55 protein-coding genes and 1 pseudogene (2 of these 56 cut by a window edge) are annotated in these 55,548 nt (G+C 60.1%); 30 read left to right on the top strand and 26 right to left on the bottom strand.

Translation table 11 applies throughout. The features are described 5' to 3' along the window. The 3 genes from AC0J6G_RS11415 to dksA all read right to left on the bottom strand — a co-directional run. On the bottom strand, nt 1–3,728 hold the 5' end (the start) of the coding sequence (locus tag AC0J6G_RS11415; protein WP_475247805.1) for a GH36-type glycosyl hydrolase domain-containing protein. It extends 4,783 nt beyond the left edge of the window; 3,728 of the gene's 8,511 nt are visible here — the first part of the coding sequence; the start codon lies at nt 3,726–3,728; its stop codon lies beyond the left edge, outside the window. Nucleotides 3,729–4,011: 283 nt separating this feature from the next. Further along, the gene (gene gluQRS / locus AC0J6G_RS11410) at nt 4,012–4,899 is read right to left on the bottom strand and encodes a tRNA glutamyl-Q(34) synthetase GluQRS (protein WP_475253702.1); all 888 of its coding nucleotides are present in this window, start codon (nt 4,897–4,899) and stop codon (nt 4,012–4,014) included. A gap of 73 nt (nt 4,900–4,972) precedes the next feature. Further along, nucleotides 4,973–5,416, bottom strand: coding sequence for an RNA polymerase-binding protein DksA (dksA, locus tag AC0J6G_RS11405; RefSeq protein ID WP_475247803.1), 444 nt, complete (start codon nt 5,414–5,416; stop codon nt 4,973–4,975). A 195-nt stretch (nt 5,417–5,611) separates the two neighbouring features. On the opposite strand from dksA, the gene AC0J6G_RS11400 reads away from it, so the two are divergent. Further along, nucleotides 5,612–6,793 (top strand): pyridoxal phosphate-dependent aminotransferase, encoded by a 1,182-nt coding sequence (locus tag AC0J6G_RS11400; protein ID WP_475247801.1) that lies wholly within the window; start codon nt 5,612–5,614, stop codon nt 6,791–6,793. After that, nucleotides 6,783–7,490, top strand: coding sequence for a DNA/RNA nuclease SfsA (sfsA, locus tag AC0J6G_RS11395; protein ID WP_475247799.1), 708 nt, complete (start codon nt 6,783–6,785; stop codon nt 7,488–7,490). The genes AC0J6G_RS11400 and sfsA overlap by 11 nt, the downstream gene beginning before the upstream one ends. A 68-nt stretch (nt 7,491–7,558) precedes the next feature. Here the strand turns inward: sfsA and AC0J6G_RS11390 are convergent, their stop codons facing one another. Together AC0J6G_RS11390 and cysZ are read right to left on the bottom strand one after the other, a co-directional pair. Beyond that, nucleotides 7,559–8,764 carry a glycosyltransferase family 4 protein gene (locus AC0J6G_RS11390; RefSeq protein ID WP_475247798.1) on the bottom strand — a complete coding sequence of 402 codons (1,206 nt, stop codon included), beginning with the start codon at nt 8,762–8,764 and terminating at the stop codon, nt 7,559–7,561. A 15-nt stretch (nt 8,765–8,779) separates the two neighbouring features. Continuing rightward, on the bottom strand, nt 8,780–9,535 hold the full coding sequence (gene cysZ / locus AC0J6G_RS11385; RefSeq protein WP_475247796.1) for a sulfate transporter CysZ: 756 nt from the start codon (nt 9,533–9,535) through the stop codon (nt 8,780–8,782). Between the two features lie 271 nt (nt 9,536–9,806). Here cysZ and trxB point away from each other — a divergent pair, with 271 nt between their 5' ends. After that, nucleotides 9,807–10,754 carry a thioredoxin-disulfide reductase gene (gene trxB / locus AC0J6G_RS11380; protein WP_475247794.1) on the top strand — a complete coding sequence of 316 codons (948 nt, stop codon included), beginning with the start codon at nt 9,807–9,809 and terminating at the stop codon, nt 10,752–10,754. Nucleotides 10,755–10,915: 161 nt separating this feature from the next. On the opposite strand, the gene AC0J6G_RS11375 is transcribed toward trxB, so the two are convergent. The 5 genes from AC0J6G_RS11375 to folM form a co-directional block, all read right to left on the bottom strand. After that, entirely contained in the window at nt 10,916–11,260 is a 345-nt protein-coding gene (locus tag AC0J6G_RS11375; protein WP_475247792.1) for a HopJ type III effector protein, read from the bottom strand. Continuing rightward, entirely contained in the window at nt 11,257–11,550 is a 294-nt protein-coding gene (locus AC0J6G_RS11370; protein WP_475247790.1) for a DUF1244 domain-containing protein, read from the bottom strand. Before AC0J6G_RS11370 ends, AC0J6G_RS11375 begins: the two co-directional genes overlap by 4 nt. Nucleotides 11,551–11,675: 125 nt before the next feature. Next, nucleotides 11,676–12,047 (bottom strand): dihydroneopterin triphosphate 2'-epimerase, encoded by a 372-nt coding sequence (folX, locus tag AC0J6G_RS11365; protein ID WP_475247788.1) that lies wholly within the window; start codon nt 12,045–12,047, stop codon nt 11,676–11,678. Then, nucleotides 12,047–12,595, bottom strand: a complete 549-nt coding sequence (gene folE / locus AC0J6G_RS11360) for a GTP cyclohydrolase I FolE (protein WP_475253700.1) — start codon at nt 12,593–12,595, stop codon at nt 12,047–12,049. The genes folX and folE overlap by 1 nt, the downstream gene beginning before the upstream one ends. Before the next feature lie 35 nt (nt 12,596–12,630). Continuing rightward, a complete protein-coding gene (folM, locus tag AC0J6G_RS11355; RefSeq protein WP_475247786.1) occupies nt 12,631–13,341 on the bottom strand; it encodes a dihydromonapterin reductase in 711 nt (236 codons plus the stop codon). Between the two features lie 261 nt (nt 13,342–13,602). On the opposite strand from folM, the gene AC0J6G_RS11350 reads away from it, so the two are divergent. Next, a complete protein-coding gene (locus AC0J6G_RS11350; RefSeq protein WP_475247784.1) occupies nt 13,603–13,899 on the top strand; it encodes a DUF6482 family protein in 297 nt (98 codons plus the stop codon). A gap of 1 nt (nt 13,900) precedes the next feature. Here the strand turns inward: AC0J6G_RS11350 and AC0J6G_RS11345 are convergent, their stop codons facing one another. Continuing rightward, a complete protein-coding gene (locus tag AC0J6G_RS11345) occupies nt 13,901–14,326 on the bottom strand; it encodes a thiol-disulfide oxidoreductase DCC family protein (RefSeq protein ID WP_475247782.1) in 426 nt (141 codons plus the stop codon). A 91-nt stretch (nt 14,327–14,417) separates the two neighbouring features. Between AC0J6G_RS11345 and AC0J6G_RS11340 the strand changes: the two genes are divergently transcribed. Beyond that, nucleotides 14,418–15,371 (top strand): MerR family transcriptional regulator, encoded by a 954-nt coding sequence (locus AC0J6G_RS11340; protein WP_475247781.1) that lies wholly within the window; start codon nt 14,418–14,420, stop codon nt 15,369–15,371. 208 nt (nt 15,372–15,579) lie between these two features. Then, nucleotides 15,580–17,358: an acyl-CoA dehydrogenase C-terminal domain-containing protein gene (locus AC0J6G_RS11335; protein ID WP_475247779.1), complete on the top strand. Its 1,779-nt coding sequence runs from the start codon at nt 15,580–15,582 to the stop codon at nt 17,356–17,358. A 150-nt stretch (nt 17,359–17,508) separates the two neighbouring features. Here the strand turns inward: AC0J6G_RS11335 and AC0J6G_RS11330 are convergent, their stop codons facing one another. Continuing rightward, entirely contained in the window at nt 17,509–18,132 is a 624-nt protein-coding gene (locus tag AC0J6G_RS11330; protein ID WP_475247778.1) for a hypothetical protein, read from the bottom strand. A 53-nt stretch (nt 18,133–18,185) separates the two neighbouring features. Continuing rightward, a complete protein-coding gene (locus tag AC0J6G_RS11325) occupies nt 18,186–18,647 on the bottom strand; it encodes a PAS domain-containing protein (protein WP_475247777.1) in 462 nt (153 codons plus the stop codon). A 112-nt stretch (nt 18,648–18,759) separates the two neighbouring features. Here AC0J6G_RS11325 and AC0J6G_RS11320 point away from each other — a divergent pair, with 112 nt between their 5' ends. The 5 genes from AC0J6G_RS11320 (at nt 18,760) to AC0J6G_RS11300 (ending at nt 22,544) form a co-directional block, all read left to right on the top strand. Beyond that, entirely contained in the window at nt 18,760–19,212 is a 453-nt protein-coding gene (locus AC0J6G_RS11320) for a flavodoxin (protein ID WP_475247776.1), read from the top strand. After that, nucleotides 19,212–19,679 carry a cupin domain-containing protein gene (locus AC0J6G_RS11315; protein WP_475247774.1) on the top strand — a complete coding sequence of 156 codons (468 nt, stop codon included), beginning with the start codon at nt 19,212–19,214 and terminating at the stop codon, nt 19,677–19,679. The genes AC0J6G_RS11320 and AC0J6G_RS11315 overlap by 1 nt, the downstream gene beginning before the upstream one ends. Nucleotides 19,680–19,788: 109 nt before the next feature. Beyond that, on the top strand, nt 19,789–20,571 hold the full coding sequence (locus AC0J6G_RS11310) for a class II aldolase/adducin family protein (protein WP_475247772.1): 783 nt from the start codon (nt 19,789–19,791) through the stop codon (nt 20,569–20,571). After that, nucleotides 20,568–21,479 carry an alpha/beta fold hydrolase gene (locus AC0J6G_RS11305; RefSeq protein ID WP_475247770.1) on the top strand — a complete coding sequence of 304 codons (912 nt, stop codon included), beginning with the start codon at nt 20,568–20,570 and terminating at the stop codon, nt 21,477–21,479. Before AC0J6G_RS11310 ends, AC0J6G_RS11305 begins: the two co-directional genes overlap by 4 nt. 153 nt (nt 21,480–21,632) lie before the next feature. Next, a complete protein-coding gene (locus AC0J6G_RS11300; RefSeq protein ID WP_475247768.1) occupies nt 21,633–22,544 on the top strand; it encodes an SDR family oxidoreductase in 912 nt (303 codons plus the stop codon). Between the two features lie 122 nt (nt 22,545–22,666). Here the strand turns inward: AC0J6G_RS11300 and AC0J6G_RS11295 are convergent, their stop codons facing one another. Continuing rightward, entirely contained in the window at nt 22,667–24,205 is a 1,539-nt protein-coding gene (locus tag AC0J6G_RS11295; RefSeq protein ID WP_475247766.1) for a sigma-54-dependent transcriptional regulator, read from the bottom strand. Nucleotides 24,206–24,345: 140 nt separating this feature from the next. Further along, nucleotides 24,346–24,645 carry an I78 family peptidase inhibitor gene (locus AC0J6G_RS11290; protein ID WP_475247764.1) on the bottom strand — a complete coding sequence of 100 codons (300 nt, stop codon included), beginning with the start codon at nt 24,643–24,645 and terminating at the stop codon, nt 24,346–24,348. Nucleotides 24,646–24,817: 172 nt separating this feature from the next. Here AC0J6G_RS11290 and AC0J6G_RS11285 point away from each other — a divergent pair, with 172 nt between their 5' ends. From AC0J6G_RS11285 to AC0J6G_RS11265, 5 genes are all read left to right on the top strand, one after another. Beyond that, on the top strand, nt 24,818–25,747 hold the full coding sequence (locus AC0J6G_RS11285; protein WP_475247762.1) for an ABC transporter ATP-binding protein: 930 nt from the start codon (nt 24,818–24,820) through the stop codon (nt 25,745–25,747). Beyond that, entirely contained in the window at nt 25,744–26,505 is a 762-nt protein-coding gene (locus tag AC0J6G_RS11280; RefSeq protein WP_475247760.1) for an ABC transporter permease, read from the top strand. The genes AC0J6G_RS11285 and AC0J6G_RS11280 overlap by 4 nt, the downstream gene beginning before the upstream one ends. A 242-nt stretch (nt 26,506–26,747) precedes the next feature. Continuing rightward, nucleotides 26,748–27,161 (top strand): HPF/RaiA family ribosome-associated protein, encoded by a 414-nt coding sequence (locus tag AC0J6G_RS11275; protein WP_475247758.1) that lies wholly within the window; start codon nt 26,748–26,750, stop codon nt 27,159–27,161. Nucleotides 27,162–27,436: 275 nt separating this feature from the next. Further along, nucleotides 27,437–27,907, top strand: coding sequence for a hypothetical protein (locus tag AC0J6G_RS11270; protein ID WP_475247756.1), 471 nt, complete (start codon nt 27,437–27,439; stop codon nt 27,905–27,907). Nucleotides 27,908–28,052: 145 nt separating this feature from the next. After that, nucleotides 28,053–28,883 (top strand): CAP domain-containing protein, encoded by an 831-nt coding sequence (locus AC0J6G_RS11265; protein ID WP_475247754.1) that lies wholly within the window; start codon nt 28,053–28,055, stop codon nt 28,881–28,883. A gap of 35 nt (nt 28,884–28,918) precedes the next feature. Here the strand turns inward: AC0J6G_RS11265 and AC0J6G_RS11260 are convergent. The 4 genes and pseudogenes from AC0J6G_RS11260 to AC0J6G_RS11245 form a co-directional block, all read right to left on the bottom strand. Then, nucleotides 28,919–29,275: pseudogene (locus AC0J6G_RS11260) on the bottom strand (NAD(P)H-dependent oxidoreductase); the annotation flags it as partial. Nucleotides 29,276–29,302: 27 nt separating this feature from the next. Continuing rightward, nucleotides 29,303–29,779: a serine protease inhibitor ecotin gene (gene eco, locus AC0J6G_RS11255; protein ID WP_475247752.1), complete on the bottom strand. Its 477-nt coding sequence runs from the start codon at nt 29,777–29,779 to the stop codon at nt 29,303–29,305. Nucleotides 29,780–29,953: 174 nt separating this feature from the next. Next, nucleotides 29,954–30,355, bottom strand: a complete 402-nt coding sequence (locus AC0J6G_RS11250) for an NUDIX hydrolase (RefSeq protein ID WP_475247750.1) — start codon at nt 30,353–30,355, stop codon at nt 29,954–29,956. A 29-nt stretch (nt 30,356–30,384) separates the two neighbouring features. Then, entirely contained in the window at nt 30,385–31,080 is a 696-nt protein-coding gene (locus AC0J6G_RS11245; protein WP_475247749.1) for a GNAT family N-acetyltransferase, read from the bottom strand. 167 nt (nt 31,081–31,247) lie between these two features. On the opposite strand from AC0J6G_RS11245, the gene AC0J6G_RS11240 reads away from it, so the two are divergent. The 3 genes from AC0J6G_RS11240 (at nt 31,248) to AC0J6G_RS11230 (ending at nt 33,623) form a co-directional block, all read left to right on the top strand. Then, the gene (locus AC0J6G_RS11240) at nt 31,248–31,991 is read left to right on the top strand and encodes a class I SAM-dependent DNA methyltransferase (RefSeq protein ID WP_475253697.1); all 744 of its coding nucleotides are present in this window, start codon (nt 31,248–31,250) and stop codon (nt 31,989–31,991) included. 278 nt (nt 31,992–32,269) lie between these two features. Next, nucleotides 32,270–32,488 carry a glycine zipper 2TM domain-containing protein gene (locus tag AC0J6G_RS11235; protein ID WP_475247748.1) on the top strand — a complete coding sequence of 73 codons (219 nt, stop codon included), beginning with the start codon at nt 32,270–32,272 and terminating at the stop codon, nt 32,486–32,488. Nucleotides 32,489–33,083: 595 nt separating this feature from the next. Beyond that, nucleotides 33,084–33,623, top strand: a complete 540-nt coding sequence (locus AC0J6G_RS11230; protein WP_475247747.1) for a GlcG/HbpS family heme-binding protein — start codon at nt 33,084–33,086, stop codon at nt 33,621–33,623. 768 nt (nt 33,624–34,391) lie between these two features. On the opposite strand, the gene AC0J6G_RS11225 is transcribed toward AC0J6G_RS11230, so the two are convergent. From AC0J6G_RS11225 to AC0J6G_RS11215, 3 genes are all read right to left on the bottom strand, one after another. After that, complete coding sequence (locus tag AC0J6G_RS11225) at nt 34,392–35,174, bottom strand: DUF2971 domain-containing protein (protein WP_475247746.1); 783 nt, start codon at nt 35,172–35,174, stop codon at nt 34,392–34,394. A 119-nt stretch (nt 35,175–35,293) separates the two neighbouring features. Continuing rightward, a complete protein-coding gene (locus AC0J6G_RS11220; RefSeq protein ID WP_475247745.1) occupies nt 35,294–36,544 on the bottom strand; it encodes a ribonucleotide-diphosphate reductase subunit beta in 1,251 nt (416 codons plus the stop codon). 430 nt (nt 36,545–36,974) lie between these two features. Continuing rightward, nucleotides 36,975–39,884 carry a ribonucleoside-diphosphate reductase subunit alpha gene (locus tag AC0J6G_RS11215; RefSeq protein WP_475247744.1) on the bottom strand — a complete coding sequence of 970 codons (2,910 nt, stop codon included), beginning with the start codon at nt 39,882–39,884 and terminating at the stop codon, nt 36,975–36,977. 788 nt (nt 39,885–40,672) lie between these two features. On the opposite strand from AC0J6G_RS11215, the gene AC0J6G_RS11210 reads away from it, so the two are divergent. Together AC0J6G_RS11210 and AC0J6G_RS11205 are read left to right on the top strand one after the other, a co-directional pair. Then, nucleotides 40,673–41,395, top strand: coding sequence for a response regulator (locus tag AC0J6G_RS11210; protein ID WP_475247743.1), 723 nt, complete (start codon nt 40,673–40,675; stop codon nt 41,393–41,395). 19 nt (nt 41,396–41,414) lie between these two features. Beyond that, the gene (locus AC0J6G_RS11205; RefSeq protein WP_475247741.1) at nt 41,415–43,019 is read left to right on the top strand and encodes an ATP-binding protein; all 1,605 of its coding nucleotides are present in this window, start codon (nt 41,415–41,417) and stop codon (nt 43,017–43,019) included. Nucleotides 43,020–43,092: 73 nt separating this feature from the next. Here the strand turns inward: AC0J6G_RS11205 and AC0J6G_RS11200 are convergent, their stop codons facing one another. The 4 genes from AC0J6G_RS11200 to minC form a co-directional block, all read right to left on the bottom strand. Next, nucleotides 43,093–43,728, bottom strand: a complete 636-nt coding sequence (locus AC0J6G_RS11200) for an RluA family pseudouridine synthase (protein ID WP_475247740.1) — start codon at nt 43,726–43,728, stop codon at nt 43,093–43,095. A 56-nt stretch (nt 43,729–43,784) separates the two neighbouring features. Further along, entirely contained in the window at nt 43,785–44,039 is a 255-nt protein-coding gene (gene minE, locus AC0J6G_RS11195; RefSeq protein ID WP_025165363.1) for a cell division topological specificity factor MinE, read from the bottom strand. Further along, nucleotides 44,036–44,851: a septum site-determining protein MinD gene (gene minD / locus AC0J6G_RS11190; RefSeq protein WP_475247737.1), complete on the bottom strand. Its 816-nt coding sequence runs from the start codon at nt 44,849–44,851 to the stop codon at nt 44,036–44,038. Before minD ends, minE begins: the two co-directional genes overlap by 4 nt. A 101-nt stretch (nt 44,852–44,952) precedes the next feature. Continuing rightward, nucleotides 44,953–45,678, bottom strand: coding sequence for a septum site-determining protein MinC (gene minC, locus AC0J6G_RS11185; RefSeq protein WP_475247735.1), 726 nt, complete (start codon nt 45,676–45,678; stop codon nt 44,953–44,955). A 143-nt stretch (nt 45,679–45,821) separates the two neighbouring features. On the opposite strand from minC, the gene AC0J6G_RS11180 reads away from it, so the two are divergent. The 9 genes from AC0J6G_RS11180 to astE form a co-directional block, all read left to right on the top strand. Next, a complete protein-coding gene (locus tag AC0J6G_RS11180) occupies nt 45,822–46,748 on the top strand; it encodes a lipid A biosynthesis lauroyl acyltransferase (RefSeq protein WP_475247733.1) in 927 nt (308 codons plus the stop codon). A gap of 121 nt (nt 46,749–46,869) precedes the next feature. Continuing rightward, nucleotides 46,870–48,072, top strand: coding sequence for a patatin-like phospholipase family protein (locus AC0J6G_RS11175; RefSeq protein ID WP_475247731.1), 1,203 nt, complete (start codon nt 46,870–46,872; stop codon nt 48,070–48,072). 283 nt (nt 48,073–48,355) lie between these two features. After that, nucleotides 48,356–49,591, top strand: a complete 1,236-nt coding sequence (locus tag AC0J6G_RS11170) for an aspartate aminotransferase family protein (RefSeq protein ID WP_475247729.1) — start codon at nt 48,356–48,358, stop codon at nt 49,589–49,591. 172 nt (nt 49,592–49,763) lie between these two features. After that, on the top strand, nt 49,764–50,780 hold the full coding sequence (gene aruF, locus AC0J6G_RS11165; RefSeq protein ID WP_475247727.1) for an arginine/ornithine succinyltransferase subunit alpha: 1,017 nt from the start codon (nt 49,764–49,766) through the stop codon (nt 50,778–50,780). An 11-nt stretch (nt 50,781–50,791) separates the two neighbouring features. Further along, on the top strand, nt 50,792–51,808 hold the full coding sequence (gene astA / locus AC0J6G_RS11160; protein ID WP_475247725.1) for an arginine N-succinyltransferase: 1,017 nt from the start codon (nt 50,792–50,794) through the stop codon (nt 51,806–51,808). A gap of 91 nt (nt 51,809–51,899) precedes the next feature. Beyond that, nucleotides 51,900–53,363 (top strand): succinylglutamate-semialdehyde dehydrogenase, encoded by a 1,464-nt coding sequence (gene astD, locus AC0J6G_RS11155; protein ID WP_475247723.1) that lies wholly within the window; start codon nt 51,900–51,902, stop codon nt 53,361–53,363. Further along, complete coding sequence (astB, locus tag AC0J6G_RS11150; protein ID WP_475247721.1) at nt 53,360–54,724, top strand: N-succinylarginine dihydrolase; 1,365 nt, start codon at nt 53,360–53,362, stop codon at nt 54,722–54,724. Before astD ends, astB begins: the two co-directional genes overlap by 4 nt. Before the next feature lie 81 nt (nt 54,725–54,805). Then, a complete protein-coding gene (locus AC0J6G_RS11145) occupies nt 54,806–55,090 on the top strand; it encodes a topoisomerase II (protein WP_475247719.1) in 285 nt (94 codons plus the stop codon). A gap of 29 nt (nt 55,091–55,119) precedes the next feature. Next, nucleotides 55,120–55,548: the 5' end (the start) of a succinylglutamate desuccinylase gene (astE, locus tag AC0J6G_RS11140; RefSeq protein WP_475247717.1), read on the top strand. It continues 582 nt past the right edge of the window; 429 of the gene's 1,011 nt are visible here — the first part of the coding sequence; the start codon lies at nt 55,120–55,122; its stop codon lies off the right edge, out of view.

The following is a 55,548-nucleotide window of genomic DNA, read 5'->3' as shown; positions in this document are numbered from 1 at the left end:
TGTTGCGCGTCCGTCAGCACCGCATCTTGCTGCAGGTCGGCCATGGCCTGGCTCAGTGCGTGTAGCCAGAACAGCAGGTCGGCGGTGTATTCATCGCCGTCGGGATGGTTGATGCCACTGGCCAGTTGCGCGGCCTTTTCACTCAGGCGCAGCAGGCTGGGCAATAGGCTGGGCAGGGACTGCGCGCCGTCGAGGCCGGCGGCGATGTGTTGGAGCAACTCCTGTAATTGCTGGCCGCGCTCGCTGCTGCCCAGTTGCAGGGCGGCCAGTGCGCTGTCGGCCAGTTGCAGGGTGTCATGCAGACCCAGACGGGCATCGGCGCTGACCGGGGTGGTGAGCCATTCCTCACACGCATTGGCGACCACCAGCAGGTGGCCAGCCAGGTTGCCACTGTCGACTGATGACACATAGGCCGGCGCCAATGGGCGCAGGTCTTGGGTGTCGTACCAGTTAAAGAAATGCCCGCGATGGCGCTGCAGTTGTTCCATCACCGTCAGTGTTGCTTGCAGGCGCGCCAGGCTGCGCTGGGTGCCGGCCCAGCCAAAGTCGCGGGCGGCAATCACGCACAGCAGGTACAGGCCCATGTTGGTGGGCGAGGTGCGGTGGGCGATGACCGGCTTGGGGGCTTCCTGGAAATTATCCGGCGGCAGTTGGTTGTCTGCGTTGCTGACGAAGGTTTCAAAAAAGCGCCAGGTGCGCCGGGCAATCAGACGTAGCTCAGTGGTTTGCGCAGCGTCGACCAGCAAGCGTTTGGCCACGGGCGGCGAGCAGCTGACCAGGCGGGCAATCGCTGGCGCGCTGAGCCAAAGCAGGGCAAAAGGCAGCAGCACCGGCCAACTCGCCGGTGCCCAGGCTAACGCCACGCCGCACAACAGCAGGCCGAGCACTGTGCCGCCGGCCATGCCGCGGTAAAAGCCCAGCAAGGTCAGGCGTGGGCTGATGGCGGTTTGTGCGGCGGTGGTCCATTCCAGCAGGTGGCGGTGGCTGATCAGCAGGCGGAACAGGGTGCGGCTGATGGCATCGAGCATGCGCCAGCTTTGGTCGGCGAGAAACGTCAGGCTCAGCGCGCTTTGCTGCAACGCCAGCAGCAGCTCATCGCGCAGTTTGGCCATGTGGCTGCGCCAGCGAATCCCGCTACGGGCGGGCAGCAGGCCGAAGCACAGCGGCAACAGTGGCGGAATCAGCAGGCTAGCCACCAACAACAGGCTGGCCGTTAGTGCGGCAGGCAGCGGCAGCAGCCAGCTGAGGCCCAGCGCGGCGAGGGTGACCGGGGCCAGCACAGAGCGACGCAGGTTATCGAGCATTTTCCAGCGGCCGGTGCTGGGTAGCCCCTGTTTGCCGCGCAATGGCCCGAGTATCCACGGCAGCAGCTGCCAGTCGCCCCGGGTCCAGCGGTGCTGGCGCTTGCTGGCCACGTCATAACGCGACGGGAATTCCTCGACCACTTCGACATCCGAGGCCAACCCGGCGCGGGCGAAAACCCCTTCGAAGAGGTCATGGCTAAGCATGCTGTTGTCTGGCACCCGCCCGGCCAGCGCGGCTTCGAAGGCATCAATGTCGTAGATACCCTTGCCGGTAAAGGAGCCCTCGCCGAACAGGTCCTGGTACACATCCGAGACGGCGGCAGCGTAGGGGTCCATACCGCCGGGGCTGGAGAAAACTTTTTGATACAGCGAGCCTTCACGTTGCAAAGGCAGTGAGGGGGTGACCCGGGGCTGCAAAATCGCGTAGCCGCCCACCACCCGTTGCAGCTCGGTGTTGAAGCGTGGCCGGTTCAGCGGGTGGGCCATTTTGCCGATCAAGCGCAGGGCTGCGTCACGCGGCAGGCGTGTGTCCGCATCCAGGGTAATCACATAGCGCACATCATTGGGGATGCGCTGGGTCAGCCCCGGCAATGGAACAAAACTGGTGTCAGCGGCGCCGCGCAGTAAACGGTTGAGTTCATGCAGCTTGCCGCGTTTGCGCTCCCAGCCCATCCACACCTTCTCGCTGGTGTTGAACTGGCGCCGCCGGTGCAAGAGTAAAAAGCGGCTGCCGGCCTCGCCGGGGCCATAGCGTTGGTTGAGCTGGCTGATAGCGGCGCTGGCCCGTTGCAGCAGGGCTGTGTCGCCGGGCACATGCTCCTGCGCGGCGTCCAGGCCGTCGGTGAGCAGGGCGAAGGTCAAGTCGCCGCTGTGGCCGGACAAGTGATGCACTTCCAGGCGCTCAATTTGTTCCAGCAGGTCTGCTTCGCTGCCCAGTAGCGTCGGCACCGCAATCAGCGTGCGCAGGTGGCTGGGGACGCCGTCAATCAGCTCCAAACCGGGTAAGCCGACGGCGCCAAAGTTGGCACTGACGGCGCGGTTAACCAGCGCGGTGGCCACTTCGCTGGCCGGCAAAAAGCCCAGCACGCCCAGCGCCAGCAACCAGCCGGCGCTCACCCCCTGGCTCGCCAATAAATAGAGCGCTAGGCCCAGCAATACGCCGGCCACGCTGACGATGGCGCCGACATAGCCGGGCATGCCCAAACGAATATGGCCACGGCTGATGTGCAGGCGTAGCGGTGGGCGAAAGCCGATGTGTTGCTCCAGGGCCAGGCGACCCTCGGCGATCAGGTGGTAGCCGGGGTCGCTGAGGCGTGGGTCGTTGTTACCCGCGTGGCTAACATGCGCCTGTTGCGCGGCCCGCAGCGCCTGCTCGGCTACTTCCAGCTCGGTACAGGCGCTGCCGCGCGCCAGTTGCTCGATGGCGCTGCGGTATTGGTTGCGGGTGGCGAAATCCATCGCTGCGAAGTCGCTGCCTTCAGCCAGGCAGGCATCCACCAGGCTGACGCTTTCAAACAGCAGCGCCCAATCGATGGATGAAATCAGGCGCATGCTGTTGATGATATTGCGCACGGTGAGGTTCGACGCGCCCTGACGTTGCTGCGCGTGCTGCACCACTTCATCGATGCTGCTGCCCTGGGCGCCGAGGCGCTCTTCCAGCCAGCCCAGCGCGGGTGTGGTGAGCGGGTCGTGGTCGCGCAGGCGCTTGGCCAGTTGCGCGGCAAAGGGCTCGCTCAATGGCGTGCGTGCCCGCTCGCTGAGGTCCTTGTCGAGGATGGCGTGGCTCACGCCTTTACCCAGCAGGCGGTTGGCCAGGTTGTCGGCGTCGGCCCGTGCCAGGCGTCCGGCGGTCATCTGGTCGGCCAGGCGGCGCAGGTTTTCGATCAGCACAATGCGCAGGGTGATCGCCACCGCCCACAGTTCGCCAATCGTCAGCGGCTGCACCTGCTGATAGGCGATGAGATAGCGCTGCAGTATCTGTGGGTCAAAATGGCTGTCGGTGTGGGCGATAAACGCCCAGGCCAGGCCCAGCACCCGTGGGTACCCGGCAAAGGGGCCAGTGGCCAATTTGGGCAGTTGCCGGTAATAACCGGGCGGCAGGTCATCGCGGATTTCGCGGATTTGCTCTTCCACCAGGTGGTAATTGTCCAGCAGCCATTCTGCGGCGGGCACCACACCGCGACCGTTGGCCAGTTCGGCGGCGCTGGCACGGTAGGCGGCCAGCAGCACGTTGGCGTTGTCATTCAGGCGACGGTGCAGCGACAGCACCCGCGGCGGTCGGGTGCTGACCGTTTGCGCGGCAGCCAGGGTGGCCGCATGTTGTTCAAGGCGTTCGAGGCCGAACAGTTCTTCGCGCACGGGGGCGTTATCACGCCATGGCGACGGTGCAGCAGGGCGAAGTAGGGCGGTGAAGACTGAGGTCATGGGGCGCGGTTCCAGCCATCATTGGCATGCGCGACGGGTGTAACACCCATCTGAGAGACCGCGACAGCGGACCTACGAAGTCACGACTGGCGTGCCCCTGTTGCTTCGTTGTGCTGGTTTTGCCGGTTGGCCGTTAAGGCGGCTGTGGCCGACCAACAGCCAAGACTTAGAGCCGCGCTGGCCGGGATAACCTGTGCCATCGAAAGGCATGCTGTCGCAGCATTGTCGTTACCCTACAGCACCGGCTTTGAGCGCCTCTGTGCGCTAGCGGACATAGCCGGGCTTAGCGCAGTTGGGCTTCGGCCAGGGTCAGGCTGCGTGGAATACGCGTGGCATCCCAGTGCTGGCTGGCCCAGTGCAGCAGTTCGGCGGGTGTGCCGTAAGCGGCGCCCTCTGGCAGGGTTTGGCCAAGGGCGCGCAGGGCGCGGATCAACAGCAGGCTGGCCTGGTCGGCGGGTAGGGGAGGCGAGCGGTAGGACTTGCCCAGCTTATGGCCATCCGGCTGGGTGATCAGGGGCACATGCAGGTAGCGCGGCTGGGGGAGGCCGAGCAGCTCTTGCAGGTAGAGCTGGCGCGGGGTGGAGTCGAGCAAGTCGGCGCCGCGAACAATATCCGTCACGCCCTGCCAGGCATCATCAAGCACCACCGCCAGCTGGTAGGCGAACAAACCATCGCGGCGACGAATGATAAAGTCGCCCCCTTCACGGCCCAGATGCTGACGGTAATCACCCTGCACCCGGTCAGTAAAGTGATAAACCAGCTCCGGTACACGCAGGCGAATGGCCGCGCCATCCAGGCTATGGCCAGCATTGCGGCAGGTGCCGGGGTAGATGCCGTGGCTGCCTTCCAGCTGCTTGCGTGAGCAGGTGCAGGCGTACGCCAGGCCCTGACTCAGCAAGCGCTCGACCAGTGCGGCATATTCGTTGTGGCGAGTGCTTTGCCGTACCAGTTCGCCATCCCATTCAAAGCCATAGCTTTCCAGGGTTTGCACAATGGCATCTTGAGCGCCGGCGACTTCACGGGGTGGGTCGAGGTCTTCCATGCGCAGCAGCCAGCGGCCGTTTACGGCGCGTGCGTCAAGGTACGACGCCAACGCTGCGACCAATGAGCCGAAGTGCAGGTAACCGCTTGGGGTGGGGGCGAAGCGACCGATATAAGCAGGTGTGTTCATACGGGCGAAGGACTGCCGGTTGCGCACGGGGGACAGAAACAACAGAGGGTGCCGAAGCACCCTCTGGGTTAGGTCAGGAACCGACCTGTTTTTCCTTGATTTCCGCCAGCGTCTTGCAATCAATGCACAAGGTCGCGGTGGGGCGGGCTTCCAGTCGGCGGATGCCGATCTCGACGCCACAGGAATCGCACCAGCCGTAATCGTTGTCTTCGATCAGTTGCAGGGTTTCGTCAATCTTCTTGATCAGCTTACGCTCGCGATCACGGGCGCGCAGTTCCAGGCTGAATTCTTCTTCCTGGCTGGCACGGTCCGCTGGATCGGGGAAGTTGGCTGCTTCGTCCTGCATGTGGTGCACAGTACGATCAACTTCCTGCATCAATTCCAGCTTCCACTTATTGAGGATGCCGGTGAAGTGGGCGCGCATCGGCTCACTCATGTATTCCTCGCCCTTTGTTTCCTTGTAGGGCTCAAAACCACGGGTCAGTTGACTGCTTTTTGCTTTTGCTTTGGTGGGCATGGATGACCGCCTCTCACTCTTCTAATCCACTGCGCAGGACGGTGTCCCTTGCCCGTTCTACGTCGAGTAGAACTGGCCCTGCGGCTGCAAGCGGGCGAACTTACCAGAACAACTCAGCCCGCGCCACTCCCGGTTGTCGAAGCTGGCACGGGTATGCTTTAGAATCCGCCTCTTTATTCAGACCAAGGCAGCCCCATGGCCCAGTCCTACAGTGCGCGCAGCCGCGCCATAGAACCTTTTCACGTGATGGCGTTGCTGGCTCGGGCCAACCAGTTGCAGGCCGACGGCCATGATGTGATTCACCTGGAAATCGGCGAGCCAGATTTCACCACCGCCGCGCCGATTGTTGCGGCGGGGCAGGCGGCCCTGGCCGATGGGCATACGCGCTACACCGCCGCGCGCGGCTTGCCAGCCCTGCGTGAAGCGATCTCCGGTTTTTATGGCCAGCGCTACGGTCTGGATATCGACCCGCAGCGCATTCTGATTACCCCGGGCGGTTCGGGGGCGTTGCTGCTGGCCACCAGTTTGCTGGTCGACCCTGGCAAACACTGGCTGCTGGCCGATCCCGGTTACCCGTGCAATCGCCATTTTCTGCGCCTGGTTGAGGGCGCCGCGCAGCTGGTGCCGGTTGGGCCAGAGGTGCGTTACCAGCTGACGCCTGAATTGGTGGCGCGGCATTGGGATAAAGACAGCGTGGGCGCACTGGTGGCATCCCCAGCCAACCCGACCGGCACCTTGCTTAGCCGTGATCAGCTGGGCGGGCTGTCGCAGGCGCTGAAAGCGCGTGGCGGTCATCTGGTGGTGGATGAGATTTACCACGGCCTGACCTACGGCGTAGAGGCGGCCAGCGTGCTGGAAGTGGACGACGAAGCCTTTGTGCTCAACAGTTTTTCCAAGTACTTCGGCATGACCGGCTGGCGCCTGGGCTGGCTGGTGGCGCCACCGGCCGCCGTGCCTGAACTGGAGAAGTTGGCGCAGAACCTCTATATCAGCGCGCCAAGCATGGCCCAGCATGCGGCGTTGGCATGCTTTGAACCACAGACGCTGGAGATTCTCGAGCAACGCCGCCACGCGTTTCAGCGCCGCCGCGATTTCCTCCTGCCGGCGTTGCGTGAGTTGGGCTTCAAGATCGCCGTGGAGCCGGAGGGCGCCTTCTATTTATATGCCGATATCAGCGCCTTCGGCGGCGATGCCTTTGCCTTCTGCCAGCACTTTCTGGAGACCGAACATGTAGCCTTTACCCCCGGTCTGGACTTCGGCCGCTATCAGGCCACGCAGCATGTGCGTTTTGCCTACACCCAGGATCTGCCGCGTCTGCAGCAGGCGGTTGACCGCATCAAGCGTGGCCTGAGCAGTTGGCAGGCCCATGCAGTTTGACCCGCCGCTGGAAGAAGGCCGTCTGTTGCGCCGCTATAAGCGTTTTCTCGCTGATATCGAGACTGCCAGCGGCGAGCAGCTGACCATCCACTGCGCCAATACCGGCTCGATGCTCAATTGCATGAGCGAGGGCGCGCGCATCTGGTTCAGTCGCAGTAACGACCCCAAACGCAAACTGCCGGGCACCTGGGAGATTGGCGAAACCCCGCATGGCCGCTTGGCGGTGATCAACACCGGACGCGCCAATGCCCTGGTGGAAGAAGCCCTGCGCGTCGGGCTGATCACCGAGCTGAACGGCTTTACCAGCTTCAAGCGCGAAGTGCCTTACGGTAAGGAACGCAGCCGGATCGACTTTCGCCTCGACTTCCCCGCGGGTGCGGCGTTCGTTGAAGTTAAGAGCGTCACCCTGGGGTTCGCCGAGAGCCGCGTCGCCGCTTTTCCCGATGCGCGCACCGAGCGCGGCAGCAAACACCTGCGCGAACTGGCAGCCTTGGCACGTGACGGTGTGCGGGCGGTGCAGTTGTATTGCGTCAACTTGACTGACATTGATGCCGTGCGCCCGGCCGAGGAAATCGACCCTGCCTACGCCGCTGCGTTGCGTGAGGCGGTCAGCGCCGGTGTGGAAGTGCTGGCCTATGGCGCGGCGATCAGTGCTCAGGGTGTACAGCTGATCAAGCGTCTGGAGGTGCAGTTGTAAGAGGAGTTTCAGCCGCGATAACCGCGGCTGAAAGCGCGCCGCTAAAGCGCCCCCTACCGATGTTCACGTTAATGCTGCGCTCGGCCAGCCGGCAACGCTTGCGCAGGCTGCATGGCGCTGCGCAGATGCTGCTCGAACAGCTCGACAATCGCCGGCCAGCCTTGGCGTGAAGCGTGTAGCCGGGCGTTGAGGCGCACCCGGCGCAAGCTCTCTTGGTCCGTTAGCAGCCAGCTGGCGGCGTCGATAAACCCCTGCTCATCGTCGGGCCTTGCCAGCACGCCGTTATGCCCGTGACGGATATGTTGCGCGGCTGCCGCCTGATCAAATGCCACCACGCCAAGCCCTGACGCCAGGGCTTCGAGCACCACATTGCCGAAGGTTTCCGACAGGCTGGGAAACATAAACACATCACCTGACGCGTAATGCGCCGCCAGTGCTTCACCGCATTGCAGGCCGCAGAATATCGCGTCGGGCAGTTGTTGCTGCAGGCTAGCGCGTTGCGGGCCATCGCCGACCAGGATCAACTTCAAACGCTGCTGCGGATGAGCCCGCTGCAACGCCTGAAAACTGGTGCTGAGCAGCGCCAGGTTTTTTTCTGGCGCCAGGCGCCCGACATACACAATGGCGATGTCCTGCTCCGCCAGACCCCAGCGCTCGCGCAAGGCTGAGCAGCGTTTGGCCGGGCGGAACAGTTGGCTGTCGACGCCGCGCGCGAGCAATGCCAGGTTGTTGAAGCCACGGCGTTGCAGCTCGATTTGCTGGCTAACGCTGGGCACTAAAGTCATTTGCGAACGGTTATGCAGCCAGCGCAGGTAATAGATGAGGGCGCGGCTCAGCATCGCGAAGCCGTAATGCTCGGTGTAATGCTGAAAGTTGGTGTGAAAGCCGCTGACCACCGGAATCTGCAGACGCCGCGCAGCGCGCAGAGCAGACAGGCCCAAAGGGCCTTCAGTGGCGATGTACAGCACGTCCGGGCGTTGCCGTTGCCAGCTGCGCAGCAGCTTGTGCATTGACGATTGACCCCACTGCAAACCGGGGTAACCGGGCAGCGGCCAGCCACGAGTTAGCAATAAATCCTGATTGGCAGCGCAGCGCGGATCGACGCTCTGCCGGGGGCGAACCAGCTGTACATGATGACCGCGCCCACGCAGCCCCTCCACCAGGCGGGCGAGGGTGTTGGCCACTCCGTTGATTTCCGGCGGAAAGGTTTCGGTGATTAGGGCGATGTGCAGCGAGGTCGATGCGTTCATGGCAGCAGTGTCGGCTGCCGCCATGTAGTGAATATGACATTAGCGTTGCGGGTTTATGACCTGCGTATCACTGCGCTCACGCACCCAGAACACCGTCGCGCCGGCCACGGCGGCTGGCATCATCAGGATGTTCAGTCCTGGCACCAGCAGGGCGGCGTAGGTGATGCCGCCGAAACCCAGGCTCTGCCAGCGTTTTTCACGCAGCCAGGCAAGCATGTCCTGCCAGCTCATTTTGTTGTTGTCAGCCGGGTAGTCGATGTACTGAATCGCCATCATCCATACGCCAAACAGCAGCCACAGCGGCGCGGCGATGAGGTTGACCACCGGGATAAAGCTCAGGATCAGCAGGCCGATGGCGCGTGGCAGAAAGTAACCCAGCTTGCGCAGCTCGCGGCTCAGGGTGCGCGGCACCATTTCAATCAGTTCGCCCCAACGAAAGGCCGGGAAAGGGTCTTCGCCGCGCACCACCACCTCGACCTTTTCCGCGAGAAAGCCGTTAAACGGCGCGGCGATAATATTGGCCAGCAGGGTGAAGCTGAAAAAAACCATCAGCAGAACCAGCACCACAAACAGTGGCCACAGCACGTACTCAAGAAAGCTCAGCCAGGTCGGCAGGCTGGGCATAAAGGTATCGACCCAGCCGCCGAACTGCTGCAGGGCCAGGTAAATCAGGCCAATAAACAGGATCAGGTTGATCGTTAGGGGCAGCAGCACAAACAGACGCAAGCCAGGGCTCAGGACCAATTTCAGGCCCTCGCTGAGGTATTGCGGGCCGGTCAGTACGGGAGCGTGCATGGGGAGAGTCTCCGCGAGGTTGAAGTGGCGCCGACCTTACCGGCTTTACAGGGTCGGTGAAAGCCTCTGCAACGGGCGCTAACGATTGCCTGCCCGCGTTATAGCGCGTGTCTATGCAGGGGATTGGTAATGCATATTTCCGCCATTTCGCAGGCGCGCATAGGCTGCGCGGCATCCCTTTGCGGGGCTTCCAACCTTACTGCCTTCCCCAGGTATTCGTGGATGCCCTCTTTTATTGTGTTGCTACCGGCATTGCCGGGAGGAGCTGTTGATGTCTGCTGATCGTCATGCCCGTGTGATCATTCTCGGTTCCGGCCCTGCCGGCTACAGCGCGGCGGTCTACGCTGCCCGGGCCAATCTTAAACCGCTGCTGATCACCGGCCTGCAGGCTGGTGGCCAACTGACCACCACCACCGAGGTGGACAACTGGCCGGGTGATGTACATGGGCTAACAGGGCCGGCGTTGATGCAACGTATGCAGCAGCATGCCGAGCGCTTCGAGACTGAAATCGTTTATGACCATATCAATGCCGTGGACCTCGCCGCCAAGCCATTCACCCTGGTGGGCGATAGCGGCACCTACAGCTGCGATGCGTTGATTATCGCCACCGGTGCCAGCGCCCGTTACCTGGGCTTGCCCAGCGAAGAAAGTTTTATGGGCAAGGGCGTATCTGCGTGCGCCACGTGCGATGGATTCTTCTACCGCAATCGTGAGGTGGCAGTGGTCGGTGGCGGCAATACGGCGGTGGAAGAGGCGCTGTACCTGGCCAATATCGCCAGCAAGGTGACCCTGGTACACCGCCGCGACACCTTCCGCGCCGAGAAAATCCTGCAGGACAAACTGCAAGCGCGGGTGGCCGAAGGCAAGATTGTGCTCAAGCTCAACGCCGAGGTGGATGATGTGCTCGGCAACAACATGGGCGTGACCGGCGTGCGGGTGAAGAACAATGATGGCAGCTTCGATGAGCTGAGCGTTGACGGTCTGTTCGTCGCCATCGGCCACACGCCGAACACTTCGTTGTTCGAGGGGCAGCTGGCGTTGAAGGATGGTTATCTGGTGGTCAACGGTGGTCGTGAAGGCAATGCCACCGCGACCAGCCTGCCCGGCGTGTTTGCTGCCGGCGATGTGGCCGACCATGTCTATCGTCAGGCGATTACTTCGGCCGGCGCCGGCTGCATGGCGGCGCTGGATGTGGAGCGATATCTCGACGGGCAATAAGCCCTAGCCTGTAAAAACGCGGATTAACGTTTTAATGCCGCGCGCTGTGTTCAGTGCGCGGCATTTTTTCATCGACTTGATCGTTCGCCGTAGTTTTGCCAGCCGAGGTAACGTTGGTCGTTGCCCTTGAGGGTTTTTAGCGCACCGACTCAGCTACATCATTACGCGCCGTTGCGCTGCAGCGAGGGTTGTTCAAAGCGTACGCCTGCCAGGCCGGTGTCCATCAGGGCGCGGATATTGCCGTGGTCGCTGCCAGTTGGGGTGGCCAGCACGCTGCGGTAATGCTCGCCAAAGCACAGCAGGGTTTCTTCCGGGCTGAAGCCTTCGAGTAGTGCCAGGCCGAGAGTTTTGCACGAGCCTTCGTTCTGTCCGGCTGGGTTGTGCACGGCCCCGTTATCAAAGGCGCTGGGCTGGTAGTGGTAGTGCTCGGCAATAAACGCCAGGGTTTCGGCAAAGGTGAACTGTTCGTTGCGCAGCGTGGCGCGGAAGTCGTGCAGGGTGCTCATGCATCTTTTCCTTTAGCGAAGGCAGCTTGCTGCTCGGCACTGGCTTCTTTCTGAAATTTGGCTTTCCACTCGGTATACGGCATGCCGTAGACCTCTTCGCGGGCCTGGTCGGGAGTGATGGCGACGCCGATGTCATCGGCGGCGGCTTTGTACCACTTGGACAGGCAATTCCGGCAGAAGCCGGCGAGGTTCATCATGTCGATGTTCTGCACGTCGGAGCGTGAGCGCAGGTGGTGCAGTAAATGGCGGAAGGCAGCAGCTTCAAGTTCGAGGCGTTCTTGATCAGTCATGACGAGGCTCTCTGTAAGCAGGCGGGGGAGGCGTGGCGGCGATGATAGAAGCATGCCTGCCTGGCGGCAACGGCCCCGGCGCAGGGCGCGCCGGGAGTCATGCAATGCACAGTCGTGCGGTTGGCTTAACGGTGCCCGGCGAGGGTGATCGACACCGACTCGGCGAAGCGCAGGGCATGCAGTTTGTCGACCTCAACCTCGGCGTAGCGTACATCCGGGTTGGCCATCACCAGGTCGAGAATTTCCTGGGTCATGCGCTCCAGCAGGGCGAAGCGGTTTTCTTCAACGTGACGGATCACCGCTTTGGTGATGGTGCGGTAGTTCAACGCATGGTCGATGTCGTTGTCACGCACCGCATCCAGGGCTGGGTACAGGATGGTCAGGTTAATCAACACGTCCTGCTTGTTGTTGATTTCCTCTTCCTTAATGCCGATATAGGTGCGCAGGCGCAGGTCTTTGACGCGGATGCGCGCCATTCCAGGTTCCAGTCGCGGCATTATTTACCCCGTCCAATCAGTTGCAGGAATTCGTGTCGAGTGTTGCAGGATTCACGGAAGGCCCCGAGCATCACGGAGGAGGTCATCACCGAATTCTGCTTTTCTACACCGCGCATCATCATGCACATGTGTTTGGCTTCGATCACCACGGCCACGCCTGCGGCGTTGGTTACTTGTTGAATCGCATCGGCAATCTGCTTGGTCAGGTTTTCCTGAATCTGCAGGCGACGGGCGAACATATCGACGATGCGCGCTACTTTGGACAGGCCAAGTACCTTGCCGGTCGGAATGTAGGCCACATGGGCTTTGCCGATAAACGGCAGCATGTGGTGTTCGCACAGCGAGTACAGCTCAATGTCGCGCACGATCACCATCTCGTCGTTATCCGACTCGAACAGGGCGCCGTTAACCACTTCGTCCAAGCTCTTGTGGTAGCCATTACACAGGTACTGCATGGCCTTGGCGGCGCGCTTGGGGGTGTCTAGCAGGCCTTCGCGCTCAGGGTTTTCGCCTACGCCAAGGATGATTTCACGGTAGTGGTCGAGCATTTCATGGGTCATTGCAAAGGTCCTCGCGGCCCGGCTCATTTGAGGTGGCGGCCGCCGTTGACTGTCAGTGTGGTTCCGGTGACATAAGGGTTGTCGAGCAAGTAGCACAAACTTTGGTAGATCACCTGTGGCCCGGGTTCGATACCCAGAGCCGATTTGTTAAGGGTTTTGCTGCGGTAGTCGGCGTCGTCGTCCGTGTTGAACATGATGAGTGCAGGGGCGATGCCGTTGACCTTGATTTGCGGCGCGAAGCGCGCGGCAAATGACAAGGTCAGACTGTCCAACCCAGCTTTGCTGGCGCAGTAAGCTGGGCGGTTGGCGCTGCCCTTGCGGGCTACGTCATCGCTGATATGAACAATGTCAGCTGGGGTGGAGCGTTCAAGCAGCGCCTGGCAATGCAGGTTGATCAAGTACGGGGCAAGCATGTGTACGTTGAACAACTGAGTGAAGGCCGCCGCTTCTTCCCCTGGCGTCTCGACCAGCCAACCGGAAGCGTTGTGCACAATGGCGCGCAGGCTGTCGGTGTGCTGCTGTAACTCTTCGATAAACGCCAAGATGCCGGCTTCGCTGGAAAAGTCCGCCGGCAGCGCCAGTGCGCCACGTCGTCTGAGTACATCAATGCCCGAACGCTCGCTGCGGTAAGTAACGATTAGCGAGTGGCCGTCATCCAGCAAACGCTCTGCGCAGTAAAGGCCGATACGTTGGCTAGCTCCGGTAATCAAGATGGGGGCGGCGCTGGCGCTCATGGTCGACTCGGCAGTAGAAAAAAGGTGGGTTCAGCGACGCTGCGTCGGGTACCTGACCAGTAGGGCGCGGCCTCGACTGAACCGAGATTAAAGTTATACCAGCAATGCACTTTGTACAACCATGCGGGCTGTAAGGTTACTAAGGCTTTAGTCGATTAATTGCCTATTTCATTGAGTTGTATCGCTATTTTTTATTAGCGCGGGCTGAATAAAATTGTTTTTATCGTGTACAAGATAGGTTTTCTTGTACAGGTGTGGCTCATGAAAGCTTGGCAGTTACATGTGGCGGTGCTGTGTGGGCGGGTCAGCCATGTTGAAGTGCTGACGCTGCGCAGCTGCGGTTACCGGGTGCAGGTAGTAACCCGTACCGGGGATGTGCATACCTTGATGTATGCAGCGGGGCGGCCATTCTGGCCTGAGCTGGCGCAGGCCAAGGATTGCCTGCGGCGTTGTGGCGTGCAGCAGGTGTTACTGCTGCAAACGGAAAGCCACGATGAAATCATCGGACGCCCGCGGATGTTGGAGCCTGATCCGGGGCTGTGGCTTGTACGCAAGTGAGCTACTCAGGGCGGTTGCTGGTGCTGCATTGATTATCTTTGCAGCGCTGGCTGCCGTCTGGGTGAGGCAACCAGGTGAGGTGCGGGCGTAACCGGCAGAACAACCGGTAGCCCAACTCCAACACAGGGCGTAAGACCGGCCAGGTCAGTGGCGCCGCCCAGCGATCAAGGCCGGCAGCGCGCCAGCTCCACAGCGTGGCATCCAGGCCGGTAACCCATTGGCCATCGGCAAAGTGTGCGTGCAAACGGTTTTGCAGCGTTTCTTTGGACTGGCCGGTGGTTTCCACCTCAAAATCACTCTGGCTGATGTCGACCAGCGTCAGGCGCTCGCGACTGGCACGTTTGCGCAGCACTTGAATTTCGCGAGCGCACAGCGGGCAGTCGCCATCGTAATAGAGTGTCAGTGGCCAGTGAGGTTGCTTGATCATTGTCTAAGCCTCTGTATAGGTTTTGTACAAAGTATGCGCTAAATAGCTGAGTTACAATGCGCGCAACATTTTTCTGTGATATCCCCCTTCTATGTCCGATCTCGTAGGTACGTCGTCTCTCGTTTCGAGTGCCCTCAAGCAGGAAGAGTTATTTCCTATTCGTGAGGTGGCGCGCCTGACCGGCGTCAATCCGGTAACTTTGCGGGCATGGGAGCGACGATATGGGCTGATCCAGCCAACCCGCACCGACAGCGGTCATCGCTTGTATTCGCAGGCTGACATTGAGTCGGTGCGCAGCATCCTGGCATGGATTGAGCGCGGCGTGGCGGTGAGCAAAGTCGGCAAGATTCTCGCCAAAAGCAGCTCAATCAAATCCGCCAGCTCGCCGCTTTATGAAGAGGTCAGCGCCAGCGAGTGGGGCGAGTGGCAAGCCCAGTTGCGCCGCGCCGTCAGTGCCTTTGATGAGGTGCGTCTGGACCGTCTGTACGGCCAGGTATTCTCCAGCTACCCACTGCCCGTGGTGTTCCAGGACATCCTCATGCCGCTGTGGCAGGAACTGTTGCTGCGTCAGGACGAATACGGCCAGACCAGCGAATGGTTGTTCCTTGACACCTTCCTGCGCGCCCGCACCTTGCAGCGGTTGCAGATACTGCGTACCCAGGTGGAAGACCGCGTGCTGTTAGCCGCGCTGCCGGGTCATTGCCGTGAGCTGGAGTTGCTGGTGGCTGGGTTGCTGCTGAGCAGTGCCGATACCGCTGTCAGCGTGCTCGGGCTGGGTCAGCCGCTGGAAGAGCTGACGCTGATTTGCGAAAAAATGCAGCCTCAGGCGCTGGTGCTGTTCTCCAATCAGCCGCCTAGTGATGATTTGCCCAAGCAGTTATCACGCTTGGCGTTGGCGCTGGATTGCCCGCTGGTCATGGCAGGCGATGGGGCTGATCTGGCCGAAGAGAGCCTTAGCGGCTCGCCGATTGCCTGCCTAGGTAATGAAGGGCACTTGATGCAGCGCCGCCTGCAGCAGTTCCTGGCTGGGCGTCTGGATACCTGATTCCCCCTCCCAAATACGCCTGAAAAGTCCCGGTTGCCGCAATGGCAGCCGTGCTTTCGCGTGCCTGCGACGTCAGAGTAATTTTGATTAGTTGTACATCTTGTACAGAAAAACGCTTGCCGTACGCGGTGTTTGGCTGTACAAAAGCTATACATTGTTTGTTTGTGTATAGCTTGTATCCACTTGTACAGCTTAAGGACTCAGCAACATGACCCAATACCGCGCACCCCTTCGAGATATGCGTTTCGTCTTTGACGAGGTGCTCGACGCTTATGCCACCTTGCAGTCGCTGCCTAGTCAGCGCGAGTTCGGAGACGACCTCGGTGGCGCCATTTTAGAAGAAGCCGCCAAACTGGCGGAAAACGTACTCGCCCCGTTGAATGGTCCAGGTGACAAGCAAGGCTGCCACTACGATCCCGCCACCAAGGCGGTCAAAGCCCCCGATGGCTTCCGTGCAGCCTACAAGCAATTTGCCGAGGGTGGCTGGACGGCTCTTGCCTGCACGCCTGAGTTTGGCGGCCAAGGCCTACCGCATGTACTGAACATGATGGTTGAAGAGATGGTTTGCTCGGCCAACCTTTCACTGGGCATGTACCCCGGCCTGACCCATGGTGCCATCAACGCACTTACGGCACACGGCGCCCGTGAGCTGCAGGAGCGTTACCTGCCCAAGCTGATCAGTGGTGAGTGGACAGGCACCATGTGCTTGACCGAGCCGCAGTGCGGCACGGACCTGGGGCTGATTCGCACCCGCGCCGTACCGCAGGTTGATGGTAGCTACGCCATCAGCGGTACCAAGATCTGGATCACCGGCGGTGAACATGATCTGGTCGACAATATCTTGCACCTGGTGCTGGCCAAACTTCCGGATGCGCCGGACAGCGTCAAAGGTATTTCGCTGTTCCTGGTGCCCAAGTTCCTTGAGGACGGCAGTCGCAATCCAGCGTTCTGCGGTGGCCTTGAGCACAAGATGGGCATCAAGGGCTCCGCCACCTGCGTAATGAATTTTGAAGGTGCACAAGGCTGGCTAATTGGCGAGCCGAACAAGGGCCTCAAGTGCATGTTCACCATGATGAACTCGGCGCGTCTGATGGTCGGCATGCAGGGTCTTGGTATTGCTGAAAGCGCCTATCAGGTCAGCCTGGGCTTCGCTAAAGACCGTCTGCAAAGCCGTTCGATGTCCGGCCCGAAAGCGGCGGATAAACCGGCTGACCCGATCATCGTGCACCCTGACGTACGGCGCATGTTGCTGCGTCAGAAGGTGATGATCGAAGGCTGCCGTGCGCTGGCCTATTTCACTGGTCTGCACGAGGACGTTGCCCACGACCATGAAGACCCAGCCGTGCGTGAACAGGCCGATGACCTGGTGCAATTGCTGACTCCGGTGGTCAAAGCTTTCCTCACTGATGAAGGTTTTAACAGCGCCAACGAAGGCCTGCAGGTGCTGGGTGGCTCCGGCTACACCGAAGACTGGGGCATCGAGCAGCTGGTGCGTGACGCGCGCATTACCCGCATCTATGAAGGCACTAACGGCATTCAGGCGCTTGACCTAGTTGGGCGTAAATTGGGCTTGGGCGGCGGCCGCGCAGTGCGCAACTACTTCGCCTTGGTCGAGGGTTGGCTCAAGGCCAACGCTGAAGCTGATCACGTGACTGAGGTTGGCTCGGCACTCAAGCAGCTGCAGCAAGCCACCCTGTGGATTGCCAGCGAAGGCATGAAAGACCCCGAGCAAGCCGGTGCTGCAGCTACGCCTTACCTGCGCTTGTTTGCGCTGACCAGCCTGGCCTGGATGTGGGCACGTATGGCCGCAGTGGCGAAAGCCAAGCTGGCCGAAGGCAGCACAGAAACCCCGTTCTACGGTGCCAAGTTGAAGTCGGCAGACTTCTTCATGGCGCGCATCCTGACGGAAACCCACAGCCTGTTGGCTGAGGTGAAGGCCGGCAAAGCCACGCTGATGGCATTTAGCGAAGAGGAATTTGCCGCCTAAAACGACTGCGCAATCCGGTAGCCAGCGTGTACCGCCCTTTCGGCTATCGGATTTTTTTATCCCTGCTGCAGGCGCTTCGCCTGCACTTTAGGCCCGCGTTAATTGCGGGTCTTTTTTTGTCTGCGGTTTGCCGGCCTAAAGCTGGGTTACTTAGCGGCCACTGCTATGGGGGCCTTGCTCGGGCTGGGTATGTTGTTGCAGGTGTTGCTGGTAGATGAACTGGCGCAGTTGCTCGTCGCTTGTCGCGTCGAGTGCGTGCAACTGGTAGGCGAGCAGGCCTTCCTCGGTTTTGCGCACGAAAACCCCGGCGACGGCGATCGGTGTTTGTTCATTCACCGGCAAGATCAAATGAAAACGCTTGGGTGCTTTGCGTGCGGCGCGGTGTTCTATCAGCGCGCCATTCATCGACAGTTGATGAATCCACAGGTCGCTGGGCTGCGCGTGCTTGGTGTGCAGTGGTAACGGCTCAAGCAGGGGCGAGCGCCAGGCGCGGTTGACTTCACCTTCGTCGAAAATCTGCGGGGCACTGAGTTGCAGGTAAGGCGCGCGCTGCTGGTCCTGGCTGACGTGCAAATTGAACGTCAGGTGCTGGTTAGCGATATGGGCGTGCAGGCTCAGGGGCTCATTGACGGCACAGTGGGCAAGCAGCTCATTGAGTTGCTTGCCAATATCCGGCTGGCGCTGCGATTCGCGGCGCGGGTCTTGGACCGGGCCATGGTGCAGCTGGCGGATAAAGGTTAATTCTGCCTGTGTTAGGAGTGCCTGTTCTTGCATGGGAGCGGTCTGTATCAAGCTTTAGTTAGTGCTTGTGACCGCTCTAAATGAGATTAGTTATTACCGGTCGTCGCCTGCAAACGCGCCAATTCGGCTTTCAGTGTGGCTAACTCGGCCTCCAGCTCCAGTACTCGCTCCTGGGCTTGCACCTGCTCGGTAACGTTCTTCTGGATGCCAATGTAGTAGGTCAGCTGGTCAGCATCATTGACCACCGGAGTGATCGACAGCTCGTTCCAGAACACGCTGCCGTCCTTGCGGTAGTTGCGAATAATCTGTCGGCATGGGCTGTGCGCCTTGACCGCTTCGCGGATGGCGTGCAGCCCGGCCTGATCACGGTCGCCAGCCTGGAGGAAGCGGCAATCCTGGTACAGGATGTCTTCGCTGGCGTAGCCGGTGAGCTTCTCAAAGGCCGGGTTGGCATAGATCAGGATGTTGTCGTCGCCCTCCTGTTCGGCAACCACGATGCCGTCGTTCGAGGCGTTGATCACCAGTTGCAGCAGTTTGGCGTTGATCATGAGGCGATTTCCCAGTCTATGTCCGCTGCATTCTAAAACATCCGGACGGGCTGTCTACTTGCGGCATAATGCCGTGGCTGTTGACTTGGTTCTGTATGTTTCGGAGTTTTGCATGAAGATTGCCATCCTGTCCGGCTCGGTGTATGGCACCGCCGAGGAAGTTGCCCGCCACGCCGAGCGCCTGTTAAACGCCGCCGGCCATGAGGCCTGGCACAACTCGCGCGCCACGTTGGCCGATATTCAGGCCTTCGCACCCGAGGCTTTTCTTACGGTGACCTCGACCACCGGCATGGGCGAGCTGCCGGATAACCTGCAGCCACTTTATTACGCCATTCGTGATCATTTACCGGCATGGAGCGGCTTGCCGGGCGGGGTGATTGCCCTGGGCGATGCCAGTTATGGCGATACGTTCTGTGGCGGCGGCGAATTACTGCGCGAGTTGTATGCTGAATTGGGTGTTCGTGAGGTGCAGCCGATGTTGCGCCTGGACAGCAGCGAAAGCGTGACACCGGAAAGCGACGCCGAGCCTTGGTTGGCTGACTTTATTGCGGCGTTGCAAGACTGATGCACCCGCGTGCGCAGGCGTTGATTGAGGCGCTGCACTTGCAGGCACACCCGGAGGGCGGCTACTACCGCCGCCTGTTTGAGTCGCCTCAGCAATCTGCCGCCGGCCGTGCGTGCAGTACGGCGATTGTCTTTTTGTTACCGGCAGGTGTGGTCAGCCGCTGGCATCGGGTGGATGCCGACGAGCTGTGGCATTTCTATGAAGGTGCCCCCCTAGAATTACTCATCGCCGAACAGCCTGATGCCATTCGCCGTGAGCGCCTGGGGCCCGTGGCAGCTGAGCAATTGCCACAACGCGCGGTGCTGGCTCACGCTTGGCAAAGTGCGCGCAGCTTAGGCGACTTCACCTTGGTCGGCTGCACCGTGGCCCCAGGCTTTGACTTCGCCGGTTTCTGCCTGCTCGCGGATGACGCTCAGGCCCAAGTGGAATGGCCGCTGTTGCGCCAGCTGCATCCCGAGTGTTTTTGAGGCGGCTGAGCCGTAAAGCCACCTCGCTGGCCGCAAGGGCGACTCACCTTTAGCGTCGCCCTCGCTAGACTGCTTGGCACGTCTAATAAGAACTGCCGAGGTGTTCGCCATGACTGTTGCCCACGCACTGCCTGCCTTTAACGTCAAAACACAGGTGTCTGCCGCTGAATGGCAAACCCGAACCGATCTTGCCGCCTGCTACCGGCTGATCGCCATGCATGGCTGGGACGATCTGATCTTCACCCATATTTCGGCGAAGATCCCCGGCACCGATGAGTTCCTGATCAACCCCTTCGGTTTGATGTTTCATGAAATCACCGCGTCCAGCCTGGTAAAGATCGACCTCGCCGGCAACAAGCTGATGGACAGCCCCTTTGACATCAACCCCGCTGGTTACACCATTCACAGTGCTGTGCATGAGGTGCGGCATGATGTGGCCTGCGTGCTGCACATCCACACCCCGGCCGGGATTGCGGTCTCGGCGCAAAAGCAGGGGTTACTGCCGTTGTCGCAACAGTCCTTATTTGTGCTCTCCAGCCTGGCCTATCACGGCTATGAAGGGGTGGCGCTGAATCATGATGAGAAAGCCCGTTTGCAGGCTGATTTGGCGGATAAGAATTTTATGATTCTGCCCAACCACGGCCTGCTTACCGCCTCCAGCAGCATCGCCGACACCTTTCTGATGATGTTCACCTTGCAACGTGCCTGTGAGATTCAAGTGATGGCGCAAGGTGGCGGGGCTGAGCTGATTCATATCCCGCAGCAGATTCTCGATGGCGCCAAGGCCATGGTGGCGGGCGTGATGAAAAGCGCGCAGGGCATGGGCGGCTCGCTGGCTTGGCCGGCATTGTTGCGCAAACTGGACCAGCAAATGCCAGGGTATGACGCGTGAGTGCCTTACCCGGCATCGCCTTGGCGGATTGGCGCGCTCAGGGCCTGGGCTTTACCTTCCAAGGCCAGGACATACGCTATTGGGTGGCGGGCGATGAGCGCGCTGAGCCATTGTTGTTGATTCATGGTTTCCCCACCGCCAGCTGGGATTGGCATTACCTGTGGGCGCCTTTGGCGGCGCGCTATCGCGTGATCGCGTGCGACATGCTGGGCTTCGGTGGTTCGGCCAAGCCGCGCCGGCATACCTACAGCCTGCTGGAGCAAGCAGATCTGCAGCAGGCGCTGCTTGAGCATCTGCGCATCAACACGCCGGTGCATGTGCTGGCTCATGACTATGGCGACAGCGTGGCTCAGGAGTTATTGGCGCGGCATCACGAGCAGCGCATTCAGCTGGCCAGTTGTGTGTTTCTCAATGGCGGCCTGTTCCCTGAAACCCATCGTCCTGTGCTGGTGCAGACGCTTTTGCTCAGCCCGATCGGTGCGCTGATCGGCCGGCTGTTCAGCCGCAAGAAACTGGCGGCCAGTTTTGCCAAGGTTTTCGGCCCGCAGACTCAACCGAGCGCAAGCGAACTGGATGACTTTTGGAGCCTGATCGCCGAAAACGATGGCCCAGGCGTGATGCACCGGCTGATTCGCTACATGCCTGAGCGCCGTGTGCAGCGTGAACGCTGGGTGACGGCGATGCAGAAAAGCGCAGTGGCCCTGCGGGTGATTGATGGCGCGGCCGATCCCATTTCCGGCGCGCACATGGTTGCGCGTTACCGCGAATTGATCGCCAATGCCGACACGGTGTTGCTCGCCGGTATTGGTCACTACCCACAGACCGAGGCGCCCGAGCAAGTGTTGCAGCATTACCTGGCTTTTCGGCAAGCGCTTGGCCCCTCGCCGGCCAGCGCGCCGCAGCCGTAGGGCGTCGGTGAAGGACCAATGCATGCGGGCGCTGCATGGACCTGACTATCCCGCTGCTTTATCACGCACCATTCAGCGCCGTCCGTCTCTATTGTGACTAAAGGGCATCTGCTGGACACTCGCGTGCATTGTTAATCTGCCGAGGAATGCTGCATGAGCGACGCCATTGGTTTTCAAGATCAGGTTGTAATTGTCACGGGTGCCGGTGGTGGCCTGGGCCGCGCCCATGCGCTGCTGTTTGCCAAGCATGGCGCCAAGGTGGTAGTTAACGATTTGGGCGGCAGCACCCACGGCGAAGGTGCCAACGCGTCGGCCGCCGACAAAGTGGTTGAAGAAATCCGTGCAGCCGGCGGCACCGCAGTGGCCAACCATGACTCTGTGACCGATGGCGAGAAGATCGTACAGTGCGCGCTGGATACCTTCGGCCGTATCGATGTGGTGGTGAACAATGCCGGCATCCTGCGCGATAAATCGTTTATCAAGATGGACGACGCCGACTGGGACCTGGTTTACAAAGTTCACGTTGAGGGCGCCTACAAGGTCACTCATGCCGCCTGGCCGCACATGCGCGAACAAGGTTATGGCCGGGTGATTTTCACGGCCTCCACCTCGGGTATCTACGGCAACTTTGGTCAGTCCAACTACGGTATGGCCAAGCTCGGCCTGTACGGCATGACCCGCACCTTGGCCATTGAAGGGCGCAAGAACAACATCCTAGTCAACGCCATCGCCCCCACGGGCGGTACGCGCATGACTGAAGGGCTGATTCCGCCGCAGGTGTTCGAGCAGCTCAAGCCCGAGTTGGTCAGCCCGCTGGTGGTGTTCCTGGCGAGCAGCGCCTGCGAAGAAACGTCCGGCCTGTTTGAAGTCGGCGGCGGCTGGATGGGCAAAGTGCGTTGGGAGCGCAGCCTGGGCGTTGGTTTTGATCCGCGCGAAGGCTACAGCCCGGAAGACGTGGCGGCCAACTTCGCCCAGATTTGCGACTTCGAAGGCGCCGCCCACCCGAAGGACAATATCGAAGCGATGAAAGAGATGATGGCCAACCTGCAGAAGTTCGCGATCTGACGGTGCTGTCGCGCGGTTCCCGTTGCACGGCGGACATGCCAAAAGTGTGTTCGCCTTCTACTGGCGTAGCCGCGCAGCCCGGCTGAAATCCGGGCTACCAAGGCGCCCCTTCGCGTGAATCCTCAGGTCTTGCCCGGAATTCCATATTTACGCAGGCGCATGGCGATGGCGCTGTGCGAGGTGTGCAGGCGCGCTGCCAGCTGCCGGGTTGAGGGATGGCTGGGGTAGAGTTTGCTCAGCAAGGCCTTCTCAAACGCGCCCACGGCATCCTCCAGGCTGCTGACTTCGCCCTCGGCTTGCGGCGCGGCGATGGCGGTGCTGGCGATGTCGAGGTCATCAACCTGCACCAGATTGCTCTCGCAAATGGCCGCTGCGCGGAAAATCACGTTCTGCAGTTGCCTCACATTGCCTGGCCAGCGGTTGCTGAGCAGTGCCGGGTAGGTGTCCGGCGTCAGCCGGCAGGGCAAGCGCTGAATCTGCGCGCAGGCGTGCTGCATAAAATGCCGCGCCAGCAGCAGGATGTCCTGACCGCGTTCACGCAGGGGCGGCACTTCCAGGTTGAGTACATTGAGGCGGTAGAACAGGTCTTCACGGAACGCGCCTTCGCCGACCATTTTTTCCAGATCACGGTGGGTAGCGCTGAGAATGCGCACATTGACCTTGATCTCGCGCTCACCGCCCACCCGGCGGAAGGTACCGTCGCTCAAAAAACGCAGCAGCTTGGCCTGTAAATAGGGCGACATTTCGCCGATTTCATCGAGAAATACCGTGCCTTGGTTGGCCAGCTCCAGCAGCCCCGGCTTGCCGCCGCGCTGGGCGCCAGTAAAGGCGCCGGGGGCATAACCGAACAGCTCGCTTTCGGCGAGGTTCTCCGGCAATGCCGCACAGTTAAGCGCGAGAAACGGCGCGTTGCGCCGCGTACTGATGGCATGGCAAGCACGCGCGACCAGCTCCTTGCCGGTGCCGGTTTCGCCCTGAATCAGCAGCGGCGCATCGAGGGTGGCGACGCGCTGGGCGCGGGTTTTCAGGTTGCGGATGGGCGTAGAGTCGCCCAGCAGCGAGTCAAACCCCTCAGCATGGTCATGGTGCAGCGCCGCCAGGCGTTCGCCGATGCGGCTTGGCGCATAAAGGCTGAGCAGGCCGCCGGCCAAATGCCGGGCACCGCCGTCAACGCTTTCGGTAATCGGCTGTGCATCCAGCAGCAGGGCATGGCCCTTGAGCGTGATCTCACGCATGGGCAGGCGAAAGCCGTGCTCAAGCAGCGCTGCCTGCAATGGGTCATCCGCGAACAACTCACCGATGCCCAGCCCTTCCGGTGGTTCGCCGCACAGTTCAAGCAGCGCCGGGTTAGCCAGCAGCACGCGGCCTTGGCTGTCGACCGCTAATACGGGGTCGGTCATGGCAGCGAGCAGGGCGTCGAGCTGCAAGTGACGGCGCTGGCCGGGAAGGATGTCGACAATGGTCACCGCCTGCACGCCGCGCACCTTGAACAGCGCCTCACGCAGCTCGTCGAGCACCTCGGGGCTTAGCGTCGGCGCGTCGATGTAGACGTTCGGCGGCACCATCTCCACCGCATCCAGGTTGAGATTGCGCCCACCGAGCAGGGCCAACACCTCTTGGGTGATACCAACGCGGTCGATAAAGGTGACGTGAATACGCATGAAGAAGGGCGGCCAGACGGGGTTACAGGTGCGCCAGTATGCCCGGTCTGGCGAGCTTAGTTAACCGAGAGCCCGCAGAGGCAGTGCGCCCGCTCAGCGGCGAAAGCCTGTTTTTAACGGCGCAGATCGTGGGCGGGTTCTTAGCCGCAGGTCAAACGGGTGATGGTTTCGCTTTCATCGATATGAATATTCAGGCGTTGCAGGTTGTAGTCCAATGTAACGGCGTCGCCGGGGGCGAGTACCCGGACAAATTTAGCGTTGGCCTTGAGTTGGAGCAGCTCAATGCGCTCGACGCTGGCGTCTTGGCCGAGCATGTTCTGCAGGTTGTCGACAGTGCAGTTACCCGTGATTTCAGCGGCGTTTTGCGCCGGCTGCGGCGAACTGCAACCGGCCAGCAGGGCGAGCACGCTAAGGCTGGCAAGTGAGTGACGAAGCGTCATGTTGTATTCCTTGTCTGGATAAAAGCAGCGGCCAGCCTAGCAGCCGTATCCGCTCTAGCTCAACGCTGGGGCGCGATTGACCTGCCGTCAGGGCGTGCGATTAAGCCCACCAAACCTGCGCAAGCAGGCGCAACTTCCCTACAATTGCGCATTTCCCCAGAGAGGCGACCCTGTGCAAGCGGTGATCTCGATTCAACAGTTGAGCAAGACCTACGCCAGTGGGCATCCGGCGCTGCAGAGCATTGATCTGGATATTCGTCAGGGCGAGATCTTTGCGCTGCTCGGCCCCAACGGTGCGGGCAAAACCACCCTGATCAGCATCATCTGCGGCATCGTCAACCCGGGGGGCGGGCGTGTGCTGGTGGGCGGCAAGGACATCATCAAAGATTATCGCGCCGCCCGTTCGCAGATCGGTCTGGTGCCGCAGGAGCTGGTCAGCGATGTGTTTGAAACCGTCTGGGCGACGGTGAAATTCAGTCGCGGCCTGTTCGGCAAGAAGCCCAATCCGGCCTATCTGGAGCAACTGCTCAAGGACCTGTCGCTGTGGGACAAGCGTGACGCGAAGATTTTCGAGTTGTCCGGCGGCATGAAGCGCCGGGTGATGATCGCCAAAGCACTGAGCCACGAGCCACAGATTTTGTTTCTCGATGAGCCCACCGCCGGCGTCGACGTCGAGCTGCGCCGCGATATGTGGAACATGGTGCGGGGCCTGCGCGAGCGCGGGGTGACCATCATCCTCACCACCCACTACATCGAAGAGGCCGAGGAAATGGCCGACCGCATTGGGGTGATCAGCAAAGGCCAGATCATTCTGGTCGAAGACAAGCAGGTGCTGATGCACAAACTCGGCAAGAAACAACTGACCCTGCAACTGCAGCAACCGCTGGCGAGCATCCCTGCAGAGCTGACGCGCTACGCGTTGGAACTGGCGGATGACGGCCACGCCCTAGTGTTTACCTTCGATGCGCAAAGCGAGCACACCGGCATTGCCGAGCTGCTCAAGGACCTGGCCCAGCACGGCATCGACTTCAAAGACCTGCAGTCGAGCCAGAGTTCCCTGGAAGATATTTTCGTCAGCCTCGTTCAGGAGTCGCGCGCATGAATTTCTACGCAATCCGTGCCATCTACCTGTTCGAACTGGCGCGCACCTGGCGCACGCTGTTGCAGAGTATTGCCACGCCCGTAATCAGCACCTCGCTGTATTTCGTGGTGTTCGGTTCGGCCATCGGGTCGAGCATGACCCAGGTGCAGGGCGTCAGTTACGGCGCGTTTATCGTGCCGGGGCTGATCATGCTGGCGCTGCTCACTGAGAGCATTTCCAATGCCTCGTTTGGCATCTACATGCCCAAGTATTCGGGGAGTATTTACGAGCTGCTGTCGGCACCGGTGTCTTACCTGGAAATCCTCATCGGCTATGTCGGCGCGGCAGCGACTAAATCGATCATCCTCGGTTTGGTGATCCTGATCACCGCGCGGCTGTTTGTCGATTTCGAGATTCTTCATCCGCTGTGGATGCTGACGTTTCTGGTGCTCACTGCGCTGACCTTCAGCCTGTTCGGTTTCATCATCGGCGTGTGGGCTGACGGCTGGGAAAAACTGCAGATCGTGCCGGCGTTGATCGTTACCCCGTTGACCTTCCTTGGCGGCGCGTTTTACTCCATCAGCATGCTGCCGCCCACCTGGCAAACCGTGACCTTGTTCAACCCGGTGGTGTACCTGATCAGTGCCTTCCGCTGGAGCTTCTACGGGGTTTCGGACGTGAATGTCGGCTTGAGCTTGGTGATGATTCTTGGCTTTCTGCTGCTGTGTATTTTGGCGGTGGGGGTGATCTTCAAAACCGGTTATCGGCTCAAGAGTTAGTGCGCTAGCGCTCAGTCAGCTGCGCTGCCAATCAGCAAGCGGACAAACTTTGTTTGATTTGCAGCGCCATGGCTGTAGCGCACAGGAGGCAAGGGTTACAGCCACTTCAGGGCCGTGCTGGAAGAAAAAAGTGCTTAATACCAAGGTCTTAGGGCTTGCCTAAAGGGGGGCTCAATGGCGTAGGCTGGAGTTGTTGCCTTGGTAGGCAACGCATTCGCGAACGGTTGAAGAAGGAAAGCTTTATGCAAATCCAAGTTCACAGCGATAACCACATCGAAGGCAGTGCCCGGTTGGTTGAGTGGGTAAGCGACAGCGTCGCCAGCAAGCTTGAGCGCTTCGATGATGAATTAACCCGTATTGTTGTTCACCTGCATGACGACAACGGTGCCAAAGCCGGTGCGCATGACAAGCGCTGCCAGATTGAAGCCCGGCCAAAAGGCCTGCAGCCGCTCTCTGTTACCCATAAGTCTGAATCCCTTGAGCAGTCCATCGACGGCGCCATCGAGAAGATGCACCACGCCCTTGAACATCAATTTGGCAAGCTGCGCAGCAAGCGCGCAACCCCACTGCAGGCCGATGACGCAGGTGATACTCCTGGCCGCGACGCATTGCTGGAAGAGGACTTCCTCGCCGAGGAACAGCTGCGCGCCATCTAACAGTTTCCGAGCCGTCGGCTAAGCCGGCTGCTCACTCACTCCTTTCTCGCGCCCCCGCAGGTTTCTGCTGGGGCGTTGTTGCTTTTGCAGCACGCTGATGCTGCCGGCAAGCGGCAAGCGGCAAGCGGCAAGCGGCAAGCGCCTGCCACGTGCGGCCGCGGAATGGCTTTATCGTCCTGACAGAGGGGTTACGAACCCGCGGTTTTATTGGTTTGTAGGCGGTTGGCCCATATTCTGCAGAAATCCCCGCCAGCTGACATTTGCAGGGATTCGCCATGACCAGTATCTCCAACAACTCGCCGCTGGCGAGTTACGTTGCCAACACGCCCAAGACCACCACGGCGACCACCGGCAGCAGCCCGGCTGAACCACCCCGCACTGAAACGACTGACCCGCTTGCGGAGATTCGCCGTTTTGCCAACGGTATGGTGGCCAACAGTCGGGGTGGCCTGTTACGGGCGATGAATGCCGACAGCAGCGCGGCGAGCAATGCGATTGCCAGTGACCGCTTTCGCCCAGTGACCGAGCAACCGCCCCGCGATAATCCGCGCATTGCCCTGCCCGATGTGGCCGATCTGGACCGCGATGACGCGGCCAAGCTGCTCGTGCAGATCGACAAATTGCTCGACGCTGGCCTCGACAAAAGCGACAGCTTTGTAGGTTATAACGGCGAACAACAGACTGAATCACTGACCACCTACCGCGACTGGCTGCAGGCCCGCGGCGGCGTCAGCATCTATGTCTAAACCGCGCCGCTGAATATGCCTATTGCGCTGCCTGTGTATTGGGCTGGTTTCCAGGTGCCAGGTGCGCCAAGATCACTGGGCCGCAGGTGTGGCGCGTCGTGTAGGTATTTTCAGGTTGAGGGGTTTTATGGGTAGCAGGTTGATGATGCGGGCGTTCGCCCCGGCGCTGGGGCTGTTGTGTGCCATGGGCGCGCAGGCCGCTGAACAGGCTCAGTTGGTCGAGTTGATCAACGGCTACCGCAGTGAGGTACAGCGCTGTGGCGACCAGGCTTCTGCTGAATTGCCGCCACTGACGGCTGATCCGCGCCTGGTGCAGCCAGTCGGGCGTGCAGGCGATTTACAGCAGGCCATGAGCGCGGCGGGCTACCCAATGGTCAATGTGCAGGCAATTAGCCTGTCTGGCCCGCGTGATCCTGCGGCTGCGCTGCAGGTGCTGCAAGAGAGCTTCTGCACGATTCTGCTCGACCCACAGTTTGTCGATATCGGCGTTAATCAGCAGGGCCGCGAGTGGCGTATTGTGCTGGCGCGACCGTTACTGACGGCCCGCCTGGGCGATTGGCAAACGGAAGGGCAAAAAATGCTCGAACACCTAAACGTCGCGCGCCGCCAAGCACGCCAATGCGGCAGCCAGTCGTTTGCCGCCGCCGCGCCGCTGGCATGGAACGCCACGCTGGGTAGCACGGCCGAAGCCCACAGCCGTGCCATGGCCAACGGTAATTTCTTCGATCACCAGGACCCTGACGGCCGTACCCCTGGCGACCGCGCAGAACTGGCCGGCTACAGCGGCCAGCGCATTGGTGAAAATATTGCAGCGGGGTTGGACACCACCCGCAAGGTTGTCGACGGCTGGCTGGCCAGCCCTGGCCATTGCTCCAACTTGATGAGCCCGCACTTCAGCGAAGTGGGCGCCGCTTACGCCAACGACCCGAAAAGTGATGCAGGCATTTACTGGACGGCCATGTTTGGCGCGCCGTAAGCCTGTTGCCCTGCGGTCTGTCTGCCCCTGCGGCGTTAACTCAAAACCTGCGGCAGGTGCTGCTGATAACGGGCGATATCGGCCTCAATAGCCGGGCGCTTCATCACACCAACACAGAGGAAGGCCGGCAGGGCGCTCATGCCAAGGAACTGGTTGGCCTTGTGGAAGGGCAGGCTGACAGTGCCCATCCCTTTCGTTCGTCGGGGCACCGAAGGCTTGCAGCGGCGCGTTCCAGGTCAGCGACAGCGTGTACTGCTTGCCCGGAATCAGACCGCCGCTGCCGTACTTGTGCGAGGCATCCGAACGGGTACGGCCGTCGCTGGCGTAGAGGCTGCCGTGGGCTGCAGTAAAAACCTCGTCGCCCAGGGCGCGCCCATCCACCAGCCGCTTAGGGGCGGACGTGGGGCTGAGCGCGGAGGTTATTGCTGTGGCGCTGGGCTGGCGGTGGCGGCGGCAGACCAAATGCGATAGCGCACCTCCACATCGGCCGGGGCATAGATCACCAGCGGCAGCTTGCTGTTGTAGCGCACCAGTTGCGGCTCGCCACTTACCGGGACAAAGGCCTGCTTGCGGCTGTTGTCAGGGCAGGCCATCAGGGTGCTCATTGCCGGGCCGACCTGGCCCAACTCGTAATAGGTGTAGCCCCAGCCGTCGACGGTTTTCTCCTGCCACTGGCCGGCCAGGCGCTGTTGGTTGCAGTCCACTTCCAGGGTTTTGCCGGCGATCAGTTCAACTTTGTGTTCGGCCTCATTGGCCTTGGCCGGCAGCTCGATCACATGGCGGTGATAGCCGGCGTCAGCCGCGGGATAAGGCTTGAGCGCTTCGGGTGTAGCAGCGCAGGCGGCCAATGGCAGGGCGCAGGCGAGAATCAGCAGGGGCAGTTTCGGCGAGGTCATAAAGAGTCCTTGGTGCAGGGGCCTTGTCGGCCATGTGTTGGGCAGTGGTTGTAACCGTTATAGCGGGTTGGCTGTGCCGGCAACTGACCTTTTTGCTGAGGTGAAGTTCCTCGGCCGAATAGGTAAGCAGCCGCGCAAATGGCGTTGTGGAGGCCGACGGCTAGTGATCAGCGCTCAGTGGGCTGCCGGCCATAGCAGTGGCAATACATACTCGCGCAGCAGCGGTGCCAGGGTGGCTGGCGGCGTCTCGCCGGGGGCGAGCCAGCGCAGTTCTTCCAGTTCGGCAGCGGCGCTGACGTGGTGCGGCAGGCGCGCCTGGAACACGCTGGCGTCAATCCAAGTATCGGCCTCGTTGGCGGCGGCCGCGCGAAACTGGCCGAGCGGTTGCAATGCGTTGGCGGGCAGGCTGAGGTTGAGTTCTTCCTGCAGTTCACGGGTGAGGGCGGTTAGCGCGTCTTCACCGGGCTCGGCCTTGCCGCCGGGCAGCATAAAAGCCTGAGTGTTGCGCTTGCGCACCAGCAGCAGGCGCCCGGCGTCGTCGATTAGGCAGGCGGCGGAAATGGTCAGGGTAATCATGGGGGTTCGCTTAGATTGTGGCGGGCGCTTCAGTGCACGGAGCCTGAGGCGCGGCGTTCGTGTACCAACGCCAGTGCGCGCTGGGTCATCTGGTCGAGTTGGCGATCACGCTGTATTTCCGCGTCGCTCATGGCTTTTTTGCCGTGCTGCTTCACCAAGTAAGCGTGGATTTGCCGCACTTCCTGGGACTCAAAGATGGGCGCCACATCCTGCACGGCCACCATGCCGTTTGAGCGATAGGCACGGGTACTCATCAGCACTTGCGGGCCGTGTGCCGCCAGCAGCTGAAAACCCATGGCCTCGAAGGTGGGCACTTTACCGGCCACGCAAGCCAACTCGGAATGTGGGTGGCGACTGATCATGTGGTGCAGCATGGCGCGGGCTATGCCGTGGCGACGATGGCTGGCGTGCACGGCCATATACGCCAGGGTGCAGGCGGCGGGGTCATCCTCGGCGGGCAGGTACAGGGCAAAACCCAGCACCTGGGACGGGTCTTGATCATCCAGGGCCAAAATCAGCCGCGCACGGTTATTAAGCGTGCTGTCCATCGCCTGCAGGTACAGGTGCATTTCGTAACCGATCACGTATTGGTACAGCTGATACAGCGGATTACTGGGCGTTAACGACACCGGGCTGATGTCGCTGAGGTAGTCCACTACCATCTGCAGCACCTGGCTCTTCAGTGACTCGGGTGGCGGGGTGTCCAGGTGTACAAGGGTGAACATCGTCAGTCTGGCTCCGGGGTGCGCGCGAATGCGCTGGTGTGGGCGGCATTGTACCGCCTGTGGGGTTGATCCTAACCACGGCAAGTGCGCGGGATCTAAACGAAGGTGATCAGGCTTGGGCTATGATGCGCGCCCTGCAAAAGCCGCTCGCCACTTATCAGGTCACTATGTCCGTTAATGCCCTCTACACCGACCTGTCTGATTATTACGATCTGATGTGCGCCGACATCGACTACCGGGCGCAAAGCCACTGTATCCACAGGCTGCAGCAGCTGTTTGGTAACGCCGGCCGCCGTCATCTGGATCTGGCCTGTGGCACCGGGCTGCATGTGCGCCATTTTATCGATGCCGGCTATACCAGCAGCGGCTTGGATATCAATCAGCCCATGCTGGACAAGGCCGCCATTCGCTGCCCGCAAGCGCGGTTTACCCGGCAGGATATGTGCAGCTTCAGCGTGGCTGAGCCGCAGGATCTGATTACCTGCTTTCTTTATTCCATCCATTACAGCGCCGGCCTTGAACGGCTAAAAGCCTGTATCGCCAGTGTGCATGCAGCGCTCGATGCCAATGGCCTGTTCTGCTTTAACGCAGTCGATAAGGGCAAAATCGACAACCGTTTATCTGTTGCCCACAACGTGCAGCATAACGACAGCCTGTTCACCTTCAGTTCTGGTTGGCACTACGCCGGCGCGGGTGAACAGCAGTTGTTGAAGCTCCGGATCGAGAAATCAACGGCTGCGCACACCGAGGTGTGGCACGACGAACACCCCATGGTTGCGCTGAGTTTTGCTGAGTTGCAGGCGCTGTTGCAGCCCTATTTTGAAGTGCATGTGCTGGAGCATGATTACCAAAAGCTCATCCCGTGGGAGGGGCTTTCAGGGAATGCGCTATTTGCCTGCGTGAAGATTTAGTGCGGCAATCAACAGCGCACATGGGCCGCTTTATATAGCTCGCGCGCTGCGTATAACCAAGCCGCTTTGCGGTGTGCGGCCGGCGCTTCAACCGCGCAAGCGATGCGGGTGATAACGCGTTCAGGCGCCGCGCTGGGCGGTTTATTTGAGGCAATTTGCCCGGCAGGCGATATAACTCGGACGCCGGCCCACAATAAGCACACAATGGCTCTTCGTCCTCTATGAAATCGGGCAATTCGCCAGAGCATTTCATAAGGCGTCGCATTGGAGTCACGCACATGGGTATTTCTAAACTGCTGTTCACCGGTCTTCTGTTCGCCACTCTGGGTGTGAGTGGCTGTTCGAATATGTCGCACCAAGACAAGACCACAGCCGGTGGTGCAGTGGTGGGCGGCGTTGCCGGTAACTTGCTATGCGGCGGTGTGTTGTGCACAGGTGTCGGTGCGGCGGTGGGCGGTGTGATTGGCCACGAAGTAGGCAAAGACAAAAAGAAGTAAGCGTCACACGCACTTGTTGTGAGAGGGGCCTTAACCGCGCAGAGCGGTAGTTGACGCCGCAAGGGCGCTAACTGGATACAAGCCTGCTGCGCCCCTCAGGTATTTGAGCGTGCCCACCCCCTACGTGGACACGCCACCCTTAACGCCCGGCGTCACCCATCCCCGCGATCAATCGCCATCACCCCTGATTAGCTCCAGCTCTGCCTGGCAGCCTTTGCACCATGGCGGATGCATGCCCTCGGCTTTGTCTGCTCGCCTAGCGATACCTAATCGCCCCAATACATGGGCTGCTGCGTGAGCATGCATGTGATCGATGCTGCGCCCTGCCGTGCACGATTTGTAGCCACTGACCCCTGACTCAATTGCGCCGCCAGGGCAATGATGTACCGCACTGTGCGTGTTGGGGCGTGCGGCGGCTCAGGGTCGCTCATAACGCATGGCGAGCGTGGCTGCGCAGAGGTCACATGCCCGGTGCAGGGCAATGTTGAGGTGTATTCGGTAAAGTAACGCTTCTGCTTTTAATACCACACGGTGCATGCCGCCCCACAGGGGCTTTGCGGGCGCATCGATCGTTAATCAATTTTAAGGTTTAACTATGAAGAGACTACTCATTGCTGCTGCATTGGCTGCGTCAGCCCTGTCATTGGCGGTCAATGCTGAAACCGTACCAACAAATCAACTCAAGCCCGCTGCCGCCTCCCTTGATTCTGTCGCTAAGGGTGGTGTTATGACCCCGTTATTGACGGGTGAAATGGCACAAGCCATCGTGAATCTCGCTTCACTCGAAGCACAAAAAGATCAACTCGCCGTGTCCATCACGGTAGTGGATCGCTCCGGGCAAACCTTGGCGGTACTGAGAGACCACCGCGCCGGTGTTCACACCCTGCGCGCCAGTTATAAAAAAGCCTACACCGCCAACTCACAAAAACGAGAAACCGCGGTGATCGCCCAGGGCGTTAAAGACGGCAGCATTCCCCCGGACATCCGCTACTTGGATGAGAACATACTGATTTTGGATGGCGGCGTACCCATCTACATGGGCGATGTTGTGGTGGGCGGCATTGGTGTGGGTGGCGCACACGGCAGTGAAGATGTTCGGGTTGCTAAAGCCGGGTTAAAGGCTCTGAATCAATAGCCGCACTGCGGCGCAGCAGTGGGGGCACGTTGCCGGTGACGCAGAGCATCACACATTGCGGTGGCTGTCCGAGCTACTTGCTGGTTTTGAGTACACACGCCGCTTCGGTTTTGTTATCTGCTAACGGTTCCGCCCTTACGGCGGGTTACTTTTGGCAGTTGCCCGGATGGCCGGCCCCGCCAAAAGTAACCAAAAGGTCTTGCCCCTTGCATCCGGGTCTCGCTGCGCTCGACTTCCCTCGCTCCATCATTGTTCCAGGGGCCGGCGTACAAGGGCCGTCTCTGGCCCTTTACGCCTCTCGCCGCATCCATGCGGCTCGCTCCCTTCCACAACGATTCCACTCGGCCTCCTGATGGGGCGTTTGGCGTCGTCTGTGCCATTGCGGTTTGATGACCAAAAGCAGAACCACAGTTTTTTGATGGGTATCGCTGCGCTCCACCCATCCTACGAATCGGCCGCAATCCGTAGGAGCGGGCTTGCCCGCGATGCTTTTGCTGTTGCTCTGCTTTTGCCTTTCGCTCTGCCGTCCACAAATCGCCCAAACAACGCGGTCCCCGAATCCCGTCAGGAGACCGAGCGCAGCGAAACCCGGATGTCGGGTGTGCTTTCTCTTTGGTTACTTTCTCTTTGCGCGCGCAAAGAGAAAGTGACTCGGCGTGAAGCCGAAACCAGTAGGAGAGGGTAACTAATAAAATAAATCTGTCCCCTTTTTTGTCCCTTTTTCAAAACAGGAGCCGTAAATCAAGAGGGCCCGTGGTCTGCTCTCTATTATTTGAGCTGTTTCTGGTTGAGCCAGAAGTAGTTATTGTCTAGTTCTATTTGGAAGATTTTTGCGTGCGGGCAAGTGGTGCGTATTTTTTGAGTTATTATTTCTTTGTTTTCTTGTGTGATTCTGGCGCCTAAAAATATACTTCGTATTGCGCTTGTGTCGAAGCTATGTGTGTTAGGGCCACCATATTGCTCAATTATTTCTGCTATCTCTTCTAGGTGTGCGGCGTCGGCTTTGAAAATTTCGTTATAAGAATTAAGCTCGTCATCTTCTATTGTTCTTTTGATTGCTCTCCATTCTTTTTCATATTGCCAGTGTTGTGATTTTGTGAGTAATACTCGCTCAATTAGCCTGTTTGGTTCGGAGTTAAATTCAGCTTTCGGTCTTTCATCGCTATAAGTAATTGCAGTTGCAGTATTGAAGGGAGTTATCTCTGTGTTGAAGCCTATACATAAGCCGGAGTGGTTGTTGGCGTAGTGTGACCACATTAATATGTTTTTCGGGTCTTCAGATAAGCAGAGAATGCCAATTTTTTCTCGCCACTCCTCCGACACAGCTTCAGGAGCTCGGAGTCGAAATGTTCGCTGTACTTCTTCCTTTTCTCTTGCGGTTAAGCCGTATAAGAGTGGGAATGTGGATATATTTACTTTCGCAGATAGCTCGAAGGGATCGTTAAATTTTGATGGTGACGAAAAATAAATTCTACCTTTGAGGATTTCTATAAATCTATGTAGTTGGTTTTCTGTTGAGATCGAGCAGTATTTGTATAGTGTCTGTTTCAATGCTTTATCTCTGTTAAATAAAAAACCCGCACAAGGCGGGTTTTTTGATCTTTCTGATCGCCACCCCAAACATCCATTTCAGGTAAAGCGATCTTAACTCTTCAGTGAGTAAGCCGGAATCAATCCCAGCTCAACGCCCCACCTGTCTGATACTCAATAACCCGCGTCTCGAAGAAGTTCTTCTCTTTCTTCAAGTCCATGATTTCCGACATCCATGGGAACGGGTTAGTGGTACCTGGGTACTCTTCCTTCAAACCAATCTGGGTCAGGCGACGGTTGGCGATAAATTTGAGGTAGTCCTCCATCATCGCCGCGTTCATGCCCAGTACGCCGCGCGGCATGGTGTCGCGTGCGTATTCGATTTCCAGCTGGGTGCCTTGCAGAATCATCTGGGTGGCTTCGTCTTTGAGCTGGGCATCCCACAGGTGTGGGTTTTCGATCTTGATCTGGTTGATCACGTCGATGCCGAAGTTCAAGTGCATGGACTCGTCACGCAGGATGTACTGGAACTGCTCAGCGACGCCGGTCATCTTGTTGCGGCGACCCATGGAGAGGATCTGGGTGAAGCCGCAATAGAAGAAGATGCCTTCCAGTACGCAGTAGTAGGCGATCAGGTTGCGCAACAGTTCTTTGTCGGTCTCGACGGTGCCGGTGTTGAAGGTCGGGTCGGAGATCGAGCGGGTGTACTTGAGGCCCCAACTGGCTTTCTTCGCGACCGATGGAATCTCGTGGTACATGTTGAAGATCGCGCCTTCGTCCATGCCCAGCGATTCGATGCAGTACTGGTAGGCGTGGGTGTGGATCGCCTCTTCGAAGGTTTGGCGCAGGATGTACTGGCGGCACTCCGGGTTGGTGATCAGGCGGTACACGGCCAGGGCGAGGTTGTTGGCCACCAGGCTGTCGGCGGTGGAGAAGAAGCCGAGGTTGCGCATGACGATGCGGCGCTCGTCGTCGGTCAGGCCGTCCGGGGTTTTCCACAACGCGATGTCCGCGTTCATGTTCACCTCTTGCGGCATCCAGTGGTTGGCGCAACCATCCAGGTACTTCTGCCAGGCCCAGTCGTACTTGAAGGGTACGAGCTGGTTGAGGTCGGCGCGGCAGTTGATCATGCGTTTTTCGTCAACGGCTACGCGCGCAGCGGTGCCTTCCAACTCGGCCAGGCCTTCGGCGATGTCGAGTTGGTCAAGCGAGGCTTTGGCACGGGCCACGGCCGCGCTGTCGTCAGCGGCTACGGCGCGCGCTTCAACGGCAGCAGCACCGCCAACTTGGTCGAGTTTGTCGATGCTCATGTCTGCCAGTTGGGCAGAGGCGTTGTTGGCTACAACGGCTTCGGCGCCGTCTTCCTTGTCAAATTCATCCCAGCTCAGCATGGCTTGGCTCCTGCTAACGGGTCGGTGAAATAACCGGCCTGTGTGGATATACAAATTAAGTGTGTTCCGTTGCGTACAGCGCGCAAGGGTTTAACGGGTGCCGCTGGTCGGGGGTGGCTCTAGTGATTGGCCGTTGCCCCGAGGCCCACGCCGGTGAGGGCGGGGGCTGGTAATGAGTGGGGAGGTGTACGGTGTTGGCCGCTTTCCCTCTCCCTAGCCCTCTCCCGGAGGGAGAGGGGACTGATTGTGTGCTGCTTTAAAACTGTGCTTCGGCTTTTGTTCTTTGCTCGACATTCAAGCGTGTAGCTGAGCGAGTAGTCGCAAGGCACCTGCTGGAGTGGAGCCCCTGAGCGTACGCATGTACGTGATGGGGGCCGCTCCGGCAGGTAACGCCGCGAATGCCGCTCAGCTCCGCGCGCTGCCGAACACCTTACTGGCAGGCTTCGCAGTCTGGTTCATCAATGGCACAGGCCTTTGGTACGGGTGCTGGGCCTGCGCTCATTTCCAGGTCCGGAGCCTTGGCCGGTGCTGCGCTCAGGCCGTCGTTGCCACCACTGGACACGGCATTCAGCTTGCCGGTGTTGATGGTGGACTTCTCGGTGCTGGTCGCGGCCAGGGCACGGAGGTAGTAGGTGGTTTTCAGGCCACGGTACCAAGCCATGCGGTAGGTCACGTCGAGCTTCTTGCCCGAGGCGCCGGCGATGTACAGGTTCAGCGACTGCGCCTGGTCGATCCACTTCTGGCGGCGGCTAGCGGCGTCAACAATCCACTTGGTGTCGACTTCAAACGCGGTGGCATAAAGCTCTTTCAGCTCTTGCGGGATGCGCTCGATCTGCTGCACGGAGCCGTCGTAGTACTTGAGGTCGTTGATCATGACCGAGTCCCACAGGCCGCGTGCTTTGAGGTCGCGAACCAGGTACGGGTTGATCACGGTGAATTCGCCCGACAGGTTCGATTTCACATAGAGGTTCTGGTAGGTCGGTTCGATCGACTGCGATACGCCGGTGATGTTGGCGATGGTGGCGGTCGGGGCGATGGCCATGATGTTGGAGTTACGAATGCCTTTCTGCACACGGGCACGTACTGGCGCCCAGTCCAGGGTTTCGTTGAGGTCAACGTCGATGTACTTCTGGCCGCGCTGCTCGATCAGGATCTGCTGCGAGTCGAGCGGCAGAATGCCTTTGCTCCACAGCGAGCCTTGGAAGGTTTCGTAGCTGCCGCGCTCGTCGGCCAGGTCACAGGAAGCCTGGATGGCGTAGTAGCTGACCGCTTCCATCGACTTGTCGGCGAACTCGACAGCCGCATCGGAGCCGTACGGGATGTGCTGCAGGTACAGGGCGTCCTGGAAGCCCATGATGCCGAGACCCACTGGGCGGTGCTTGAAGTTGGAGTTACGCGCCTGCGGCACCGAGTAGTAGTTGATGTCGATCACGTTATCGAGCATGCGCACGGCGACCTTGATGGTCTTTTCCAGCTTGGCGGTGTCCAGCTTGCCGTCGACGATGTGGTTCGGCAGGTTCACGGAACCCAGGTTGCACACGGCGATTTCGTCGGCGTTGGTGTTCAGGGTGATCTCGGTGCACAGGTTTGAGCTGTGCACGACGCCCACGTGCTGCTGCGGGCTGCGCAGGTTGCATGGGTCTTTGAAGGTCAGCCATGGGTGACCGGTTTCAAACAGCATGGAGAGCATCTTGCGCCACAGGTCTTTGGCTTGGATGGTCTTGAACAGTTTGATCTTGCCGCCGTACTGGGTCAGGGCTTCGTAGTACTCGTAGCGCTCTTCGAAGGCTTTGCCGGTCAGGTCGTGCAGGTCTGGCACTTCGGATGGGCTGAACAGGGTCCAAGGGCCATCGTCGAACACGCGCTTCATGAACAGGTCTGGAATCCAGTTGGCGGTGTTCATGTCGTGGGTGCGACGACGGTCATCGCCGGTGTTTTTACGCAGCTCGATGAACTCTTCGATGTCCATGTGCCAGGTTTCCAGGTAGGCGCAGACCGCGCCTTTGCGCTTACCGCCCTGGTTAACTGCGACTGCGGTGTCGTTGACCACTTTCAGGAACGGCACAACGCCTTGCGACTTGCCGTTGGTGCCTTTGATGTAGGCGCCCAGCGAACGCACTGGCGTCCAGTCATTACCCAGGCCGCCGGCAAATTTGGACAGCATGGCGTTGTCGTGGATAGCGTGATAAATGCCCGAGAGGTCATCCGGTACGGTGGTCAGGTAGCACGAGCTCAGCTGCGGACGCAGGGTGCCGGCGTTGAACAGGGTCGGCGTGGACGACATGTAGTCGAACGAGGACAGCAGGTTGTAGAACTCGATGGCGCGGTCTTCTTTCTGCTTCTCTTCAATCGCCAGGCCCATGGCCACGCGCATGAAGAACACCTGTGGCAACTCGATGCGTACGCCATCTTTATGGATGAAGTAACGGTCGTAGAGAGTCTGCAGGCCCAGGTAGGTGAACTGCTGATCGCGCTCGTGGTTGATCGCCTTGCCCAGCTTCTCCAGGTCAAAGGTGCCCAGTACGGGGTTGAGCAGTTCCAGCTCGATGCCTTTGGCGATGTAAGCCGGCAGCGCTTTGGCGTAGAAGTCGACCATTTCATGGTGAGTGGCGCTGACGGCAACACCGAGGTAGTTCAGCGCTTCGGCGCGGATGTTGTCCATCAGCAGGCGCGCGGTGACGTAGCTGTAGTTGGGCTCACGCTCAACCAGGGTGCGCGCGGTCATCACCAGGGCGGTGCTGACGTCGCTCTGCGCTACGCCGTCGTAGAGGTTCTTCAGGGTTTCTTTCTGGATCAGGGCGCCATCCACTTCGGCCAAACCTTCACAGGCTTCGCGGATGATGGTGTCCAGGCGGCCCATGTCCAGCGGCGCAACGCTGCCGTCGAGGTGGGTAACGCGGATGCTTGGGTGCGGCTGCGCAGGGGTGTCGATGCTTTCGCGCTTGCGCTCTTGGCTGCGCAGTTCACGGTAGATCACGTAATCACGTGCGACTTTCTGCTCACCGGAACGCATCAGGGCCAGTTCGACCTGGTCCTGGATTTCTTCGATGTGGATGGTGCCGCCGGAGGGCATGCGGCGCTTGAAGGTGGCCGTGACCTGTTCGGTCAGGCGCTCAACGGTTTCATGAATGCGCGACGAGGCGGCAGCGGTGCCGCCTTCAACAGCGAGAAAGGCCTTGGTGATGGCAACGGTGATTTTGTCATCGGTGTAAGGCACTACGGTGCCGTTACGCTTGATCACGCGCAGTTGACCCGGCGCGGTGGCGCTCAGGCTCTGGCTGTCATCGGCGGCCTGCAGCGCGTTGGCCTGCGAGTTCTCGCGGGTGGTGTCGGTGTGCATGAATGTCTCCGTTTTTCTCGATTTTAGAGGGGCGCTGAACAGTTGATCAGTGCGCCGTACCGTCGTTCATTCCATTTCAACAACGCCGCGCGAACAGTACGTGTACCGTTCGTTCGGGACTTGCAATCTGGGCAGGTAAGGTACGACCAAGCGCCTTCCTGGCTCTTCAAGTCTTGTACAGGCGTTCGACCTGTACCACTAGATGTTGTGGCACGTCGTGTGGTACGACCTGCACTCATCAAGGCAACCTCGCTCTTCTGGCGGGTGAGTAGCCTGATCTGGATCGGTGATGCTCAAGCGCCCATCTAAGCTATTTTTTGCACTTTTTCAGTCCGCTGTCTGGACTGGTTTAGGGCAAATGTGCTTGTGTGATTCTTTGTGCTAAAACCCAATATGTAGGTGTTTGTCGCGCTGGGGATACAAGATAGTGCGGTGCAGGGGTGAAGGCAAGTTGATAAATCTGCCGCGCCTGTGGATAAAGCTGTGGGTTACTTTGGGGTAACTTTCGCAAGGCCGCGTAGTTGCTGGCGTTGCCCCCAGTAAACCGTTCGTCGTCGTGGCGTGCGCTTTTTTAGCCGTTCTCAAGGTGTTTTTTTAGTCAATCAGATAAACACAATATGTAGTTTTTTTACCGGTCGGCGCGGCCTGCTCTGGCGGGGCGCTTTTCCACGTTTTTTCGGGGCTGCGCCAGAGGCTTAAAACGCCGGTGTAAGGGCAGCGCCGCACAGGCCGCGTTGCTACAATGCCGACGCCATTGTGGCCAGGTGAGCAGTTCTGGGGAGTTAGTTGTGGAGCAGCAGTCGTGGCACATCCTTATTGTTGAAGACGACCAGCGCTTAGCCGAGCTGACCCGTGAGTACTTGCAGGGCAATGGCCTTAATGTGTCCATCGAGATGGACGGTGCCCAGGCCGCCGCGCGGATTTTGCAGGAGCGCCCGGACCTGGTGATTCTTGATCTGATGCTGCCGGGTGAAGACGGCCTGTCAATCTGCCGCAAGGTGCGTGGCCAATACGAGGGGCCGATTTTGATGCTCACCGCGCGCACCGATGACATGGACCAAGTGCTCGGCCTGGAGATGGGTGCGGACGACTATGTGTGCAAGCCGGTGCGCCCGCGTGTGCTGTTGGCGCGCATTCGCGCGTTGCTGCGCCGTCATGAGGGCGGTGAGGCGCAGGTGCCAAGTGAGCGCCGGCGTCTGCAGTTTGGCCAGTTGGTGATTGACAGCGCGATGCGCGAAGCCTGGCTGGGCGAGCAAAGCATCGAACTGACCAGCGCGGAATTCGACCTGCTGTGGTTGCTGACCTCCAATGCCGGGCGGATTCTCTCGCGCGAGGAAATCTTCAATGCCCTGCGCGGTATTGAATACGACGGTCAGGATCGCTCCATTGATGTGCGTATTTCACGCATCCGGCCGAAGATTGGCGACGACCCGATGCACCCGCGACTGATCAAAACCGTACGCAGCAAGGGCTATCTGTTTGTCGCCGAGGCGGCCGAGGCAATGGCATGACTGGCGCGGTGAGTCGTTCATGAATTCGATCTTCCTGCGCATCTATGCCGGCATGTTGGCCGTGTTAGTGCTGGTGGCGCTGCTCGGTGTGGGCGCGCTGCAGTTACTGAATGATGTGCGGGTCGATCAATACCGTGAACGCCTGGCGCAGGGCACTTTCCGCCTGATGGCCGACAACCTGGCGCCGATGGTGGATATCGAGCGGCGTCGCGCCACCACGGTGTGGGGTCGCCTGCTCGGTATTCCACTGCGCATTGAAGCGCTTGAGGGCGCTGGGCTGGACAGCGGTGCGCGCAATAGCCTGCGCCGTGGCCAGGTCTTGGTGCGTCAAACCGCCCCGCATGAGGCGCGTATTTACAGCCAGTTGGCTGAGCAGCCGCTGTTATTGGTGGCCGATGTACAGCAGGTCAGCGAGCAGCTGGCCCGCGCCACCAGCTTTTTGCTGATTGATGAGCTGGTGCGTTACCCCTGGGATGAGCAGCCGCGCCGGCTGGCCGCGCTGAAACGCGACAAACAGTTTGGTTTTGACCTGCGGTTGGTGAGCCTGGATCAGGCTGACCTCGACCCCGATCAGCGCCGTCGCGTGGATGAAGGCGATACGGTAATGGCCCTCGGTCGTGGTGGCGACAGCATCCATGTGTTTTCCGGCATCGTCGACACGCCCTGGGTGCTGGAAATTGGCCCGCTGTACCAGATGAACCCATATCCGGCGCAGTGGCTGGTAATGATTGGCGCGTTGAGCCTGAGCCTGATTGGCATGATGGTTTACCTGTTGGTGCGCCCGCTGGAGCAGCGCCTGAGTGATCTGGAGGCGGCGGCCACGCGAATTGCCAGTGGGCGGCTGGATGCCCGCGCGCCAGCAATGCGCGGCAGTGATTCGGTTGGGCGGCTGGCGTCGGCCTTCAACGCCATGGCTGAACACCTGCAGCGCTCCCTGGGTATTCAGCGTGAGATGGTGCGTGCGGTGTCGCATGAGCTGCGCACGCCGGTGGCGCGTTTGCGGTTCGGGTTGGAGATGATTGGCGACGCACAAACCGACGCGGCGCGGCGCAAATATATGGAGGGCATGGACAATGACATCCAAGACCTCGACAAGCTGGTGGACGAGATGCTCACCTACGCCCGTCTGGAGCAGGGCGCGCCGGCGCTGAACTTCGAGCAGGTCGACCTGGCTGAGCTGATTGATCAGGTGATTACCGAGCTGGCGCCATTGCGCGCCAGCGTGCGGGTTGAGCACGGCCCCCCGCGTGATGCCTTGGATGGTGGCGGCGCCTGCGTTGAGGCTGAGCTGCGGTACCTGCACCGCGCTTTGCAGAACCTAGTGAGTAACGCCATGCGCCATGCTGAATCACGGGTGCGGGTGAGTTATCAGGTGGGTCAGCACCGTTGCCGGCTGGATGTGGAAGATGACGGGCCTGGTGTGCCAGAAGAAGCCTGGGAACATATCTTCACCCCTTTCCTGCGCCTGGACGACAGCCGTACTCGTGCTTCGGGCGGGCATGGCTTGGGCTTGTCCATCGTGCGGCGCATCACCTACTGGCACAGCGGTCGCGCGCAAATCAGCCGCAGCGAAGAGCTGGGTGGTGCCTGTTTTACCCTGATCTGGCCGCGCAAGCAGGGTTGAGTGGGCTACGAAGTACTCTCAGCCTCGTAGGGTGGATGGCGCTCTACCCATCCACCAACGGTAAGGGTCAGCTTTAGAACGGTGCCGGACACTCGAAACACATACGTTCGCCTGTCTGCGGGTGAGTCAGGCTGAGCATGCTGGCGTGCAGGCACAGGCGCGGGTAGGCGGTTAGGGCTTGCTCGTGGGCATACAGGCCATCCCCCAGTAGCGGGTGGCCGATCGAGAGCATGTGCACGCGCAACTGGTGCGAGCGCCCGGTAATCGGGGTCAGCTCGACGCGGCAATAGTCAGCGTGGCGTTCCAATACTTTCCAGTAGGTCAGGGCGTGTTTGCCTTGCTCATGATCGACCACGTGGCGCGGTTTGGTCGGCGGGTCGTAGCGCAAGGGTAGGTCAATGCTGCCGCTGTCCAGCGCGGGCTGGCCCCAGCACAGTGCGGTGTAAGCCTTCTCGGTTTCACGGTCGTGGAACTGCCGCGACAGCTCGCGGTGGCTGTCGGCGTCACGCGCCAGGACGATAATCCCTGAAGTTTCCCAGTCCAGGCGATGGACGATGCGCGCTTCCGGGTAGCCGTTTTCCTGCAGGCGGGTGACCAGGCAATCACGGTTATCTTCCGCGCGGCCGGGCACCGAAAGCAGCAGGGTGGGTTTGTTGATGACCAGCAGGGCAGCGTCCTGGTGGAGTATTTCGACGTTCGACAGCGGCATGGGCATTCCACAAATAGAAACGGCGGCCTGGGCCGCCGTTGCATGCTCTCAACCAATCAGCGGTCGGGGAGCGTGATGTTAAGTTCCAGAATGGAACAGCTGCCCTGGTTTTCCAGTGCAACCTGGACTTGGTCCGAGTCGATATTGACGTACTTGCGGATCACCTCGACCAGTTCCTGCTGCAGGGCCGGTAGGTAGTCCGGCTGGCTGCGTTGGCCGCGCTCGTGGGCGACGATGATCTGCAGACGCTCTTTCGCAATAGACGCGGTGGTTTCTTTCTTGCGTTCACGAAAGAAGTCAAAAATGTTCATTCACGACCTCCAAACAGGCGTTGCATGAGTCCTTTCTTCTGCACATCGAGGAACCGGTGTGCGACTTCCTTGCCCAGCAAGCGGTCAACCGCGTCGCTGTAAGCCTGGCCTGCATCGCTCTGGTCATCGAGGATCACCGGCACGCCCTGGTTCGAAGCCTTGAGTACGGCTTGCGACTCCGGGATCACGCCGAGCAGGCGGATGGCGAGGATTTCTTCAACGTCTTCAACGCCGAGCATTTCGCCTTTAACCACGCGCTCTGGGTTGTAACGGGTCAGCAGCAGGTGTTCTTTGATCGGCTCTTCGCCTTTCTCGGCGCGGCGCGATTTGCTTGCCAGCAGGCCGAGCATACGGTCCGAGTCACGTACCGAGGACACTTCCGGGTTGGTCACGACAATCGCTTCATCGGCGAAGTACATGGCCAGGTGTGCGCCTTTTTCGATACCCGCCGGCGAGTCGCAGACCACGTATTCGAAGTTTTCGCGCAGTTCGTTCATGACTTTTTCAACGCCTTCTTCGGTCAGCGCGTCTTTGTCGCGCGTCTGGCTGGCGGCCAGCACAAAGAGGTTTTCCAGGCGCTTGTCTTTGATCAACGCTTGCGACAGGGTCGCTTCGCCGTTGACCACGTTGACGAAGTCATACACCACGCGGCGTTCGCAGCCCATGATCAGGTCAAGGTTACGCAAGCCGACGTCGAAGTCGACGATGACTGTCTTGTGCCCGCGCAGGGCTAGGCCGGTACCGATGGCAGCGCTGGTGGTGGTTTTACCAACGCCACCTTTGCCGGACGTAACAACGAGGATCTTGGCCAAGGTGATTCACCCCAAAATATAGAAAAAACGCAGGTTTCCGGGGCCTAGCTCAGGCTTCCGGGTGCCCTGTCTGTGTCCTTGAAAAGTGGCGGCAGTATCCGTTAAAGGCGGGTGATGTTCAACACGTCACCCGACAGGCTGACATGCACCGCTTCGCCCCAGCGCGGGTCGCGGCGCAAGTCTTCTGCCACTTTGTAGTGGCCAGCGATAGAGAGCAGTTCGGCGCCCATCTGCTGGCAGAAAATTCGCGCGGTGAGGTTGCCCTTGATACCGGCCAGTGCCCGGCCGCGCATCGGCGCGTACACATGGATGTTGCCGTCGGCGAGAAGTTCCGCGCCGGCGCTGACCGGGGCGAGAACGATCAGGTCGCCGCCCTGGGCATACACCTGCTGGCCGCCGCGCACCGGAGTGGTGATGATGCGCGTGGGTTTGAATTCGGGTTCGGCGGGCTTTTCCGGTTTCGGCGGGGCCAGTTCGATCGGCCGCTCGCGGGCACCGGATGGCGGCAGCACGGGCAGATCAAGCGCTTCGGCAGCGCGGATATCGGCTTCACGGTTGGCGCGGATGGCTAAGGTGCGCAGGCCATGCTTGCGGCACACGGCCATGAGTTCAGCCAGGTCGAGCGCGCCTTCACCTTCGGGCAGCTTATCGAGCGCCAATACCAGTGGGGTATTGCTGAAAAAGGCTGGGGCTTGGGCAACTTTGATGCTGAGTTGTTGGTCGAGGCGGGCGAGGTTGTTGTGGGCCAACTCCATCACGGTGATGGCCAGCATGCTGCCTTTTAGCTGGAATACGGGGTCTTGCTCGAGAAGATCGGCTTGGCTCATGGTCTGCCTGGTACGGCCTTATAAAATTAAGCCGGACTTATAGCGAGAACGCCGCGCGCCCGCAAGTTGCGCGCGGTGAAACTGGGTCCTGGGCAAACTCCTGATAGAATGCCGCGCTTTGTTGCGTGCTTCGGACCTGTTTTATGGATCGCCCTGTATTTCGCACTGAATTCCTGCATCCACGCTTCTGGCTGCTTTGGCTGGGCCTGGGTTTGTTGTGGCTGATCGCACAGCTGCCTTATAAGGCGCTGCTGGGGTTGGGCCGCGTTTTGGGGGCGGTGATGTACCGGTTCGCCAGCTCGCGGCGCCAGATCGCGGCGCGCAACCTGCAGCTGTGCTTCCCGCACATGTCGGCTGCCGAGCGCGAGACGCTATTAAAGGAAAACTTCGCCTCAACCGGGATTACCTTCTTTGAAATGGCCATGGCCTGGTGGTGGCCGCCTGAGCGTTTGCGCCGCCTCGGTACTGTTGAGGGGATAGAGCACCTGCAGCAAGCCCAGGCGCAAGGCGAGGGCGTTATTCTGATGGCGCTGCATTTCACTACCTTGGAAATTGGCGGCGCCTTCCTGGCCCTTGAACAGGGCATGTATGGCATGTACCGCCCGCACAAAAACCCGGTGTTTGACTATGTGCAGCGTTGCGGTCGTGAGCAGCGCCTGCTTGGCGCCATCGAGCGCGATGAGGTACGCGGCATGCTCAAGCTGCTGCGTGCCGGTGGCATTGTCTGGTATGCGCCGGATCAGGATTACGGCGCCCAGCGCAGCATTTTTGTACCGCTGTTTGGCGTGCAGGCCGCAACGGTGACCGCCACCAGCAAGTTCGCTCGCATGGGCCGCGCCAGGGTCATCCCCTTTACCCAGCAGCGTTTACCCAACGGCGAGGGTTACCGTGTGGTGGTGCATCCTGCGCTGGACAACTTCCCGACTGAGAACGAAGAGGCTGATTGCCTGCGCATCAATCAATGGGTTGAGCAGGCGGTCAGCCAATGCCCTGAGCAGTACCTGTGGGCGCATCGACGCTTCAAAACGCGGCCTGAGGGCGAGCCCAAGCTGTATAAAAAGAAGGGCTGATGGATGTTGACCTGCCATCAAATTGGCGGGTTTGCAGGGCTGAGGCTGTTTTCTTGGCGCTGGGCGTTCCGTTGGTGCTTGTCGCACTTCTATACTGGCTGAAAACAGTGGGGTACAGCCTATGCCGCAGAGCGCTTCAACCCATCAGCCGGTGACGGGGCTGATTCTCTCCGGCGGTGGTGCGCGGGCGGCGTATCAGGTAGGGGTGCTGGCGGCGATTGCCGATTTGCTACCCGATGCTGGGCATAACCCTTTCCCGGTCATTGTTGGCACCTCCGCTGGCGCGATCAATGCGGTCGGCCTGGCCTGTGGTGCATTGCACTTCACCGAAGCCGTGCGCCGGCTGACCAACGTGTGGCAGGGCTTTCATACCCATCAGGTGTATCGCAGTGATTGGCCGGGCGTGCTGCGCCAGGCCAGCCGGTTTGTCGGCCATAGCTTGCTGGGGTTGGGCGGGCAGGTGCCGGTGGCGCTGCTCGACAGCGCGCCACTGGCCAAACTGTTGGCCCGTGAGTTGGATTTCACCGGGATTGCCGCCGCTGTGCGCCATCGTCAGTTGCGTGCAGTGGCTGTTACCGCCTTTGGTTATGAGTCCGGCCAGGCGGTGACCTTTTATCAAGGTCGCGCCACCATTGACCCCTGGTTCCGCCATCGGCGCGTGGGTGTGCCGACCCGTTTAGCGCTGGAGCATCTGCTGGCCAGCGCCTCCATCCCGCTGATCTTTCCGCCGGTAAAGATCAATCGCGAATACTTCGGTGACGGCGCGGTGCGCCAGTCCGCACCGATTAGTCCTGCTTTGCACTTAGGTGCAACCCGGGTGTTGGTGGTGGGGGTGAGCGGCAACTCCACCGGGGCGCAGGCTCAGCAGCCCGTACTGCGTACGCAACAAACTCGGCCGCCGAGCCTGGCGCAAATCAGTGGGCATATGCTCAACAGCACCTTTATTGACAGCCTGGAAAGCGATATTGAATTGCTTGAGCGGCTCAATCAGATGGGGCAGCTCATTCCTGCGGATAAGCATCCGCGTGGCTTGGGCCTCAAACCGGTAGACGTGCTGGTGATTGCACCCAGTCAGCCGCTGGATGTGATCGCAGCGCGCCATCGGCATGAGCTGCCCAAGGCCCTGCGCCTGTTTCTGCGCGGGCCGGGGGCGACCAAGGCCAGCGGTGCCGGCGTGCTGAGTTACCTGTTGTTTGAACCGGGCTACTGCAACGAGTTGATTGAGCTGGGCTACCAGGACGCCATGGCGCAAAAGACGCGCTTGATCGAGTTTCTTTGCCTGGACAGCCCGCCGGTGCCTGCGGTCATCCCCGTGCCGGCTTAACACTAACCGTAAGTCATTTTTAACCTTGCGCCGATCACCTGCCGCGCATGGGCGGCGGTAAAAATCCTGTTCCCCGCTGCCGATAAAACCGCGCCAAGGTGGCGGGCTGCATTTAAACTGCGCCTTCCCGATGCTTTCTGTCGCATTTGCGCAAGCAGCGGTTTTCCTCGGGTTGGCGCTGTAAGAAGTTGTCGCATGGCAGCAATGCCGGCCCTGGATCAGTCCCTACAATCCGTCACGTCGCCTGCTAGTGATGCAGGTGTTCCTCGTTAGGAGAGCTTAGATGTCCGTTCAGCACGACCCGGTGAATCATCACCCGGTGCAACGCGCCGATTTCGACCAGGTGATGGTGCCTAACTACGCACCCGCTGCCTTTATTCCAGTACGTGGCGCCGGTTCGCGCGTGTGGGATCAAAGCGGTCGCGAGCTGATCGACTTTGCCGGCGGCATTGCCGTTAATGTGCTGGGCCACGCCCATCCGGTGCTGGTCAAGGCGCTGACTCAGCAAGCTGGCAAGCTCTGGCACGTCTCCAACGTATTCACCAACGAGCCGGCCCTGCGCCTGGCCAAGAAGCTGATCGACGCCACTTTTGCGGATCGCGTGTTCTTCTGCAACTCCGGCGCTGAAGCCAACGAAGCCGCCTTCAAGCTGGCCCGCCGCGTGGCGTTCGATAAGTTCGGCGAAGACAAATGCGAAATCATCGCCGCGACCAACAGCTTCCACGGTCGCACCCTGTTTACCGTCAGCGTCGGCGGGCAGCCGAAGTATTCCGACGGTTTCGGTCCGAAAATCCAAGGCATCAGCCACATCCCTTATAACGATATCGAGGCGCTGAAGGCCGCGGTATCGGACAAGACCTGCGCCGTGGTGCTGGAGCCGATTCAGGGTGAAGGCGGTGTGTTGCCGGCTGACCTGGCTTACCTGCAAGCAGCCCGCGAGCTGTGCGACCAGCACAACGCGCTGCTGGTGTTCGACGAAGTGCAGAGCGGCATGGGCCGCAGCGGCGAGTTGTTTGCTTACCAGTATTACGGCGTGACCCCGGACATCCTCTCCAGCGCCAAGAGCCTGGGAGGCGGTTTCCCGATTGGTGCCATGCTCACCACCACGGAATTGGCCAAGCATCTGGCCGTCGGCACCCACGGCACCACCTACGGCGGTAACCCGCTGGCCTGCGCGGTGGGTGAGGCGGTGATCGACACCATCAACACCCCTGAAGTGCTGGCAGGTGTTAAAGCCAAGCATCAGCGTTTTAAAACCAAGCTGGAGCAGATCGGCCAGCAATACGGCGTGTTCAGCGAAGTGCGCGGCCTCGGTCTGCTGATCGGTGCAGTGCTGTCCGATGCCTGGAAGGGCAAGGCCAAAGCCATTCTTGATGCTGCTGCCGTAGAAGGCGTGATGGTGCTGCAGGCCAGCCCGGATGTGGTGCGTTTCGCCCCGAGCCTGGTGGTGGAAGACGCTGACATCGATGAAGGCCTGGCACGTTTAGAGCGCGCCGTGGCCACGCTCACTCAGGCCTGATTGCCGGCCTGAGCCGTCGCCTAGACGGTTCAGGCTGCGCCCGCTTGACCTACGGATGGGTTGAGCCAACAGCAAGGACGCCTGTCTCTGTGTGTGCCGCAACGCCTGTTGCGGTTTTCTCTGAGCAGCCCGAACTGGGCGGCTTGGAGCTTTTATCAATAGGAGTGACACCATGCTGGTGATGCGCCCCGCGCAAATGGCCGACCTCACTGAAGTGCAGCGTCTCGCCGCGGACAGCCCGGTTGGTGTGACTTCACTGCCGGACGACAGTGGCCGTCTGCGCGAAAAGATCGCCGCATCGGAGGCCTCGTTTGCCGCCGAAGTTAGCTTTAACGGTGAGGAGAGTTACTTCTTCGTGCTCGAGGACAGCGCCAGCGGCCGCCTGGTCGGCTGCTCTGGCATCGTCGCCTCGGCGGGTTATTCCGAGCCGTTTTACAGCTTCCGTAACGAAACCTTTGTGCATAACTCCCGCGAGTTGAAGATTCACAACAAGACCCATGTGCTCTCGCTGTGCCATGACCTGACCGGCAACAGCCTGCTGACCAGCTTTTATGTCGAGCCGCCATTAGTCAGCACTGTGGGTTCTGAACTCAACTCGCGCGGCCGTTTGCTGTTTCTCGCCAATCACCCTGAGCGCTTTGCTGATGCCGTGGTGGTGGAGGTGGTCGGTTACAGCGACGAGGCAGGCGATTCGCCGTTCTGGGATGCTGTGGGGCGCAACTTCTTCGACATGAACTACACCGAGGCCGAGCGTTTGTGCGGCCTGAAAAGCCGCACCTTCCTGGCCGAGTTGATGCCGCACTACCCGATTTACGTGCCGCTGCTGCCCGATGAAGCCCAGGAAGCCATGGGTCAGGTGCACCCGCGTGCGCAAATTACCTTCGACATCCTGATGCGCGAAGGCTTTGAGACCGACCACTACATCGACATCTTTGACGGTGGCCCAACCCTGCATGCGCGCACTTCAGGTATTCGTTCGATTGCTCAGAGCCGCGTAGCACCAGTGCGTCTGGCTGTTGAGCCGGTGGAGCCAAGCAAAGGCGGGCGGCCGTACTTGGTCAGCAATGGCCAGCTCCAGGATTTCCGCGCCGTTGTGGCGGAGTTGGATTGGGTGCCGGGTAAGCCGGTCACCCTCAGTGTTGCGGCCGCCGAAGCCTTGGGCGCCAGCGTACGCCTGGTTGCGGTTTAAGGAGTTAACGCATGATCGTTCGTCCCGTCCGCAGCGCCGACCTACCGGCCTTGTTTCAGTTGGCCCGCAGTACCGGCGCCGGCCTGACCACGTTACCGGCCAATGAGGAGCGTCTGGCGCACCGCGTTGGCTGGGCAGAAAAGACCTTTCGTGGCGAAGCCGCACGCGCCGATGCCGACTACCTGTTTGTGCTTGAAGACGACCACGGTGAAGTGGTCGGCATCTCGGCCGTTGCCGGTGCCGTCGGGCTGCGTGAACCTTGGTACAACTACCGGGTGGGCTTGACCGTCAGCGCCTCGCAAGAACTGGGCATTCATCGGCAAATACCCACCTTGTTTCTGGCCAACGACCTGACTGGCAACTCTGAACTGTGCTCGCTGTTTTTACGCAGCGACCAGCGCAGCGGGCTCAACGGCCGTTTGCTGTCGAAGGCACGCTTTTTGTTTATTGCTGAATTTCGCGAGTTGTTCGGCGACAAGGTGATTGCAGAGATGCGCGGCATGTCCGACGAACAGGGCCGTTCGCCGTTCTGGGAAAGCCTGGGCCGGCATTTCTTCAAGATGGAGTTCAGCCAGGCGGACTACCTCACCGGTGTCGGCAACAAAGCCTTTATCGCCGAGCTGATGCCCAAGTTTCCGCTCTATACCTGCTTTCTCTCCGAGGATGCGCGCAACATCATCGGTCGCGTGCACCCGGACACCGAGCCGGCGCTGGCGATGCTCAAGGGCGAGGGCTTCAGCTACCAGGGCTATGTCGACATCTTTGACGCCGGCCCGGCCATTGAAGCCGAAACCGCGAAAATCCGCGCCGTGCATGACAGCCAGGTGCTGGTGCTGGCCATAGGGACGCCGGGTGATGACGCGCCGCGTTTCCTGATTCACAACCGTAAACGCGAAGACTGCCGGATTACCGCTGCACCCGCGCGTTTGGCTGCCGGCACCCTGGTGGTGGATGCGCAAACCGCCAAGCGCCTGCAGCTATCGGCCGGTGATCAGGTGCGTGCAGTAGCGGTTTCCGCCCGCGGCTAAAACGGCGGGCCACTGCGTGCCTCGCGGTTGTCTCTAATTGCTGATCCGGCGGCTGGCCGGGTCGATACCTTGCTGGGAGTGATAAAACACAATGAGCACTCATTACATTGCCGGTGCCTGGCATGCAGGCCAGGGCGAAACGCTGGAATCACTCAATCCGGTTAGCCAGGAAGCCATCTGGCAAGGTCAAGCCGCCAGTGCCGAGCAGGTGGATGCTGCTGTGCAGGCCGCTCGCGCCGCATTCCCAGCCTGGGCCTCGCGTTCGCTGGGTGAGCGCATTGCCGTGCTTGAGCAATTTGCCGTCACCCTCAAGCAGCATGCTGACGCCCTGGGCCATTGCATTGGCGAGGAAACCGGCAAGCCGCTGTGGGAAACCGCCACTGAAGTCACCAGCATGGCCAATAAAGTGGCCATCTCAATTCAAAGCTACCGCGAGCGCACTGGCGAAAAGAGCGGCCCGCTGGCCGACGCCACCGCTGTACTGCGGCATAAACCGCATGGTGTGGTCGCGGTGTTCGGCCCTTACAACTTCCCGGGTCACCTGCCTAACGGTCATATCGTCCCGGCGCTGCTGGCGGGTAACTGCGTGGTGTTCAAACCCAGCGAGCTGACACCGAAAGTCGCCGAGCTGACGGTTAAATGCTGGATTGAAGCGGGCCTGCCAGCAGGTGTGCTCAACCTGGTGCAAGGTGCGCGTGATACCGGTGTGGCCCTGGCCGCGCATAACGGCATCGACGGTTTGTTCTTCACCGGCTCCAGCCGTACCGGCAACCTGCTGCACAACCAGTTCGCTGGTCGCCCGGACAAGATCCTCGCCCTGGAAATGGGCGGCAACAATCCACTGGTGGTGGATCAGGTCGCTGACCTCAACGCTGCCGTGTACACCATTATCCAGTCGGCCTTTATCTCCGCTGGCCAGCGTTGCACTTGTGCACGGCGCCTGCTGGTGCCGCACGGCGCGTGGGGCGACAGCCTGCTGCAGCGCTTGGTTGAGGTGGCCGCCAGCATCAAAGTCGGCAGCTTTGACGCCCAGCCTGCGCCCTTTATGGGCTCGGTGATTTCCCTGGGCGCTGCGCAGCACCTGATCAAGGCGCAGCAGCACCTGCTGACCCAAGGCGCCACGCCGCTGTTGGAAATGACCCAGCCGTTGGCCGGTGCTGCCTTGCTCACGCCTGGGATTATCGATGTGACCGAGGTGGTCAATCGCCCGGACGAGGAGTTCTTTGGCCCGTTGCTGCAGGTGATTCGCTACGCCGATTTTGATGCGGCCATCGCCGAGGCCAACAACACCCAGTACGGCTTGGCCGCTGGCCTGCTATCCGATTCCAAGGCGCGCTACGAGCAGTTCTGGCTGCACAGCCGCGCCGGCATCATCAACTGGAACAAACAGCTGACCGGCGCTGCCAGCACCGCGCCCTTTGGCGGTGTCGGTGCCTCGGGTAACCACCGTGCCAGCGCCTATTACGCGGCCGACTACTGCGCCTATCCGGTGGCCTCGCTGGAAGCTGACAGCCTGAGCCTGCCTGCCACGCTGACCCCGGGAGTAAGCCTGTGAGCCACCCATCCCAAGCATCTGCCTTTGAAGTGAATTTCGACGGACTGGTCGGGCCGACACATAACTACGGTGGCCTGTCCTACGGCAACGTGGCCTCGCAGAGCAACAGCCAGGTTGCGTCTAACCCGAAAGAAGCCGCCAAGCAAGGCCTGGCCAAGATGAAAGCCCTGATGGAAATGGGCTTTAAGCAAGGTGTGCTTGCCCCGCAAGAGCGCCCGGATGTTGCCGTGCTGCGCCGGCTGGGGTTTACCGGAACAGACGCGCAGGTCATCCAAAAGGCTGCGAAAGACGCCATGCCGCTGCTGGTCGCCAGTTGCTCGGCCTCAAGCATGTGGACGGCCAACGCCTGCACCGTCAGCCCGAGTGCTGATACTGCAGATGGTCGCGTGCATTTCACTGCCGCCAACCTCAACTGCAAATTCCATCGCTCCATCGAGCACCCGACCACTAGCCGTGTGCTGGGCGCCATGTTCGCCAATCAGCAGCATTTTGCCCATCACGCCGCACTGCCGGCGGTTACTCAGTTTGGCGATGAAGGCGCGGCCAACCACACACGCTTTTGCAAAGGTTATGGCGATGCCGGCGTGGAGTTCTTCGTGTTCGGTCGCAGTGCGTTTGATGGCCGCTTGCCAGCCCCACAACGTTACCCGGCGCGGCAGACGTTGGAAGCTTCACAGGCGGTTGCCCGGTTGCATGGCCTGAGCGATGACGGTGTGGTCTATGCCCAGCAAGCGCCAGCGGTGATTGATCAAGGCGTGTTCCACAATGACGTGATTGCCGTGGGCAACGGCGAGGTGCTGTTCTATCACCAGGACGCTTTCCTTGATACCGACAAGGTACTGGCCGAGCTGAGCGACAAGCTGGCGCGTCGTGGCGCTAACTTCCGTCCCGTGTGCGTACCGCGCGAAGCGGTGACAGTAGACGATGCGGTCAAGTCCTACCTGTTCAACAGCCAACTGCTCAGCTGCGCCGACGGCAGCATGCTGCTGATCGTCCCCGAGGAGTGCCGTAACAACGCCAACGTGTGGAATTATCTGCAGCAGCTGACTGCCGGCAACGGCCCGATTCGCGAGGTCAAAGTGTTCGACCTCAAGCAGAGCATGCAGAACGGCGGTGGACCCGCGTGCCTGCGTCTGCGTGTGGCGCTCAAAGAGCATGAGCTGGCAGCGGTCAACCAAGGCGTGATCATGACCCCGACCTTATACGACACGCTCAATACCTGGGTCGATACGCACTACCGTGATCGCCTGAGCGAGAATGACCTGGCTGACCCACAATTACTGGGCGAATGCCGCACGGCCTTGGATGAACTGACGCAGATCCTTAAACTGGGCGCGGTTTATCCTTTCCAATTAGCTTAAGTAAGCTGGGTCGCGCTTTATCGACCCACCGGTGGATACCAAAAGCGACATCCACCCTACGTCCAACACTGTGGAGATTTTATGAGCGACGCCCTGCAATTAATCCTTGAAGACACCGATGGCACCCAGCTGGAAACGTCCTGCACGCGTTTTGCTGTGATCTGGCAGGGTCAGGAAATCTGGTTCCAGCAGGTGGGTAACAACCAGTTGATGATTGGTGTTGACGTGGAGGAGGGCGCTGCTGAATACGCCAATCTGCTGCTGCGCCCGCTGGCCACCAACTTGGTCAGCCTGGAGCTGGAGATGGAGGCCGCTGGCCTGGAAGAAGATGACGATCATGTGCACGGCTCTGACTGCAACCACTAAGAGCTTCTTTACGCTCTGAGGAACCGCCTATGCTTGCCCTCGGCAAACTGCTTGAACTGACCCTGGCCGGCCACGAACCGGCAGCAAAGATTCAGCTGACTCCCGAGGGCACGCGGCTGCGTTGGCTGGCCGAAGGCGCGTTGGAAATTACGCCGCCTGCGGCTCGCGACAATGGTCAGGACCTGCTGCTGTCAGCGGGCATCCATGGCAACGAAACCGCTCCCATCGAACTGCTCGACCGCCTGCTGCAGGGCATCGCCCGCAACCAGTTACAGCCCTGTGCACGCATTCTCTTGTTGTTCGGTAACCCCGCCGCCATGCGCAGTGGCGAGCGTTATATCGAACATGACATCAACCGCCTATTTAACGGCCGCCACGATCAGCACGCCGGTGCTGAAGCGCTGCGTGCCTGCGAACTGGAGCACCTGGCCGCCAACTTTTTCAGCAAGCCAGAGCGT

The sequence above is a fragment of the Pseudomonas sp. TS_SC_3 genome (genome assembly GCF_056156225.1).
Note: the sequence above shows the minus strand (reverse complement) of the source record. Positions and strands in the feature narration are given on the sequence as shown.

Excerpts from the sequence above, each read along its gene's own strand:
- AC0J6G_RS11370 (WP_475247790.1), bottom strand. The coding sequence starts at position 11,550 with ATGACTGATCAAGAACGCCTCGAACTTGAAGCTGCTGCCTTCCGCCAT.
- AC0J6G_RS11215 (WP_475247744.1), bottom strand. The coding sequence starts at position 39,884 with ATGCACACCGACACCACCCGCGAGAACTCGCAGGCCAACGCGCTGCAG.
- AC0J6G_RS11265 (WP_475247754.1), top strand. The coding sequence starts at position 28,053 with ATGCGGGCGTTCGCCCCGGCGCTGGGGCTGTTGTGTGCCATGGGCGCG.
- AC0J6G_RS11295 (WP_475247766.1), bottom strand. The coding sequence starts at position 24,205 with ATGCGTATTCACGTCACCTTTATCGACCGCGTTGGTATCACCCAAGAG.
- AC0J6G_RS11335 (WP_475247779.1), top strand. The coding sequence starts at position 15,580 with ATGACCCAATACCGCGCACCCCTTCGAGATATGCGTTTCGTCTTTGAC.
- AC0J6G_RS11350 (WP_475247784.1), top strand. The coding sequence starts at position 13,603 with ATGAAAGCTTGGCAGTTACATGTGGCGGTGCTGTGTGGGCGGGTCAGC.
- AC0J6G_RS11235 (WP_475247748.1), top strand. The coding sequence starts at position 32,270 with ATGGGTATTTCTAAACTGCTGTTCACCGGTCTTCTGTTCGCCACTCTG.
- AC0J6G_RS11220 (WP_475247745.1), bottom strand. The coding sequence starts at position 36,544 with ATGCTGAGCTGGGATGAATTTGACAAGGAAGACGGCGCCGAAGCCGTT.
- AC0J6G_RS11200 (WP_475247740.1), bottom strand. The coding sequence starts at position 43,728 with ATGCCGCTGTCGAACGTCGAAATACTCCACCAGGACGCTGCCCTGCTG.
- AC0J6G_RS11250 (WP_475247750.1), bottom strand. The coding sequence starts at position 30,355 with ATGATTACCCTGACCATTTCCGCCGCCTGCCTAATCGACGACGCCGGG.
- AC0J6G_RS11300 (WP_475247768.1), top strand. The coding sequence starts at position 21,633 with ATGAGCGACGCCATTGGTTTTCAAGATCAGGTTGTAATTGTCACGGGT.
- aruF (WP_475247727.1), top strand. The coding sequence starts at position 49,764 with ATGCTGGTGATGCGCCCCGCGCAAATGGCCGACCTCACTGAAGTGCAG.
- trxB (WP_475247794.1), top strand. The coding sequence starts at position 9,807 with ATGTCTGCTGATCGTCATGCCCGTGTGATCATTCTCGGTTCCGGCCCT.
- AC0J6G_RS11320 (WP_475247776.1), top strand. The coding sequence starts at position 18,760 with ATGAAGATTGCCATCCTGTCCGGCTCGGTGTATGGCACCGCCGAGGAA.
- AC0J6G_RS11400 (WP_475247801.1), top strand. The coding sequence starts at position 5,612 with ATGGCCCAGTCCTACAGTGCGCGCAGCCGCGCCATAGAACCTTTTCAC.
- sfsA (WP_475247799.1), top strand. The coding sequence starts at position 6,783 with ATGCAGTTTGACCCGCCGCTGGAAGAAGGCCGTCTGTTGCGCCGCTAT.
- cysZ (WP_475247796.1), bottom strand. The coding sequence starts at position 9,535 with ATGCACGCTCCCGTACTGACCGGCCCGCAATACCTCAGCGAGGGCCTG.
- AC0J6G_RS11345 (WP_475247782.1), bottom strand. The coding sequence starts at position 14,326 with ATGATCAAGCAACCTCACTGGCCACTGACACTCTATTACGATGGCGAC.
- gluQRS (WP_475253702.1), bottom strand. The coding sequence starts at position 4,899 with ATGAACACACCTGCTTATATCGGTCGCTTCGCCCCCACCCCAAGCGGT.
- folM (WP_475247786.1), bottom strand. The coding sequence starts at position 13,341 with ATGAGCGCCAGCGCCGCCCCCATCTTGATTACCGGAGCTAGCCAACGT.
- AC0J6G_RS11240 (WP_475253697.1), top strand. The coding sequence starts at position 31,248 with ATGTCCGTTAATGCCCTCTACACCGACCTGTCTGATTATTACGATCTG.
- AC0J6G_RS11275 (WP_475247758.1), top strand. The coding sequence starts at position 26,748 with ATGCAAATCCAAGTTCACAGCGATAACCACATCGAAGGCAGTGCCCGG.
- AC0J6G_RS11340 (WP_475247781.1), top strand. The coding sequence starts at position 14,418 with ATGTCCGATCTCGTAGGTACGTCGTCTCTCGTTTCGAGTGCCCTCAAG.
- minC (WP_475247735.1), bottom strand. The coding sequence starts at position 45,678 with ATGAGCCAAGCCGATCTTCTCGAGCAAGACCCCGTATTCCAGCTAAAA.
- folX (WP_475247788.1), bottom strand. The coding sequence starts at position 12,047 with ATGCCGCGACTGGAACCTGGAATGGCGCGCATCCGCGTCAAAGACCTG.
- dksA (WP_475247803.1), bottom strand. The coding sequence starts at position 5,416 with ATGCCCACCAAAGCAAAAGCAAAAAGCAGTCAACTGACCCGTGGTTTT.
- AC0J6G_RS11315 (WP_475247774.1), top strand. The coding sequence starts at position 19,212 with ATGCACCCGCGTGCGCAGGCGTTGATTGAGGCGCTGCACTTGCAGGCA.
- AC0J6G_RS11325 (WP_475247777.1), bottom strand. The coding sequence starts at position 18,647 with ATGATCAACGCCAAACTGCTGCAACTGGTGATCAACGCCTCGAACGAC.
- AC0J6G_RS11270 (WP_475247756.1), top strand. The coding sequence starts at position 27,437 with ATGACCAGTATCTCCAACAACTCGCCGCTGGCGAGTTACGTTGCCAAC.
- AC0J6G_RS11290 (WP_475247764.1), bottom strand. The coding sequence starts at position 24,645 with ATGACGCTTCGTCACTCACTTGCCAGCCTTAGCGTGCTCGCCCTGCTG.
- AC0J6G_RS11145 (WP_475247719.1), top strand. The coding sequence starts at position 54,806 with ATGAGCGACGCCCTGCAATTAATCCTTGAAGACACCGATGGCACCCAG.
- AC0J6G_RS11390 (WP_475247798.1), bottom strand. The coding sequence starts at position 8,764 with ATGGCGGCAGCCGACACTGCTGCCATGAACGCATCGACCTCGCTGCAC.
- astD (WP_475247723.1), top strand. The coding sequence starts at position 51,900 with ATGAGCACTCATTACATTGCCGGTGCCTGGCATGCAGGCCAGGGCGAA.
- AC0J6G_RS11330 (WP_475247778.1), bottom strand. The coding sequence starts at position 18,132 with ATGCAAGAACAGGCACTCCTAACACAGGCAGAATTAACCTTTATCCGC.
- AC0J6G_RS11375 (WP_475247792.1), bottom strand. The coding sequence starts at position 11,260 with ATGAGCACCCTGCACGACTTCCGCGCCACGCTGCGCAACGAACAGTTC.
- AC0J6G_RS11175 (WP_475247731.1), top strand. The coding sequence starts at position 46,870 with ATGCCGCAGAGCGCTTCAACCCATCAGCCGGTGACGGGGCTGATTCTC.
- minE (WP_025165363.1), bottom strand. The coding sequence starts at position 44,039 with ATGAACATTTTTGACTTCTTTCGTGAACGCAAGAAAGAAACCACCGCG.
- AC0J6G_RS11205 (WP_475247741.1), top strand. The coding sequence starts at position 41,415 with ATGAATTCGATCTTCCTGCGCATCTATGCCGGCATGTTGGCCGTGTTA.
- AC0J6G_RS11245 (WP_475247749.1), bottom strand. The coding sequence starts at position 31,080 with ATGTTCACCCTTGTACACCTGGACACCCCGCCACCCGAGTCACTGAAG.
- folE (WP_475253700.1), bottom strand. The coding sequence starts at position 12,595 with ATGCTCGACCACTACCGTGAAATCATCCTTGGCGTAGGCGAAAACCCT.
- AC0J6G_RS11230 (WP_475247747.1), top strand. The coding sequence starts at position 33,084 with ATGAAGAGACTACTCATTGCTGCTGCATTGGCTGCGTCAGCCCTGTCA.
- AC0J6G_RS11310 (WP_475247772.1), top strand. The coding sequence starts at position 19,789 with ATGACTGTTGCCCACGCACTGCCTGCCTTTAACGTCAAAACACAGGTG.
- AC0J6G_RS11170 (WP_475247729.1), top strand. The coding sequence starts at position 48,356 with ATGTCCGTTCAGCACGACCCGGTGAATCATCACCCGGTGCAACGCGCC.
- eco (WP_475247752.1), bottom strand. The coding sequence starts at position 29,779 with ATGACCTCGCCGAAACTGCCCCTGCTGATTCTCGCCTGCGCCCTGCCA.
- AC0J6G_RS11180 (WP_475247733.1), top strand. The coding sequence starts at position 45,822 with ATGGATCGCCCTGTATTTCGCACTGAATTCCTGCATCCACGCTTCTGG.
- astA (WP_475247725.1), top strand. The coding sequence starts at position 50,792 with ATGATCGTTCGTCCCGTCCGCAGCGCCGACCTACCGGCCTTGTTTCAG.
- AC0J6G_RS11280 (WP_475247760.1), top strand. The coding sequence starts at position 25,744 with ATGAATTTCTACGCAATCCGTGCCATCTACCTGTTCGAACTGGCGCGC.